At 66.9% G+C, this 55,473-nt stretch carries 59 protein-coding genes (1 of these 59 only partly in view); 45 read left to right on the top strand and 14 right to left on the bottom strand.

Going from position 1 to position 55,473, the window contains the following annotated elements; all coding sequences use genetic code 11:
• The 3 genes in view from CHC08_RS20335 to ccsA are tightly spaced (at most 35 nt apart) and all read left to right on the top strand, a layout consistent with a single transcriptional unit that may run on beyond the window.
• Positions 1–276, top strand: partial view of a cytochrome c biogenesis CcdA family protein gene (locus CHC08_RS20335; RefSeq protein ID WP_089208911.1) — the 3' end only. The gene continues 459 nt to the left of window position 1, outside the view; 276 of the gene's 735 nt are visible here — the last part of the coding sequence; its start codon lies beyond the left edge, outside the window; its stop codon occupies positions 274–276.
• A 35-nt stretch (positions 277–311) separates the two neighbouring features.
• Positions 312–2,012 (top strand): cytochrome c biogenesis protein ResB, encoded by a 1,701-nt coding sequence (gene resB, locus CHC08_RS20330; RefSeq protein ID WP_245878434.1) that lies wholly within the window; start codon positions 312–314, stop codon positions 2,010–2,012.
• The gene (gene ccsA / locus CHC08_RS20325) at positions 2,002–2,997 is read left to right on the top strand and encodes a cytochrome c biogenesis protein CcsA (protein ID WP_089208909.1); all 996 of its coding nucleotides are present in this window, start codon (positions 2,002–2,004) and stop codon (positions 2,995–2,997) included. The genes resB and ccsA overlap by 11 nt, the downstream gene beginning before the upstream one ends.
• Positions 2,998–3,151: 154 nt before the next feature.
• Here the strand turns inward: ccsA and CHC08_RS20320 are convergent, their stop codons facing one another.
• Positions 3,152–3,454 carry a PLD nuclease N-terminal domain-containing protein gene (locus CHC08_RS20320; protein WP_239514020.1) on the bottom strand — a complete coding sequence of 101 codons (303 nt, stop codon included), beginning with the start codon at positions 3,452–3,454 and terminating at the stop codon, positions 3,152–3,154.
• A gap of 197 nt (positions 3,455–3,651) precedes the next feature.
• Here CHC08_RS20320 and CHC08_RS20315 point away from each other — a divergent pair, with 197 nt between their 5' ends.
• Both CHC08_RS20315 and CHC08_RS20310 read left to right on the top strand, forming a co-directional pair.
• A complete protein-coding gene (locus CHC08_RS20315; protein ID WP_245878433.1) occupies positions 3,652–4,410 on the top strand; it encodes a hypothetical protein in 759 nt (252 codons plus the stop codon).
• Positions 4,411–4,420: 10 nt separating this feature from the next.
• Positions 4,421–4,660: a hypothetical protein gene (locus CHC08_RS20310; protein ID WP_089208906.1), complete on the top strand. Its 240-nt coding sequence runs from the start codon at positions 4,421–4,423 to the stop codon at positions 4,658–4,660.
• Between the two features lie 370 nt (positions 4,661–5,030).
• Here the strand turns inward: CHC08_RS20310 and CHC08_RS20305 are convergent, their stop codons facing one another.
• On the bottom strand, positions 5,031–5,270 hold the full coding sequence (locus CHC08_RS20305) for a BldC family transcriptional regulator (RefSeq protein WP_012887349.1): 240 nt from the start codon (positions 5,268–5,270) through the stop codon (positions 5,031–5,033).
• A 261-nt stretch (positions 5,271–5,531) separates the two neighbouring features.
• Here CHC08_RS20305 and CHC08_RS20300 point away from each other — a divergent pair, with 261 nt between their 5' ends.
• A complete protein-coding gene (locus tag CHC08_RS20300) occupies positions 5,532–5,729 on the top strand; it encodes a DUF4229 domain-containing protein (RefSeq protein ID WP_089208905.1) in 198 nt (65 codons plus the stop codon).
• On the opposite strand, the gene CHC08_RS20295 is transcribed toward CHC08_RS20300, so the two are convergent.
• Positions 5,713–6,978, bottom strand: a complete 1,266-nt coding sequence (locus tag CHC08_RS20295; RefSeq protein WP_089208904.1) for a delta-60 repeat domain-containing protein — start codon at positions 6,976–6,978, stop codon at positions 5,713–5,715. The genes CHC08_RS20300 and CHC08_RS20295 overlap by 17 nt on opposite strands.
• A gap of 78 nt (positions 6,979–7,056) precedes the next feature.
• Here CHC08_RS20295 and CHC08_RS20290 point away from each other — a divergent pair, with 78 nt between their 5' ends.
• From CHC08_RS20290 to CHC08_RS20205, 19 genes are all read left to right on the top strand, one after another.
• The gene (locus CHC08_RS20290; RefSeq protein WP_089208903.1) at positions 7,057–7,782 is read left to right on the top strand and encodes a demethylmenaquinone methyltransferase; all 726 of its coding nucleotides are present in this window, start codon (positions 7,057–7,059) and stop codon (positions 7,780–7,782) included.
• Between the two features lie 148 nt (positions 7,783–7,930).
• On the top strand, positions 7,931–9,205 hold the full coding sequence (locus CHC08_RS20285; protein WP_089208902.1) for a geranylgeranyl reductase family protein: 1,275 nt from the start codon (positions 7,931–7,933) through the stop codon (positions 9,203–9,205).
• 121 nt (positions 9,206–9,326) lie between these two features.
• A complete protein-coding gene (locus CHC08_RS20280; protein ID WP_089208901.1) occupies positions 9,327–9,686 on the top strand; it encodes an NADH-quinone oxidoreductase subunit A in 360 nt (119 codons plus the stop codon).
• A 2-nt stretch (positions 9,687–9,688) separates the two neighbouring features.
• Entirely contained in the window at positions 9,689–10,240 is a 552-nt protein-coding gene (locus CHC08_RS20275; protein WP_089208900.1) for a NuoB/complex I 20 kDa subunit family protein, read from the top strand.
• Between the two features lie 101 nt (positions 10,241–10,341).
• On the top strand, positions 10,342–11,019 hold the full coding sequence (locus tag CHC08_RS20270) for an NADH-quinone oxidoreductase subunit C (RefSeq protein ID WP_089208899.1): 678 nt from the start codon (positions 10,342–10,344) through the stop codon (positions 11,017–11,019).
• The gene (locus CHC08_RS20265; RefSeq protein ID WP_089208898.1) at positions 11,016–12,341 is read left to right on the top strand and encodes an NADH-quinone oxidoreductase subunit D; all 1,326 of its coding nucleotides are present in this window, start codon (positions 11,016–11,018) and stop codon (positions 12,339–12,341) included. The genes CHC08_RS20270 and CHC08_RS20265 overlap by 4 nt, the downstream gene beginning before the upstream one ends.
• Positions 12,342–12,421: 80 nt before the next feature.
• Positions 12,422–13,084 (top strand): NADH-quinone oxidoreductase subunit NuoE, encoded by a 663-nt coding sequence (nuoE, locus tag CHC08_RS20260; protein WP_089209005.1) that lies wholly within the window; start codon positions 12,422–12,424, stop codon positions 13,082–13,084.
• Between the two features lie 64 nt (positions 13,085–13,148).
• On the top strand, positions 13,149–13,283 hold the full coding sequence (locus CHC08_RS52460) for a hypothetical protein (protein ID WP_275937193.1): 135 nt from the start codon (positions 13,149–13,151) through the stop codon (positions 13,281–13,283).
• Entirely contained in the window at positions 13,280–14,566 is a 1,287-nt protein-coding gene (gene nuoF, locus CHC08_RS20255) for an NADH-quinone oxidoreductase subunit NuoF (protein WP_089208897.1), read from the top strand. The genes CHC08_RS52460 and nuoF overlap by 4 nt, the downstream gene beginning before the upstream one ends.
• Before the next feature lie 65 nt (positions 14,567–14,631).
• On the top strand, positions 14,632–14,769 hold the full coding sequence (locus CHC08_RS49660; RefSeq protein WP_179282122.1) for a hypothetical protein: 138 nt from the start codon (positions 14,632–14,634) through the stop codon (positions 14,767–14,769).
• Positions 14,766–17,273 carry an NADH-quinone oxidoreductase subunit G gene (locus CHC08_RS20245; protein WP_089208895.1) on the top strand — a complete coding sequence of 836 codons (2,508 nt, stop codon included), beginning with the start codon at positions 14,766–14,768 and terminating at the stop codon, positions 17,271–17,273. The genes CHC08_RS49660 and CHC08_RS20245 overlap by 4 nt, the downstream gene beginning before the upstream one ends.
• A complete protein-coding gene (gene nuoH, locus CHC08_RS20240; RefSeq protein ID WP_089208894.1) occupies positions 17,273–18,622 on the top strand; it encodes an NADH-quinone oxidoreductase subunit NuoH in 1,350 nt (449 codons plus the stop codon). The genes CHC08_RS20245 and nuoH overlap by 1 nt, the downstream gene beginning before the upstream one ends.
• A complete protein-coding gene (gene nuoI / locus CHC08_RS20235) occupies positions 18,609–19,124 on the top strand; it encodes an NADH-quinone oxidoreductase subunit NuoI (protein ID WP_089208893.1) in 516 nt (171 codons plus the stop codon). The genes nuoH and nuoI overlap by 14 nt, the downstream gene beginning before the upstream one ends.
• Positions 19,117–19,911, top strand: a complete 795-nt coding sequence (locus CHC08_RS20230; protein WP_089208892.1) for an NADH-quinone oxidoreductase subunit J — start codon at positions 19,117–19,119, stop codon at positions 19,909–19,911. The genes nuoI and CHC08_RS20230 overlap by 8 nt, the downstream gene beginning before the upstream one ends.
• A complete protein-coding gene (gene nuoK, locus CHC08_RS20225) occupies positions 19,908–20,204 on the top strand; it encodes an NADH-quinone oxidoreductase subunit NuoK (protein ID WP_089208891.1) in 297 nt (98 codons plus the stop codon). Before CHC08_RS20230 ends, nuoK begins: the two co-directional genes overlap by 4 nt.
• Before the next feature lie 70 nt (positions 20,205–20,274).
• Positions 20,275–22,116, top strand: a complete 1,842-nt coding sequence (gene nuoL / locus CHC08_RS20220) for an NADH-quinone oxidoreductase subunit L (protein WP_179282124.1) — start codon at positions 20,275–20,277, stop codon at positions 22,114–22,116.
• Positions 22,116–23,645 carry an NADH-quinone oxidoreductase subunit M gene (locus tag CHC08_RS20215; protein ID WP_089208889.1) on the top strand — a complete coding sequence of 510 codons (1,530 nt, stop codon included), beginning with the start codon at positions 22,116–22,118 and terminating at the stop codon, positions 23,643–23,645. Before nuoL ends, CHC08_RS20215 begins: the two co-directional genes overlap by 1 nt.
• Complete coding sequence (gene nuoN, locus CHC08_RS20210; protein ID WP_089208888.1) at positions 23,642–25,195, top strand: NADH-quinone oxidoreductase subunit NuoN; 1,554 nt, start codon at positions 23,642–23,644, stop codon at positions 25,193–25,195. The genes CHC08_RS20215 and nuoN overlap by 4 nt, the downstream gene beginning before the upstream one ends.
• 16 nt (positions 25,196–25,211) lie before the next feature.
• The gene (locus CHC08_RS20205; RefSeq protein ID WP_089208887.1) at positions 25,212–26,207 is read left to right on the top strand and encodes a polyprenyl synthetase family protein; all 996 of its coding nucleotides are present in this window, start codon (positions 25,212–25,214) and stop codon (positions 26,205–26,207) included.
• Between the two features lie 65 nt (positions 26,208–26,272).
• On the opposite strand, the gene CHC08_RS20200 is transcribed toward CHC08_RS20205, so the two are convergent.
• The gene (locus CHC08_RS20200) at positions 26,273–26,662 is read right to left on the bottom strand and encodes a RidA family protein (protein ID WP_179282121.1); all 390 of its coding nucleotides are present in this window, start codon (positions 26,660–26,662) and stop codon (positions 26,273–26,275) included.
• Between the two features lie 91 nt (positions 26,663–26,753).
• On the opposite strand from CHC08_RS20200, the gene CHC08_RS20195 reads away from it, so the two are divergent.
• Positions 26,754–27,152 (top strand): MarR family winged helix-turn-helix transcriptional regulator, encoded by a 399-nt coding sequence (locus CHC08_RS20195; RefSeq protein ID WP_089208886.1) that lies wholly within the window; start codon positions 26,754–26,756, stop codon positions 27,150–27,152.
• Positions 27,153–27,302: 150 nt separating this feature from the next.
• Here CHC08_RS20195 and rarD read toward each other — a convergent pair whose 3' ends face one another.
• Positions 27,303–28,211, bottom strand: a complete 909-nt coding sequence (gene rarD / locus CHC08_RS20190; protein ID WP_089208885.1) for an EamA family transporter RarD — start codon at positions 28,209–28,211, stop codon at positions 27,303–27,305.
• 134 nt (positions 28,212–28,345) lie between these two features.
• Between rarD and msrA the strand changes: the two genes are divergently transcribed.
• From msrA to CHC08_RS20155, 7 genes are all read left to right on the top strand, one after another.
• Entirely contained in the window at positions 28,346–29,035 is a 690-nt protein-coding gene (gene msrA / locus CHC08_RS20185; RefSeq protein WP_089208884.1) for a peptide-methionine (S)-S-oxide reductase MsrA, read from the top strand.
• Between the two features lie 71 nt (positions 29,036–29,106).
• Positions 29,107–29,418: a hypothetical protein gene (locus tag CHC08_RS20180; protein WP_143653287.1), complete on the top strand. Its 312-nt coding sequence runs from the start codon at positions 29,107–29,109 to the stop codon at positions 29,416–29,418.
• Positions 29,394–29,810, top strand: coding sequence for a PIN domain-containing protein (locus tag CHC08_RS20175; RefSeq protein WP_089208882.1), 417 nt, complete (start codon positions 29,394–29,396; stop codon positions 29,808–29,810). Before CHC08_RS20180 ends, CHC08_RS20175 begins: the two co-directional genes overlap by 25 nt.
• Positions 29,811–30,087: 277 nt before the next feature.
• Entirely contained in the window at positions 30,088–30,882 is a 795-nt protein-coding gene (locus tag CHC08_RS20170; protein WP_089208881.1) for a type I restriction enzyme HsdR N-terminal domain-containing protein, read from the top strand.
• 377 nt (positions 30,883–31,259) lie between these two features.
• Positions 31,260–32,210, top strand: a complete 951-nt coding sequence (locus CHC08_RS20165; protein ID WP_143653286.1) for a TolB-like translocation protein — start codon at positions 31,260–31,262, stop codon at positions 32,208–32,210.
• 488 nt (positions 32,211–32,698) lie between these two features.
• Entirely contained in the window at positions 32,699–33,277 is a 579-nt protein-coding gene (locus CHC08_RS20160) for a TetR/AcrR family transcriptional regulator (RefSeq protein WP_218825390.1), read from the top strand.
• Between the two features lie 140 nt (positions 33,278–33,417).
• Positions 33,418–34,299, top strand: a complete 882-nt coding sequence (locus tag CHC08_RS20155) for an SDR family NAD(P)-dependent oxidoreductase (protein ID WP_089208879.1) — start codon at positions 33,418–33,420, stop codon at positions 34,297–34,299.
• A 649-nt stretch (positions 34,300–34,948) separates the two neighbouring features.
• On the opposite strand, the gene CHC08_RS20150 is transcribed toward CHC08_RS20155, so the two are convergent.
• On the bottom strand, positions 34,949–35,587 hold the full coding sequence (locus tag CHC08_RS20150) for a flavin reductase family protein (protein WP_089209002.1): 639 nt from the start codon (positions 35,585–35,587) through the stop codon (positions 34,949–34,951).
• A gap of 149 nt (positions 35,588–35,736) precedes the next feature.
• Between CHC08_RS20150 and CHC08_RS20145 the strand changes: the two genes are divergently transcribed.
• From CHC08_RS20145 to CHC08_RS20125, 4 genes are all read left to right on the top strand, one after another.
• Positions 35,737–36,129: a type II toxin-antitoxin system Phd/YefM family antitoxin gene (locus CHC08_RS20145; RefSeq protein WP_245878432.1), complete on the top strand. Its 393-nt coding sequence runs from the start codon at positions 35,737–35,739 to the stop codon at positions 36,127–36,129.
• A 2-nt stretch (positions 36,130–36,131) separates the two neighbouring features.
• Positions 36,132–36,650: a type II toxin-antitoxin system RelE family toxin gene (locus tag CHC08_RS20140; protein WP_089208877.1), complete on the top strand. Its 519-nt coding sequence runs from the start codon at positions 36,132–36,134 to the stop codon at positions 36,648–36,650.
• Between the two features lie 282 nt (positions 36,651–36,932).
• Positions 36,933–37,403, top strand: coding sequence for a hypothetical protein (locus CHC08_RS20135; protein WP_089208876.1), 471 nt, complete (start codon positions 36,933–36,935; stop codon positions 37,401–37,403).
• Positions 37,404–38,311: 908 nt separating this feature from the next.
• Positions 38,312–39,076: an alpha/beta fold hydrolase gene (locus tag CHC08_RS20125; RefSeq protein ID WP_089208875.1), complete on the top strand. Its 765-nt coding sequence runs from the start codon at positions 38,312–38,314 to the stop codon at positions 39,074–39,076.
• Between the two features lie 284 nt (positions 39,077–39,360).
• Here the strand turns inward: CHC08_RS20125 and CHC08_RS20120 are convergent, their stop codons facing one another.
• On the bottom strand, positions 39,361–41,151 hold the full coding sequence (locus tag CHC08_RS20120) for a S8 family peptidase (RefSeq protein WP_245878442.1): 1,791 nt from the start codon (positions 41,149–41,151) through the stop codon (positions 39,361–39,363).
• Positions 41,152–41,841: 690 nt separating this feature from the next.
• Here CHC08_RS20120 and CHC08_RS20115 point away from each other — a divergent pair.
• Positions 41,842–42,183: a hypothetical protein gene (locus tag CHC08_RS20115; RefSeq protein WP_089209001.1), complete on the top strand. Its 342-nt coding sequence runs from the start codon at positions 41,842–41,844 to the stop codon at positions 42,181–42,183.
• A gap of 130 nt (positions 42,184–42,313) precedes the next feature.
• Here CHC08_RS20115 and CHC08_RS20110 read toward each other — a convergent pair whose 3' ends face one another.
• Positions 42,314–43,147, bottom strand: coding sequence for a helix-turn-helix transcriptional regulator (locus CHC08_RS20110; protein ID WP_089208873.1), 834 nt, complete (start codon positions 43,145–43,147; stop codon positions 42,314–42,316).
• 264 nt (positions 43,148–43,411) lie between these two features.
• Here CHC08_RS20110 and CHC08_RS20105 point away from each other — a divergent pair, with 264 nt between their 5' ends.
• The gene (locus CHC08_RS20105) at positions 43,412–44,161 is read left to right on the top strand and encodes an aldehyde dehydrogenase family protein (protein ID WP_245878431.1); all 750 of its coding nucleotides are present in this window, start codon (positions 43,412–43,414) and stop codon (positions 44,159–44,161) included.
• Positions 44,162–44,479: 318 nt separating this feature from the next.
• Here the strand turns inward: CHC08_RS20105 and CHC08_RS20100 are convergent, their stop codons facing one another.
• The 4 genes from CHC08_RS20100 to CHC08_RS20080 form a co-directional block, all read right to left on the bottom strand.
• Positions 44,480–46,726, bottom strand: a complete 2,247-nt coding sequence (locus tag CHC08_RS20100) for a xanthine dehydrogenase family protein molybdopterin-binding subunit (RefSeq protein WP_245878430.1) — start codon at positions 46,724–46,726, stop codon at positions 44,480–44,482.
• Complete coding sequence (locus CHC08_RS20095; RefSeq protein WP_089208871.1) at positions 46,723–47,715, bottom strand: FAD binding domain-containing protein; 993 nt, start codon at positions 47,713–47,715, stop codon at positions 46,723–46,725. Before CHC08_RS20095 ends, CHC08_RS20100 begins: the two co-directional genes overlap by 4 nt.
• Positions 47,712–48,338, bottom strand: coding sequence for a 2Fe-2S iron-sulfur cluster-binding protein (locus tag CHC08_RS20090; protein ID WP_089208870.1), 627 nt, complete (start codon positions 48,336–48,338; stop codon positions 47,712–47,714). Before CHC08_RS20090 ends, CHC08_RS20095 begins: the two co-directional genes overlap by 4 nt.
• A 791-nt stretch (positions 48,339–49,129) precedes the next feature.
• Positions 49,130–49,750, bottom strand: a complete 621-nt coding sequence (locus CHC08_RS20080; RefSeq protein WP_089208869.1) for a TIGR03086 family metal-binding protein — start codon at positions 49,748–49,750, stop codon at positions 49,130–49,132.
• A gap of 79 nt (positions 49,751–49,829) precedes the next feature.
• On the opposite strand from CHC08_RS20080, the gene CHC08_RS20075 reads away from it, so the two are divergent.
• The 3 genes from CHC08_RS20075 to CHC08_RS20065 all read left to right on the top strand — a co-directional run bounded on the left by CHC08_RS20075 (position 49,830) and on the right by CHC08_RS20065 (position 50,997).
• Positions 49,830–50,267 carry a MarR family winged helix-turn-helix transcriptional regulator gene (locus CHC08_RS20075; protein WP_218825389.1) on the top strand — a complete coding sequence of 146 codons (438 nt, stop codon included), beginning with the start codon at positions 49,830–49,832 and terminating at the stop codon, positions 50,265–50,267.
• 110 nt (positions 50,268–50,377) lie between these two features.
• Positions 50,378–50,584, top strand: coding sequence for a hypothetical protein (locus tag CHC08_RS20070; protein WP_089208868.1), 207 nt, complete (start codon positions 50,378–50,380; stop codon positions 50,582–50,584).
• A complete protein-coding gene (locus CHC08_RS20065) occupies positions 50,581–50,997 on the top strand; it encodes a type II toxin-antitoxin system VapC family toxin (RefSeq protein ID WP_089208867.1) in 417 nt (138 codons plus the stop codon). Before CHC08_RS20070 ends, CHC08_RS20065 begins: the two co-directional genes overlap by 4 nt.
• A gap of 142 nt (positions 50,998–51,139) precedes the next feature.
• On the opposite strand, the gene CHC08_RS20060 is transcribed toward CHC08_RS20065, so the two are convergent.
• Positions 51,140–52,174 carry a hypothetical protein gene (locus CHC08_RS20060; RefSeq protein WP_089208866.1) on the bottom strand — a complete coding sequence of 345 codons (1,035 nt, stop codon included), beginning with the start codon at positions 52,172–52,174 and terminating at the stop codon, positions 51,140–51,142.
• Positions 52,175–52,472: 298 nt separating this feature from the next.
• On the opposite strand from CHC08_RS20060, the gene CHC08_RS20055 reads away from it, so the two are divergent.
• Together CHC08_RS20055 and CHC08_RS20050 are read left to right on the top strand one after the other, a co-directional pair.
• The gene (locus CHC08_RS20055) at positions 52,473–52,934 is read left to right on the top strand and encodes a DUF3224 domain-containing protein (RefSeq protein ID WP_218825388.1); all 462 of its coding nucleotides are present in this window, start codon (positions 52,473–52,475) and stop codon (positions 52,932–52,934) included.
• 248 nt (positions 52,935–53,182) lie between these two features.
• A complete protein-coding gene (locus CHC08_RS20050) occupies positions 53,183–53,446 on the top strand; it encodes a GlsB/YeaQ/YmgE family stress response membrane protein (RefSeq protein ID WP_089208864.1) in 264 nt (87 codons plus the stop codon).
• 233 nt (positions 53,447–53,679) lie between these two features.
• On the opposite strand, the gene CHC08_RS20045 is transcribed toward CHC08_RS20050, so the two are convergent.
• Positions 53,680–54,627 carry an SDR family NAD(P)-dependent oxidoreductase gene (locus CHC08_RS20045; RefSeq protein ID WP_089208863.1) on the bottom strand — a complete coding sequence of 316 codons (948 nt, stop codon included), beginning with the start codon at positions 54,625–54,627 and terminating at the stop codon, positions 53,680–53,682.
• A gap of 174 nt (positions 54,628–54,801) precedes the next feature.
• Here CHC08_RS20045 and CHC08_RS20040 point away from each other — a divergent pair, with 174 nt between their 5' ends.
• Positions 54,802–55,386 carry a TetR/AcrR family transcriptional regulator gene (locus CHC08_RS20040; RefSeq protein WP_218825387.1) on the top strand — a complete coding sequence of 195 codons (585 nt, stop codon included), beginning with the start codon at positions 54,802–54,804 and terminating at the stop codon, positions 55,384–55,386.
• Positions 55,387–55,473: the final 87 nt, after the last annotated feature.

Here is a 55,473-nt window from a genome sequence, read left to right as displayed (position 1 = left end):
GTGCTCACTCTCGGAATGACCGAGGGCAGCGCCGGGCGCGGCGCGCTGCTCGCCTTCGCCTACGCGCTCGGCCTCGGCCTGCCGTTCGTGGCGGCCGGACTGGCCTACCGCAAGGCGCTGGAGACGTTCAAGGCGGTGCGTAAGCACTCACAGCTGATCACACGGGCAGGCGGTCTCATGCTGGTCGCCGTCGGCCTGCTGCTCGTCACCGGGCTCTGGGAGGAGCTCGTCGCGACGATGCAGGTGTGGATCGGCGGATTCGAGCCGGTGATCTGATGGAGCACGTCGAGCCGACGGCGAAAGAGCGAGCGGTGAGCGAAGCCAATCCCGACCAGGCGACCGGCCCGGCCGCTGCGACCGGCACGGTGGTGGAGGACACTCCCGCCGAGAACGAGAAGAAGCGCGAGGTACGGCCCGCGGGGCTGGGCGTCGTGGGCTGGGCCCGCTGGTTCTGGCGGACGCTCACCTCGATGCGGACCGCGCTGATCCTGCTGTTCCTGTTCGCCCTGGCCTCGATCCCCGGATCGCTCTGGCCGCAGCGCGGCATCTCCGACGCGAAGGTCGCGCAGTATTTCACCGACAGCCCCCGGCTCGCCGAATGGCTGGACAGGTTCTGGCTGTTCGACGCGGTCAGGGCGCCGTGGTTCGCCGCGATCTACCTGCTGCTGTTCCTGTCGCTGATCGGCTGTCTGGTCCCGCGCACTATGGTTCACCTGCGCGAGGTGCGCAAGAAGCCGCCGGCGGCGCCGCGCAACCTGACCCGGCTGCCGCACCATGCCTCGTTCGAAGGTGCCCTGACCATCGAGGAGGCGGCGGCGCGGTTGCGCGCGAAGCGGTTCCGGGTGACCACGGGGCCCGACTGGGTCGCGGCGGAGAAGGGCTTCCTGCGCGAGACCGGCAACCTGGTGTTCCACATCGCCCTGCTCGGCCTGCTGCTCGCGGTCGGGGCGGGCTCGCTGTACGGCTACCGGGGCAACGTGCTGATCGTGGAGGGCGAGGGATTCGCCAACACGGTCGCGGCCTACGACCGCTACATGCCCGGCCAGCGGGTGAACGCCGAGTCGCTGGAGCCGTTCTCCTTCACCCTTCAGGACTTCCAGGCCACCTACGTCGCGACGGGCGAGCGGAGCGGGCAGCCCCTGGACTTCTCGGCCAAGCTCAAGGTCACCGACGCCCCGGGGGCGCCCGAGCACGACTACTCCCTCAAGGTCAACGAGCCGCTGAACGTCAACGGCACGCTGAGCTACCTGATCGACCACGGCTACGCGCCCACCTTCAAGGTCACCGACGGCAAGGGCCAGGTCGCCTTCGACGGGCCGGTGCCCTGCCTGGTCGCCCAGCCGTCCACCTTCGCCTCCGAATGCGTGATCAAGGTCCCGGACGCCCAGCCGGAACAGCTCGGCTTCCTGGTCGCCTTCCTGCCGACCGCCGTCCCGATGGGCAAGGAATGGGTGTCGGTCTTCCCCGGCGCCGCCAACCCGCTCGCCCAGGTGTACGGCTCGTTCGCCGGTGACCTGGGCCTGAAGAACGGCCGGCCGCAGTCGGTCTACGAGATCGAGCCGGCGATTCTCAAGAAGATGAAGCCGCTGGTCATGAAGGCGGATCCACTGGCCGTGGGCAAGAGTCTCGTCCTGCCGAACGGCATGGGCTCGATCGAGTTCACCGGGCTCAAGGAGTGGATCGCCCTGCAGATCACCCACGACCCGGGACGCACGCCCGCGTTCCTGGCCGCGATCCTGATCGTCGGCGGCCTCGTGCTGACCCTGACCGTCCGCCGCCGCAGGGTGTGGGTGCGGATCCAGGACGTCACCCGGGCGACCGGACCGGGACCGGGAGAGCAGGAAGAGGCGGAGGGACGGAGCGAGTCCGGGCCGTCCACGAAGAATCGTCACGAAGACGGCCTCCGTCATGTCGAGGTGGGCGGTCTCACGCGTACCGAAGGTGGCGATTTCAGCGAGGAGTTCGCCGAGATCGTCTCCGCTTTGAACCCAGGAGTGAAGGATGCCCGCTGAGGTCGATGCCGGCCTCGCCACGCTGAGCGATCAGCTCATCTTGGCGACGGTGCTGCTCTACATCTTCGCAATGATTGGCTATGCCCTGAATCTGGCTTTCGGCCAGACCCAGACGCAGGTCGAATCCCCATCCACGTCCGAACCCGTGCTCGCCACGGTCGGCGGCGCGGCCTCGTCCGGCTCGTCTGCCTCGTCTGCCTCGCCCGTCCCAGCCTCCGCCTCCGGCGGGGGCGGGGACCGTACGGAGAAGACGCCTCCCGCCTGGACGGTGTGGGCGGGTCCGATCGCGGTCGGGCTGACCTGGCTCGGCTGGGCCGGGAACCTCGCGTCCATCCTGACCCGCGGCCTGGCCGTGGACCGGTGGCCGTGGGGCAACATGTACGAGTTCGTGGTCGCGATGTGCTTCACGGCGGTGAGCGCGTTCCTGTTCATGCACCTCCGCTACCGGGTCCGCTTCCTGGGCGCGTTCGTCACGGTCGCCGCCGCTCTCGGACTCGGCTTCGCCGTCCTGTACCTGCATGTGCAGGCGGGGCCCGTGGTGCCCGCGCTGAACTCCTACTGGGTCGCGATCCACGTGACGGCGGCGATCATCGCCAGCGGCCTGTTCATCGTGGCGGGCGTCTCCGGCATCCTTTTCATGGTCAGGAAGGACACCGCGGTCCGCCTGCCGTCCCGGCAGGACCTGGAGCGGGTCGCACACCGGGCCATCGTGATCGGCTTCCCGATCTGGACCTTCGCCGTCATCGCCGGCGCGCTCTGGGCGGACAAGGCGTGGGGCCGTTACTGGGGCTGGGACCCCAAGGAGATCTGGGCGTTCATCACCTGGATCGCCTACGCCGCCTATCTGCACGCCCGGGCCACCGCGGGCTGGAAGGGCAAGGCTGCCATGATCGTGCAGCTCATCGCCTTCGGCTGCCTGCTGTTCAACCTCGTCGGCGTGAACATCTTCCTCGGGGGGCTGCACTCCTACGCCGAGGTCCCCTGACGGACCTCTCCACGGGCCTCCGTACGGATCGGGTTTCCGTACGGAGGTTTCCCGGCGGCTGTCTTCATGGAGGTTTCCCGGCGGTCGTCCTCGAACGTCGGCCGACCGGTTCCCGCCGGGACCGGTTCGCCCGGCGGGGTCGAGTGCCGGGTCGCTAGTCCTCGTCGCGCAGCCGTCGTTCGAGGTCCTTGAGGAAGTCGGGGTCGTCGTCGGGGCCCTTCGGGGCCTCGGGACGCTGGGGTTGCTGGTCGTCGGAGAAGAGCGAGCGAGGCGCCTGGGGTCCGGTCGGACGGCCGAGCAGCAGCCAGAACAGGCCACCGACCGGTATCAACAGCACCACGATGATTACCCAGAGGAGTTTGGGAAGGTTCCTTGACTCCTCGTCCGGCGTGGTGATGACGTCGAACAAGCAGTAAAGCCAGAAGGCGATTAGCGCCAGGCCGACAAGCAGGGGCATGCCCGAACTGTAAGCCATTGTGAGCCAGGGTGCGGTCCAGCCTCCCGTTCCTGATGACTGACGAAGATCCAGGTCGTACCGTAGAACTCATAACCGCTTCCGCGGGAGGTGTGATGGCACATTCGGGTTCGGGCGACAAGGGCCGCCATCGACGGCGGTGGTGGCAGCGAGGGCAGTCCCAGCGTGCGGAGAGCGCCGTGAGAGAGGCGCCGCGTGAGGTTCCCCGCGAGCCCGAGCGGCGCATGGGAACGGTCACGGCGCCGGTGGTCGACCGCCCGCAATACACCTGGCAGGACTTCGAGCTGGAGGACGAGAGGCCCAGGGCCCAGCCCAACGCCCCGGACACCCCCTACCTCGGCGACGGCCTGCGCCATTGCGGGCCCCTCGAGCAGATCCTGCACCGCCAGTGGGACTCCAGGCAGGAGTTGCCGCCCCCCGAGGTCGTACGGGCCGTGGAGAGCCTCGCCAGGCTGCCGGACGGGCTGAAGGCCAAGCTGGCCGACGGCCTCAAGGGCATCTACGTCGGCATCGGAGGGGTGCCCGACCTGGACGACATGGGTTATCTGCGCGGTGCGCCGCTGCCCTCGGGGCGGGCGACCTGGGACATCTGCGCCGGAGCGTACGGCGACCGCAAGATCGTGGTGGGAGACCGGCCCTCACCCACTCCCGACGTCATGATGCACGAGGTCGGACATGCCCTCGACGACGTGGACGCCCCCCACGGAGACTGGGTCTCGGACTCTCCGGAGTTCGCCGCGCTCTATGCGCAGTGCGTCCCCGTGCTGGCCTCGGGATTCCATCTGCAACCGGGTGACCTGGGCCGCAAGGAGTTCTTCGCCGACGCCTTCGCCGCCATCGTCTCCCGGCAACGCCCGGCCCTGGTGGACATGCTGGGCGGCGACACGCGGATGGCGCTCAACGTCATGTTGTTCTTCAACCGGCGCTACGGAATCTAGGTGATCTGGGATGTACGTCATCCGGCTCGCTGACGGGACTCTGCGGGTGCCACAGAGCCTGTCCAGCGATGACGGGCGTCTGATCGGCAACGCGTACGTGGAGATCTCCCCGGGGGATCCCGACTACGACCGCTGGCTACCCGAGTCGCTCACGGAGGAGGAATCGGCCGAGCGCCGCCGGCGCTGGCTGGAGGAGAACGACGAGTTGGAGCGGGAGTTCCTGGCCTTCAAAGCGGAGCAGGACAGCTAGAGCCGACGTGGAGCCGTGAGGGTGCTCAGACGCTCTCAGACCGGCGGGGGCGCGGACCTTGGGTGATCGGTCCGGATTTCCGTCCGGTCCAGGTCTCAGGCCGGTGGGGGGGCGCGGGCCTCGGGTCGGCGGGGGACGCACGCGGACTTCAGGCCGGATGGGGGGTGCCTCGCGGACTCTCAGGTCGGCGGAGGGAGTGTGCTCGTGGACTCTCAGGTCCGTGTGGGGCGGTGATCCGGGGGGAGACATGCGGACGGGTGACGGGGGAGGTCACCATCGCGACGCGGAGCGTGGCGATCACGACTCCACGGTGACCCTGCGGCTTCCGGGTAAGGCGCGCAGGATCACCGAGGTGTGACGGCATAAGTCGTCAAACGCGCGGGGACTCGCCTGCCGGCCGTTCGGCCGTCAAAACGTCCTCTCCGCGCAGAAGGGCGTGCACTTCCGACTCACGGAAACGCCGATGCCCTCCGGGGGTACGGATGCTGCTGATGCGGCCTGCCGCGGCCCAGCGTGTAACCGTTTTTGGGTCGACCCGAAAGAGGGCGGCAACCTCTCCGGGCGTCAGCAGACGCTCGCTGCTACTCTCCACAATCTCTCCCCCTCGCATCCCGCTTCCTGCCAGCGGGCGGACAGGTAACCAGTGTGCCGAGCGAAGCCTGATTTATCCGTGGTTTTCAACAAAGATCACGGGTTGTTATCGACTGACTGCCCGATTGTTATATGATAGAGCCTCTTTGAGACTCTCGTGGGTGTTTCTTTACAAAACTGGTCTCTTGGGCACAGTAGCAGCGCTCGCGCCGGATGCGAAGAGTGCCCGCCGCACCCTCGTAACTGTGCTTGAGCGAGCGGGGTGACGTAGCCTTGACGTGTGCATCCCGTCTTCGTATACACCGCGTCCCGGGTCGGTCTACTGGCCGTGAGCCTGGGGGTGCTCTATATCCTCGGCCTGCACCAGCCCCTAATCTTGTTGGTCGCCGCGTTCCTGGTCAGCGGAGTGGCCAGTTACGTCCTGCTCTCCAAGCAGAGGGACGCTGTGAGCGAGCGAATCACTAAGAATCGGGAGTGATCGGCAACGGAAACATGCCGACTCGGGCATGGTACTCGTGACCGAGCTGGGTTGTGTCGCTTCCAACGAGTAATCCGCCGCGATGCGCCAGGAATGCCTTGACACCGATTCCTCGCTCCCTTGTCGGATTCCACGCGAGAGCCTTGCCGGTGCGAGGGTGGATCGCTCCGATTCCTGGCCGTTCCACGGCCCCGGGCCCCGCCGAATCCCTGCCGCGAGGATTGTTCAGCCAGCGCTGGTGACCGCCCACGTAGACGGCCGCCCCAGTAGCGGCCACCGCGTAGAGGGAATCCCCTCCGGTGTGGTTCACCCACGTCGGGTCCACCTCGCCGCCTGCGTGGGTCTCGAAGCGTGCGGTGGTGTCACACATCTTCGGGGCGGCCAGGGGGCCGCCGGTCGTGACGACCGCGAAATAGCTGCCGTCGGGGGCGAAGTCCAGGCCCCGCACGTAACTGGGGAAGTCGTCCTTGCATTTGCCCGCGTAGGCGTCGGTCCGCCAACCGTCGACCTTCGCGGGGGAGACGGTCACGTCGATCAGCCCGAGCTGCGGCCGGGACAGTCCGTCGAGGGTGGTGAAGTCGCCGTCGACCGCCAGCCGGTCCGTGGTGAGGGACATCGCGTAGACCTTGGTACGGCTGCCCCGCGGAGAGCCGGGCTTGATCGCGAAGCTCGGGTCCACGGCGCCGGTGACGGCGTCCAGCCGGGCGAGGGCCGTACGGGAAAGGTGGCCGGCCCGGGTGAAGTCGCCGCCCACGTAGAGGTGGCCGCCGCGCCCGGCCAAGCTGGTGACCGTACCTCCGTAGATCTGCGGGCCGAAGCCGGGCACCCGCGAACCGTCGGACAGCCGGAGCCGGGCCAGGCCCGGGGCCTGCGCGTCGTCGATCGCCGTGAAGGAGCCGCCCACGTACACGGTGCCGCCCGCGCCCGCGGCCAGGGCCTGCACCGGACGGTCGAGGTAGGGCGTGAAACCGGGCAGGATCCGGCCGGTGGTCAGGTCGTAGGCGAAGATGTTGTCGCGTTCGAGGGTCGTCGTGCTTCCGGCGTCGCGCACCTTGCCGAACGAGCCGCCGATGATCACGGTGTTCCCTGCCAGCGCGATGGCGTTGACGATCCCGTCGAGCACGTGGGGAGTGGTGTTCACCGGATTGGCCGAGACGACGCTGCTGTGCTTGATGGTGCCGGCGGCGGCGATCCCGGGAGGGATCAGAAGTATGGCCGCGGCCAGCACGGAAGCGGTTCTGGCAAACATTCGACAATTCCTAGCAGACTCTTGGTAATCGAATGACTACTTTCCGTGGACTGTGTGGTCAGGCCTAGGCTTGTCGGCATGACGCGCGCTTCTTTGGACAAGCAACCGCATGAGGTCGCCGCGATGTTCGATCGCACGGCCCGGCGATATGACCTGGTCAACGACGTTATCTCCTTGGGCCAGGTCCGCCTGTGGCGCAAGGCGACCGCGGCGGCCGTCGACGCGGGTCCCGGTGAGCTGGTCCTCGACCTGGGCGCGGGCACCGGCACCTCCACCGACACGTTCACCACGCTCGGCGCCCGCGCGATCGCCTCGGACTTCTCCCTCGGCATGCTGCGCACCGGGGTGAAGCGGCGAGGCGGCTCGGGCATCTCGGGCGGCGGGGTGCGGGGCGTCAGTTTCATCGCGGGCGACGCGCTCAGGCTGCCCTTCGCCGACGAGGTCTTCGACGCGGTGACCATCTCCACGGCGCTGCGGAACGTCCAGGACACCGAGCACGCGCTGCGCGAGATGCTCCGCGTGGCCAAGCCGGGGGCGCGGCTGGTGATCCTCGAGTTCTCCCACCCAGTGATCAAGTCCTTCGACCTGGTCTACACGGAGTATCTTATGAAGTTGATGCCGCAGGTCGCGAAGCTGGTCGGTTCCAACGATGACTCCTATGAGTATCTGGCGGAGTCGATCAGAGCGTGGCCGGACCAGGCGGGCCTGGCGAAGATCATTCAAAGGGCCGGCTGGGAGCGGGTCGCCTGGCGCAACCTCGCCCTGGGGATCGTGGCGCTTCACCGCGCATATAAGCCCGCATAGAAGATTCGCAGGCGATAGCAGTACCCGCCTGACACTTTGCCCTGCAAAGGCGTTAGACTTCGGCCCGACAAGTTTGTGAAGACCTTCACAAAGGACGAAAGGCCCCTTACTCCGAGGCCCTCAAAGCATGTAGGACAGGACAAGTCCCGTGACCGTGCCAGCCGCCACACAGCGGAACGTCGCTGAGGCTGACGCCGACGTAATCGTCGTCGGCGCCGGGCCCGCCGGTTCGACAACCGCTTTTCACCTCGCACAGGCCGGACTCAACGTCCTGTTGCTCGAGAAGACCACATTTCCCCGTGAGAAGGTCTGCGGTGACGGGCTGACGCCCCGAGCGGTCAAGCAGCTCATCGGCATGGGGATCGACATCGACGCTCCCGGCTGGGTCAGGAACAAGGGCCTGCGGGTCGTCGGCGGTGGGATGCGCTTCGAGCTTGACTGGCCGGAGCTCTCCAGCTACCCGGACTTCGGACTGGTCCGCACCCGCCAGGACTTCGACGAAATTCTGGCGAACAACGCGGTGCGCGCGGGTGTCCGCATGCTCCAGGGCGTCAACGTCACGGCCCCGATCCTCGACCGCAGCGGTCACATCGTCGGCGTCACCGCCAAGAAGGACGGCGAAGAGGTCTCCTACAGATCTCGCCTGGTGGTCGCCGCCGACGGCAACTCCACCCGGATCTCCCTGGCGATGGGGCTGCACAAGCGCGAGGACCGCCCGATGGGCGTCGCCGTACGGACGTATTTCACGAGTCCGCGCCACGACGACGACTATCTGGAGACCTGGCTGGAGCTGTGGGACGAAGACACCCTGCTGCCCGGCTACGGCTGGATCTTCGGCGTCGGCGACGGCACGTCCAACGTGGGCCTGGGGCTGCTGAACACCAACGAGGCGTTCAAGGGCATGGACTACCGTGACCTGCTCAAGCGCTGGGTGAAGGGCATGCCCCCCGAGTGGGGGTACGTCGAGGAGAACATGACCTCCCCCATCAGGGGCGCGGCGCTGCCGATGGCCTTCAACCGCCAGCCGCACTACACGCGGGGCCTGGTGCTGGTCGGCGACGCGGGGGGAATGATCAACCCGTTCAACGGGGAGGGCATCGCCTACGCGATGGAGACCGGCCACATCGCGGCCGAGGCCATCGTCCAGGCGCTGGCCAGACCGACCCCCGCCCAGCGGGAGCGAGTGCTGCGAGCTTATCCGGCGATGCTGAAGGACGCCTACGGCGGCTACTTCACCCTCGGCAGGGGCTTCGTGGAGCTGATCGGGCACCCTGGCGTGATGAACTTCGCAACACGTCACGCACTGCCTCATCCCCACCTGATGCGGTTCGCACTCAAACTCCTTGCTAACCTCACCGATCGGCGAGGCGATGCGTCAGACCGCATCATCAACGCGCTGTCGAAGGTTGCGCCGTCGGCATGACCTCAGCAAACGCTCCGAGCCTGGAATCAAGAGCGATGATCGCCGTGCCTAGACTTGCGAAATACACCAACATGCAGAGCTGCGCGCCGGCGCGCGTGGAGATGGGAGAGGAGGCGTAGCGATGGAGCTGTATGCACCCATCCTCGTACTCGCCGTACTCGCGGCGGGATTTGCGATCTTCTCAGTGACGATCGCGCCCTTCACCGGTCCCAAGCGCTGGAACCGCGCGAAGCTCGATGCCTACGAATGCGGTATCGAGCCGACGCCCCAGCCCGTGGGCGGTGGCCGATTCCCCCTGAAATACATGATCACCGCGATGCTCTTCATCGTGTTCGACATCGAGATCATCTTCCTCTACCCGTGGGCGGTCGCTTTCGACCAGCTCGGAATCTTCGGGTTGATCGAGATGGTGCTGTTCATCGTCACCGTGCTCGTGGCCTACGCGTACGTGTGGCGCCGCAAGGGTCTGGACTGGGACTAGATATGGGTCTTGAAGAGAAACTTCCGAGCGGGTTCATGCTCAGCACGGTCGAGCAGCTTGCCGGCTGGGCGCGTAAGAACTCCGTATGGCCGGCGACGTTCGGTCTCGCCTGTTGCGCCATCGAGCTGATGTCCACGGGCGGTCCCAAGCACGACCTGGCGCGCTTCGGCATGGAGCGCGCTTCGGCGTCTCCGCGCCAGGCCGACCTGATGATCGTGGCGGGCCGGCTGTCGCAGAAGATGGCCCCGGTGCTGCGCCAGATCTACGACCAGATGGCCGAGCCCAAGTGGGTCATCGCGATGGGCGTCTGCGCGTCCAGCGGCGGCATGTTCAACAACTACGCCATCGTGCAGGGCGTGGACCACGTCGTCCCCGTCGACATCTACCTGCCCGGCTGCCCGCCGCGGCCCGAGATGCTCATCGACGCGATCGTGAAGCTACACGACAAGATCCAGAACACGAAGTTCGGTGCGCACCGCGTCAAGCAGATCGACGAGCTCGAGCTGCAGGCGCTGCGGACGCTGCCGCTGATCGACCAGGGGACCGCCAAATGAACAGCGAACCCGGCGTGGTGAAGACCGCGTCCCCTGGGCGTGCCTCCGGTACGGCGGCCCGCGAGGCCCGCGCAGCGAACGAGGAGCGGTAAGCGAGCGATATGAGTACTGACAACCTCCCAGAGATCCCGGAGGAGCCGATCGCCCACCTGGGCATGTTCGGCACCTCGGGCACCGGTGACACCTCCGGTTACGGCGGTCTGGTCGTACGGCGAAGGCCCGAGCTGTCGAGTCCCCGCCCCTACGGCGGCTACTTCGACACCATCGCCGACGAGCTGGAACGCGCACTCGGCGGAGACCTCTTCGACGCCGTCGACCGTGTGGTCGTGGACCGGGACGAGCTGACCTTCCACGTGAAGCGTGAGCGTCTGCTGGACGTCGCCCAGATCCTGCGCGACGACCCCGCCCTCCGCTTCGAGCTCTCGCTCGGCGTCTCCGGCGTGCACTATCCCCACCTCGTCGGTGAGGAGCTGCACGCGGTGATCCACCTGTGCTCGATCACGCACAACCGGCGCCTGCGCGTCGAGGTGTCGTGCCCCGACGACGACAGGCACATCCCCTCCACGGTCTCGGTCTATCCGACCCACGACTGGCACGAGCGGGAGACCTGGGACTTCTTCGGGATCATCTTCGACGGCCACCCGGCGCTGACCCGCATCATGATGCCCGACGACTGGGACGGCCATCCCCAGCGCAAGGACTATCCGCTCGGCGGCATCCCGGTCGAATACCGGGGCGCGGAGATCCCGGCGCCGGACCAGAGGAGGTCTTACAAATGAGTGCTCCGTATGAGGAGGCCACCGAGGGCAAGGTCTACACCGTCTCCGGCAATGACTGGTCGGAGCTTCTCGAGACCCTGACCGGCCAGCAGGACGAGCAGCTCGTCATCAACATGGGCCCGCAGCACCCGTCCACGCACGGAGTGCTCCGCCTGATCCTGAACCTGGACGGCGAGACGGTCACCGAGGCCCGCACGGTCATCGGCTACCTGCACACCGGCATCGAGAAGAACACCGAGTTCCGGACGTGGACCCAGGGGACCACGTTCGTCACCCGGATGGACTACCTTGCGCCGATCTTCAACGAGACCGTCTACTGCATGGGCGTCGAGAAGCTGCTCGGCATCACCGACCGGATCCCCGACCGAGCCCAGGCCATCCGCGTGATGATGATGGAGCTCACCCGCATCTCCTCGCACATGGTGGCCATCGGCACCTTCGGCATGGAGCTGGGCGCGACCACGCCGTTCCTCTTCGGGACCCGCGAGCGCGAGATGGTGCTCGACGTGATGGAGTACATCACCGGCCTGCGCATGAACATGGCCTACATCCGGCCGGGCGGCGTGGCCGTCGACCTGCCGGCCGGTGCCGTGGACAAGGTCGGCGAACTGCTCAAGGTCATGCCGAAGCGCATCAGGGACATGCGCAAGATGCTCGACGCGAACCCGGTCTACCTGGCCCGCACCAAGGACGTCGCCTACCTCGACCTCACCGGCTGCATGTCGCTGGGTGTCACCGGCCCGATGCTGCGGGCCGCGGGCCTGCCGTGGGACCTGCGCAAGTCGCAGCCCTACTGCGGCTACGAGACCTACGAGTTCGACGTCCCGACCCAGAAGAGCGCCGACGTCTACGGCCGGTATCTCGTCCGGATGGACGAGATGGAGGAGTCGCTCAAGCTCATCGAGCAGGCCCTCGACCGTCTGTCGGGTCCGCTCAAGAACGGCCGCGTGATGGTGGACGACAAGAAGATCGGCTGGCCCTCGCAGCTAGCGCTCGGCCCCGACGGCCTGGGCAACTCGCCCGACCACATCGCGCACATCATGAGCGGTTCGATGGAAGCGCTGATCCACCACTTCAAGCTCGTGACCGAGGGCTTCCGGGTCCCGGCGGGACAGGCCTTCGCCTCGGTCGAGTCGCCCCGCGGCGAGCTCGGCGCCCACGTGGTCAGCGATGGTGGCACCCGCCCCTACCGCGTACACTTCCGCGACCCTTCCTTCACGAACCTGCAGGCCATGCCCGCGACGTGCGAAGGCGGCATGATCGCCGACGTCATCTCGGCCGTGGCCTCGATCGACCCGGTCATGGGAGGTGTTGACCGATGAGCTCGACCACGGGTGGTGAGCCGACGGTCCGGCAGACGGACGTAGCCGCCGGTGCGGCGAACGACGAGGGGAGCGCGACCATGGACAAGGGCTACGCGCCGGAAGTCCGAGAGCGTCTCGAACGCGACGCCAAGGAGATCATCGGCCGCTATCCCAAGCCGCGGTCGGCCCTGCTGCCCCTGCTGCACCTGGTGCAGTCCGAGGACGGCTACGTCTCCGACGACGGTCACGAGTTCTGCGCCGAGATACTCGGGCTGAGCAAGGCCGAGGTCGTGGGCGTCTCCACCTTCTACACGATGTACAAGCGAAAGCCGGCGGGCCAGTATCACGTCGGCGTGTGCATCAACACCCTGTGCGCGGTCATGGGCGGCGACCAGATCTGGGACGAGCTCAGCGAGCACACCGGCCTCGAGCACAACGAGACGAGCCCGGACGGGAAGATCTCGCTGGAGCGGCTGGAGTGCAACGCCGCCTGCGACTTCGCGCCGGTGATGATGGTCAACTGGGAGTTCTTCGACAACCAGACCCCCGCCTCGGCCAAGCAGCTCGTCGACGACCTCAAGGACGGCAAGGAGATCTCGCCGACCCGGGGCCCGAAGAAGCTCTGCTCGTTCAAGGAGGCCTCGCGGGTGCTGTCCGGCCTGCCCGACGGCCTGGCCGGCGACGGCCCCTCGGCGAACGGTCCCTCCCTCGAGGGACTGAAGATCGCCAAGGCCAACGGGTGGAAGGCTCCGGAATCGTGAGTGAGCGTAGCGAGCGAGCCAATATACACAGCAGCCTGTTCACGAGGCCGACGAAGGAGGCCTCGTGAACCAGCCAACAGGCGCGGCCTGCGGACGGGGTCCGGCGAAGGATCTCGTGCGCGAGTGCGGCGAGCGAGCCAACAGGCACGGCATGGGCTCGTCATGGAGCGACGAGCTGCCAGGCGAGGAGACGAAGTGACCACTCTTACCCCGGTTCTCACCGCGAACTGGGATCAGCCCAACTCCTTCACCCTGGAGGGGTACGGCGACTACTCGGCGGCCAAGAAAGCGCTGGGCATGGACCCCGACGCCGTCATTCAGGCGGTCAAGGACTCCGGACTGCGCGGCCGAGGCGGCGCGGGCTTCCCCACCGGCATGAAGTGGGGGTTCATCCCCCAGGGTGACGGCAAGCCGCACTATCTGGTGGTCAACGCGGACGAGTCCGAGCCGGGAACCTGCAAGGACATCCCGCTGATGATGGCCAACCCGCACTCGCTGGTCGAGGGCATCATCATCACCTCCTACGCGATCCGCGCCAACCACGCCTTCATCTACGTGCGCGGCGAGGTCGTTCACGTCGTGCGACGTCTGCAGGCGGCCGTGGCCGAGGCCTACGCCAAGGGACTGCTCGGCAAGGACCTCTTCGGCTCCGGTTTCGACCTGGAGCTCGTGGTCCACAGCGGAGCGGGCGCCTACATCTGCGGCGAGGAGACGGCGCTGCTGGACTCGCTGGAGGGCTATCGCGGCCAACCTCGGCTCAAGCCCCCCTTCCCGGCCGTGGCGGGGCTCTACGCCTCGCCCACTGTCGTGAACAACGTGGAGTCCGTGGCGAGTGTTCCCTCGATCATCTCCAACGGGGCCGACTGGTTCGCGGGGATGGGCACCGAGAAGTCCAAGGGCTTCGGCATCTTCTCGCTGAGCGGGCACGTGACCAGGCCCGGCCAGTACGAGGCGCCGCTCGGCATCACGCTGCGCGAGCTGCTGGAGATGTCGGGCGGGATCCGGGAGGGCCACCGGCTCAAGTTCTGGACCCCCGGCGGATCGAGCACCCCGATCTTCACCGACGAGCACATGGACGTTCCGCTCGACTTCGAGTCGGTCGGCGCCAAGGGCTCCATGCTCGGCACCCGGGCCCTGCAGATCTTCGACGAGACCACCTGCGTGGTCCGCGCCGTACTGCGGTGGACCGAGTTCTACGCGCACGAGTCCTGCGGCAAGTGCACCCCCTGCCGGGAGGGCACCTTCTGGCTCAAGCAGGTGCTCAAGCGGCTGGAGAAGGGTCAGGGCACCGAAGAGGACCTGACCACGATCACCGACATCGCCGACAACATCCTGGGCCGCTCCTTCTGCGCCCTGGGCGACGGTGCCACCAGCCCCATCCACTCGTCGGTGAAGTACTTCCGCGACGAGTACCTCAAGCACTTCGAGCTCGGCGCCTGCCCGTTCGATCACGCTCCGTCCACGGTGTGGGGGGACAAGTGACTGGCTGCGGCGAGGGAACCATGAAGCACAGCACCGTTTCGGTCATGGGGCCGATGGAGGGGGCCATGACCGAGCGCAGCGAGGGAATCAAGCAGCACAGCACCTCGGTCATGGGGCCGACGAAGGAGGCCATGACCGAGCGCAGCGAGGGAATCAAGCAGCACAGCACCTCGGTCATGGGGCCGACGAAGGAGGCACCATGACCATTCAAGCGACCAGCCCGGCCCAGACGCCGGTAGACCTGGTCACCCTCACCATCGACGGCTTCCAGGTGAGCGTCCCCAAGGGCACGCTCATCATCCGGGCCGCCGAGCTGCTGGGCATCCAGATTCCCCGGTTCTGTGACCATCCGCTGCTGGAGCCGGCGGCCAACTGCCGTCAGTGCCTGGTGGACATCCCGGACGCCGGCAACGGCCGCGGGTTCCCCAAGCCGCAGCCCTCCTGCGCGATCGAGGTCGCCCCGGGCATGGTGGTGCAGACCCAGCTCACCTCCCCGGTCGCCGAGAAGGCGCAGCGCGGTGTGATGGAGATGCTGCTCCTGAACCACCCGCTGGACTGCCCCGTCTGCGACAAGGGCGGCGAATGCCCGCTGCAGAACCAGGCCATGTCCAACGGCCAGGGCGAGAGCCGGTTCGAGGAGACGAAGCGCACCTTCGACAAGCCGGTCCCGCTCTCCTCCGAGGTGCTGCTGGACCGCGAGCGCTGCGTCCAGTGCGCCCGCTGCATCCGCTTCTCCGATGAGATCGCCGGAGACCCGCTCATCGACTTCTTCGAGCGCGGGGCCAAGGAGCAGGTCGCCACCGCCAACGGCGAGCCGTTCGAGTCCTACTTCTCGGGCAACACCATCCAGATCTGCCCGGTGGGCGCGCTGACCGGTGCCGCCTACCGGTTCCAGGCCCGCCCGTTCGACCTGGTCTCCACGCCCAGCGCGTGCGAGCACTGCGCCAGCGGCTGCTCGCTCCGCACCGACCACCGCCGGGGCAAGGTCACGCGCCGTCTGGCCGGGGACGACCCGGAGGTCAACGAGGAGTGGAACTGCGACAAGGGCCGCTGGGCCTTCGCCTACACGACCCAGCCCGACCGGCTGCGGACCCCCCTCGTCCGTGACGAGGAGGGCCGCCTGGTCCCGGCCTCCTGGCCCGAGGCGTTCGCCGCCGCGGCCAAGGGTCTCGCCGCGGCGCGCGGCCGCGCGGGCGTGCTCGTCGGCGGTCGCCTGACCGTCGAGGAGGCGTACGGCTACGCCAAGTTCGCCCGCATCGCACTCGGCACCAACGACGTCGACTTCCGGTCCCGGCCCCACTCCGCGGAGGAGGCGCAGTTCCTCGCGCACTCCGTCGCGGGCAAGGGCATCGAGGTCCGCTACGCGGACCTCGAGAAGGCCCCGGCCGTGCTCCTGGTGGGCTTCGAGCCCGACGAGGAGTCGCCGATCGTCTTCCTGCGCCTGCGCAAGGCGTGGCGGAAGAAGGGCCTGAAGGTCTTCTCGGTCGCACCGTTCGCCACCGCCGGACTGGGCAAGATGAACGGCACGCTGATCCCGGCGGTGCCGGGCTCCGAGACCGCCGTCCTGGACGACCTGGGCGCCGTGGACCCGGTGGCCGCCGAGGCGATCAGGCAGCCGGGCGCGGTCATCCTGGCCGGTGAGCGGCTCGCCACCGTGCCGGGCGCGCTCTCCGCGCTGGTGAAGCTCGCCTCCACGACCGGAGCCCGCCTGGCCTGGATCCCGCGTCGCGCCGGTGAGCGCGGCGCCATCGAGGCCGGAGCGCTGCCGAACCTGCTGCCGATCGGCCGTCCGGTCGGCGACGAGACCGCCCGCGCCGAAGTGGCCAGGGCCTGGAACGTCTCCTCGCTTCCCAAGGCCGAGGGTCGCGACACCACCGCCATGCTGGCGGCGGCGCTGGACGGGGAGCTCGACGCCCTCGTCATCGCCGGTGTCGACCCCTACGACCTGGCGGCGCCGCAGGCCGCACTGCTGGCCCTGGAGAACACCCCGTTCATCGTGAGCCTGGAGCAGCGCGCCAGCGCGGTCACCGACCGCGCCGACGTGGTGCTGCCGGTCGCCGTGGTGGCCGAGAAGTCCGGCACGTTCGTCGACTGGGAGGGACGCGGGCGCACCTTCGAGGAGGCGCTGCCCGTCCCCGGAGTCATGAGCGACCTGCGGGTCATCGCCGCGATCGCCGACCACATGGACGTGCACCTCGGCCTTCCCGACCCCGCGGCCGCCCGCCGCGAGCTCGCCTCGATCGGCGCGTGGCGCGGTCCTCGGACCGCCGCCCCCGGTGTCGGCGGCCTGCCGGCCGCCGCACCGCAGGCGGGGGAGGCCGTCCTGGCCACCTGGCACCAGCTGCTCGACGACGGCCGCATGCAGGACGGCGAGCCGTACCTGGCGGGCACCGCCCGCCCGGCCGAGGCGCTGCTCTCCGCGGCTACCGCGGCCGAGTCGGGTGTCGCCGACGGCGACAAGATCACCGTCACCACCGAGCGGGGCTCGCTGAGCCTGCCGGTGCGGATCGCCGACCTGCCCGACCGGGTGGTGTGGCTGCCGTCGAACTCCGCCGGCCGTTCGGTGACCCGCGACCTGCATGCCACGGCCGGTGGCATCGTCAAGATCGGGACGGCCTACGGGAGCGAGCCCGACGCGGCGAGCACCGTGCTTCCCGAGCGCGCCCCCGGCACGGCTGCCGTCGGCGAAGCGAACGAGGAGCGGTAATGAATGCCCGGACCCTTCTAGCGGTCGATCCGACCCTTGCCGACTTCGGCAAGGATCCAATCTGGATCAGCATCATCAAGGCCGTCGTCATCTTCATCGTCCTGATGCTGGGCGTGCTGTTCGGCGTGTGGTTCGAGCGCAAGCTCATCTCCCGCATGCAGAACCGGTACGGCCCCAACCGGGCGGGCAAGTTCGGCCTGCTCCAGTCGGTGGCCGACGGCATCAAGATGGGTCTGAAGGAAGACCTGATGCCGCGGACCGTGGACAAGGTGATCTACTTCATCGCCCCGGTCGTCCTCGCGGTCCCCGCCTTCCTCGCCTTCTCCGTCATCCCGATGGGCCCGATGGTCTCGATGTTCGGGGTCAAGACGCCGCTGCAGCTCACCGACCTTCCGGTCGCGGTGCTGCTGGTGCTGGCGATGGCCTCGATCAGCGTGTACGGCATCGTGCTCGCCGGCTGGGGATCGCGATCCCCGTACTCGATGCTCGGCGGTCTGCGGGCCAGCGCCCAGGTGGTCTCCTACGAGATCGCGATGGGCCTGTCGTTCGTGGGCGTGTTCCTGTTCGCGGGGACGCTGTCCACCTCGGAGATCGTCAACGCACAGGCGTCGGGCGGGGTGTTCCGGCCGTTCGGCCTCGCGATCCCGATGCCCTCCTGGTACATGATCCTGCTGATCCCGTCCTTCCTGATCTACATCATCACGATGCTGGGCGAGACCAACCGGGTCCCCTTCGACCTGCCCGAGGGCGAGGGCGAGCTGGTCGGCGGTTTCCAGACCGAATACTCCAACTCGCTGAAGTTCGCGGTCATCATGCTCGCCGAGTACGTCAACGTCTTTGTGGTCTCGGCGGTGTCGATCACCCTGTTCATGGGTGGATGGCGGGCGCCGTGGCCGATCTCCATCTGGGACGGGGCGAACGCCGGCTGGTGGCCGCTGCTCTGGTTCTTCATCAAAATGGTGCTGGTCTTCTCCTTCTTCGTCTGGTGCCGCGCCTCGCTGCCGCGAGTGCGCTACGACCAGTTGATGGCGCTCGGCTGGAAGATCCTCATCCCGATCAACCTCGCGTGGATCCTGCTGGTCGCCACCGTCAGGGCCCTGCAGCTCCCGAACGTCGACAGGTCGATCGTGCTGATCCTGGCCGCGATCGTCCTGTTGGCATGCCTCGGAATCTGGTGGCGCTTCGACAGCGTCCTGCAGAAGCGCAAGGAGACCAAGGCCGAACTGGTCGAGGCCGAGTTCGAGCGGCTCGACGCCGAGCCATCCGCAGGTGGCTTCCCTGTGCCGCCGCTCGACCTGCCGCACTACCACGGGGTAGAGCGCAAGGAGGTTCCCAGTGGGACTAACTGATTGGCTGAACCCCGTAAAGGGGTTCGGCGTGACCTTCCACACCATGTTCAAGAAGGTCGAAACGGTCAACTTCCCCGAGGAGAAGCGGCCCACGGCTCCGCGTTTCCACGGCCGGCACCAGCTCAATCGCTGGCCCGACGGCCTGGAGAAGTGCATCGGCTGTGAGCTCTGCGCCTGGGCCTGTCCGGCCGACGCGATCTTCGTGGAGGGTGCGGACAACACGGACGAGGAGCGGTTCTCGCCGGGCGAGCGGTACGGGCGCACCTACCAGATCAACTATCTGCGGTGCATCCTGTGCGGTCTCTGCATCGAGGCATGCCCGACTCGTGCGCTGACCATGACGAACGAGTTCGAGCTCGCCGACACGAGCCGTGAGAGCCTCATCTACACCAAGGAGATGCTGCTGTCGCCGCTCGGCCCGGGGATGGAGATCCCGCCGCACCCCATGCGTCTCGGCGAGACCGAAGAGGACTACTACCGGCTGGGACGGAACAATGGGTGAGACCATCACGTTCTGGGTGCTCGCGGTCCTCTCGGTGGCCGCAGCCTTCGGACTCGTGTTCAGCCGCAAGGCCGTCTACTCGGCGCTGATGCTGGGCATGGTCATGCTGTCCCTCGCCGTGCTCTACGCGATCCAGGACGCTCCCTTCCTCGCCGCGGTGCAGATCATCGTCTACACCGGCGCGGTCATGATGCTCTTCCTGTTCGTGCTGATGCTCGTCGGCGTGGACTCGGCGGACTCCCTGGTCGAGACGATCAGGGGCCAGCGCTTCTGGGCGGCCGTCGCGGGCCTGGGCTTCGCGGTCCTGCTCGCCCTGGGGGTCGGCAACGTGACCTTCGCCGCGCCCACGGGCATGGAGGCAGCCGTCAAGGAGGCGGGCGGCAACGTGCCCTCGCTGGCCCAGCTGCTCTTCACCAGATACGTCTTCGCCTTCGAGGTCACCTCCGCGCTGCTGATCACCGCCGCGCTCGGCGCGATGGTGCTGGCCCACCGTGAGCGGGTCCGTCCCAAGGCCACCCAGCGCGAGCTTGCCCGCGCCCGGTTCATCGGCCCGCAGCCGTCCCCGCTGCCGGGGCCCGGCACCTACGCCCTGCACAACGCGATCGACATGCCGGCCCTGCTGCCCGATGGCACGGTGTCGCCCAAGTCGATCAACCGAGTGCTCGCCCGGCACGACACGGAGGACGGCGTCAGGCCGACCGACCCGGAGAAGGCCGCGCTCATCAAGCAGGTCATCGAGAAGGACATCGTCGTGAAGGAAGCGCCTGAGCAGGAGGACGACAGGTGACCACTCACTACCTGGTGCTCTCCGCACTGCTGTTCGCGATCGGCGCCGTCGGCGTGCTGGTACGGCGTAACGCGATCGTGGTGTTCATGTGCGTGGAGCTCATGCTCAACGCCTGCAACCTGGCGTTCGTCACCTTCGCCAGACAGCACGGCAATCTGGACGGTCAGATCATCGCGTTCTTCGTGATGGTGGTGGCCGCGGCCGAGGTCGTCATCGGCCTTGCCATCATCGTGATGATCTTCCGAACCCGCAGGTCCGCGTCGGTGGACGACGCCAACCTGCTGAAGTACTAAGAGGTGGCCGGTGCAATCTCCTGTTGAGATCATTCCGCACTCCAGTGGAGTGGTCGGGGTCTCCTGGCTGATGATCGTGCTTCCACTGCTGGGTGCCGCGATCCTCCTGCTGAGTGGCCGCCGTACCGATCGCTGGGGCCACTTCCTCGGCGTCGCCATGGTGCTGGCCTCCTTCGTGGTGGCCGTCGCCTCGTTCGTCGAGCTGCTGGGCCTGCCCGAGGACCAGCGCCGCATGGGGGTCGCGCTCTACCAGTTCATCCCCGGCATGGCCGACATGGGGCTGCTGATCGACCCGCTGTCGATCAGCTTCGCCCTACTGATCACGGGTGTGGGATCGCTGATCCACATCTACTCGATCGGCTACATGTCGCACGACCCCGACCGGCGCCGGTTCTTCGCCTACCTGAACCTGTTCGTCGCGGCGATGCTCCTGCTGGTGCTGGCCGACAACTACGTCGCCCTGTTCATCGGCTGGGAGGGCGTGGGTCTCGCCTCCTACCTGCTGATCGGGTTCTGGCAGCACAAGCCCTCGGCGGCGGCCGCCGCCAAGAAGGCCTTCATCGTCAACCGGGTCGGCGACTTCGGCCTGCTGATCGCCATCTTCACGATCTGGACGACGTTCGGCTCGGTCGCCTTCGCCAAGGTCTTCCCGCTCGCCGGTGAGGCCTCCAACGGCACGATGACCGCCGTCGGCCTGCTACTGCTCCTCGGAGCCTGCGGCAAGTCGGCGCAGCTGCCCCTGCAGTCCTGGCTGCTGGACGCGATGGAGGGCCCGACCCCGGTCTCGGCCCTCATCCACGCCGCGACCATGGTCACCGCCGGCGTCTACCTGATCGTCCGGTCCGGTGCCTTCTTCGAGGTCGCGCCCACCGCGCAGCTGGTCGTCACCATCGTCGGCGTCGCGACGCTGCTCGCCGGTGCGATCATCGGTTCCGCCAAGGACGACATCAAGAAGGGCCTCGCGGGCTCCACGATGTCGCAGATCGGCTACATGATGCTCGCCGCGGGCATCGGCCCGGCGGGCTACGCCTTCGCCATCGCGCACCTGATCACGCACGGCTTCTTCAAGGCCAACCTGTTCCTCGGCGCCGGATCGGTCATGCACGGCATGAACGACGAGGTCGACATGCGCAGGTACGGCGGGCTGTTCCCGGTGATGAGGATCACCGCGATCACCTTCATCATCGGCTACTTGGCGATCATCGGCTTCCCGCTGCTGTCCGGTTACTTCACCAAGGACGGCATCATCGAGACGGCCATGGAGCACAACCAGATCCTCGGCTGGCTGGCCGTGCTGGGAGCGGGTCTCACCGGCTTCTACATGTCGCGGATGGTCTTCATGACCTTCTTCGGCAAGAAGCGCTGGGCCGACGACGCGCACCCGCACGAGTCGCCCGCCGTCATGACCGTGCCGCTGATCCTGCTCTCCATCGGCTCGATCTTCCTGGGCGCCTTCCTGATCCTGGGCAACCGGTTCATGAAGTTCCTCGCCCCGGCCGTCGGCCTGCCCGAGGAGTTGCCCGTGTTCCACTTCGGGAGCACCGCCGGTCTCGCCACGCTCGCGCTGGTCGCCGTCGGCGCCGTGTTCGCCTGGTTCCGGTACGGCGCTGCGGACGTGCCCGAGGTCGCCCCGCGCGGTTCCTTCCTCACCACGTTCGCCCGTCGTGACCTGTACGGCGACGCCCTGAACGAGACGCTGCTCATGCGCCCCGGCCAGTGGCTGACCCGGTTCGCGGTCTTCTTCGACAACCGCGGCGTCGACGGGCTGGTCAACGGCCTGGCCGCGACGATCGGCGGGACGTCCGGGCGGCTGCGTCGCATTCAGACCGGCTACGTACGGTCCTACGCGTTGTCCATCCTCTTTGGTGCCGCCGTGGTCGTTGGCGCGCTGCTCTACGTAGGGAACATGTGATGCCCTGGCTCTCGACCCTGATGGCCGTGCCCGTTCTGGGCGCGGTGGGTGTCTCCCTTGTCAAGAGTGACAAGCTCGCCAAGCAACTGGCCCTCGCGATCTCGCTGGTCGTCCTCGTACTGACCGGCGTGCTCGCGGCCCAGTTCAATCCCACCTCGGGGACGCGCTTCCAGTTCGCCGAGGTCTACGACTGGATTCCCCGTTTCGGCGTGCACTACGGCGTCGGCGTGGACGGCATCGCGCTGGTGCTGATCGCGCTGTCGGTGGTGCTCGTGCCGATCGTGATCCTCGCCTCCTGGCACGACGCCGACGGCACCGGGGCCAACGCCCCGCCCAAGCGGTCGGTGAAGACCTACTTCGCGCTGCTGCTGGTGCTGGAAGCGATGATGATCGGCGTCTTCGCGTCGACCGACGTCTTCCTGTTCTACGTGTTCTTCGAAGCCATGCTGATCCCGATGTACTTCATGATCGGGTCGTACGGCGGCGCCCAGCGGTCCTACGCGGCCGTGAAGTTCCTCCTGTACTCGCTCTTCGGCGGGCTGCTCATGCTGGTCGCGGTAATCGCGCTCTACGTGATCGCCGAAAAGGGCACCTTCATGTTCCCCGAGCTCATCGGGGCCATCCAGGACCCGACCACGCAGAAGTGGCTGTTCGCCGGCTTCTTCATCGCGTTCGCGGTCAAGGCGCCGCTCTGGCCGTTCCACACCTGGCTGCCCGACGCCGCCGCGCAGGCTCCGGCCGGCGCCGCGGTGCTGCTGGTCGGCGTGCTGGACAAGGTCGGCACCTACGGCATGCTCCGCTTCTGCCTGGAGCTGTTCCCGGACGCGTCGAAGTTCTTCACCCCGCTGGTGATCGTGCTCTCCGTCGTCGGCATCATCTACGGCGCGATCGTGGCCATCGGCCAGACCGACATCAAACGCCTCATCGCCTACACCTCGATCTCGCACTTCGGCTTCATCGCGATGGGTGTCTTCGCGATGACCGCGAACGCGGGTGCGGGCGCCACCCTCTACATGGTCAACCACGGCTTCTCGACCGGCTCGCTGTTCCTGATCGCCGGATTCCTGATCTACCGCCGAGGTTCCAGCCAGATCGCCGACTACGGGGGCGTCCAGAAGGTCGCCCCGGTGCTCGCCGGCACCTTCCTGATCGCCGGCCTGTCCAGCCTGTCCCTGCCGGGCCTGTCCTCGTTCGTCAGCGAGTTCATGGTCCTGATCGGCACCTACGAGATTCACCCGGTTCCGGCGATCATCGCCACCACCGGCGTGATCCTGGCGGCGGTCTACGTCCTGTGGATGTACCAGCGCATGATGACCGGCCCCACGGCCGAGTCCGTCAAGCTCTTTCCCGACCTGGACATCCGGGAAAAATGGGTCGTGGCTCCGCTGATCGCGGTCATCATCGCGGTCGGTTTCTTCCCCAAGCCACTGCTCGACGTGATCAACCCGGCCGTGGACAAGACCCTGTCCACCGTCCAGGTTGACCAGTTCACACCCGCCGTCGCTGACAAGAAGGGGGCCGGGCAGTGAACGGCACCACCATTCAGGCTCCGACGATCGAATACGCGCTGCTCTCCCCGATGCTGCTCGTGTTCGGCGCGGCGATCATAGGCGTGCTGGTCGAGGCGTTCGCGCCCCGCTACCTGCGCAAGTCGATCCACGTACCGCTCACGCTGCTCGCCCTGGTCGGCGCGTTCGTCACGACCATCCTCACTGCCCTGAACGGCCTGCCGACCGTCGCCGCCGCCATGGGCGCGGTCGCGGTGGACGGCCCCTCGCTGTTCATCTGGGGCGTCATCCTCATCCTGGCCTTCATCTGCACGCTGCTGATCAACGACGACGACCAGTTCGTCGCGCAGGCGGCAGCCGTACCGGGAAGCGTGGACGAGGAGGAGGCGGTCCGCCACGGATACGCCCAGACCGAGGTCTACCCGCTGATGCTCTTCTCGGTCGGGGGCATGCTGCTCTTCGCCGCGTCGAACGACCTGCTGGTCATGTTCGTGGCCCTTGAGGTCATGTCCCTGCCGCTGTACCTGCTCTGCGGTCTGGCCCGCCGTCGCCGCCTGCTCTCGCAGGAGGCCTCGGTCAAGTACTTCCTGCTCGGCGCGTTCTCCTCGGCCTTCTTCCTGTACGGCATGGCCCTGGTGTACGGCTACGCCGGGTCGGTGGACCTGAAGACCATCAGCACGGCGATCAGTTCGGTCAGCGGCCAGGAGCCGCTGCTGCTGATCGGCACCGCGATGCTCGGCGTCGGCCTGCTGTTCAAGATCGGTGCCGCGCCCTTCCAGGCGTGGAAGCCTGACGTCTACCAGGGCGCGCCCACCGCGGTCACCGCCCTGATGGCCTCCACCGTGCTGGTGGCGGCCTTCGGCGCCGTTCTCCGCGTCTTCTGGGTCGCTCTGGGTGGCTATGAGTGGAACTGGCAGCCGCTCATGTGGGGCGTCGCGATCCTGACGATGATCGTCGGCGCGATTCTGGCCATCACCCAGACGGACATCAAGCGGATGCTCGCCTACTCCTCGATCGCGCACGGGGGCTTCCTGCTCACCGGTGTGATCGCGATCGGCACCATCAAGCAGGACCAGCAGGCCCTGTCGGCCATCCTGTTCTACCTGGCCGCGTACGGCTTCACCACGGTCGGCGCCTTCGCGGTGGTCACCATGGTCCGCGACGCGGGCGGCGAGGCCGGGCACCTGTCTCGGTGGGCCGGTCTCGGCAAGCGCTCCCCGGTCCTGGCCGGCATCTTCGCCTTCTTCCTGCTGGCCTTCGCGGGCATTCCGCTGACCAGTGGGTTCTTCGCGAAGTACGCCGTGTTCGCGGCGGCGATCTCCGGCGGCGCGCTGCCGCTGGTCATCGTGGGTGCGGTGAGCTCGGCGATCGCGGCGTTCTTCTACGTCCGCGTGATCGTGCTGATGTTCTTCAGCGAGCCGGCCGCCGACGGGCCGACCATCGCGGCACCCACCGTGGGCACCTCGGCTGTGGTCGCCCTCGCGGCAGCGGCTACGGTAGTCCTCGGGGTTTTCCCGCAGCCGGTGCTGGATCTGGCGGACCAGGCTGCGTCCGCGTTGTTCATTCGTTAGAGGAGTGCTAGGACCCATGGCTGCGCCACCCGTTGTTGATCTGCCGTTCGTCGACGAGCGGTTGGCGCAGGACGTGGCCTCCGGATTGGCCGAGGTCGAGAGGCTGCTCCGGTCGTCGGTGGAGAGCAAGGACGCCTTCGTCACGGAGGCGTCCAAGCACCTCATCGAGGCGGGCGGCAAGCGGTTCCGGGCCATGCTCCTGCTGCTCGCCGCCCAGTTCGGCGTCCCGGGTGCCCCGGGCGTCGTGCCGGGGGCCGTGGTGATCGAGCTGACCCACCTGGCGACGCTTTACCACGACGACGTGATGGACGAGGCCCCGGTGCGCCGGGGCTCTCCGTCGGCGAACGCCCGCTGGGACAACACCGTGGCCATCCTGACCGGCGACTATCTCTTCGCCCAGGCCTCGGAGATCCTCGCCGACCTCGGCGCCGACGTCGTCAGGATCCAGGCCCAGACGTTCTCCCGTCTGGTCCGCGGTCAGATCCGCGAGACCATGGGTCCCCGCCCCGGCGAGGACCACGTGGCCCACTACATCGAGGTCCTGGCCGACAAGACCGGTTCCCTGATCTCCACCTCCGGCCGGTTCGGCGGCATGCTCAGCGGCGCCTCGTCCGAGGTGGTCGAGCGTCTGACGGAGGCCTGCGAGGCCATCGGGGTCGCCTGGCAGCTCGGCGACGACCTGCTGGACGTCGCCTCGGATTCGGTCGAGTCCGGCAAGACGCCCGGCACCGACCTGCGCGAGGGTGTCCGCACCCTGCCCGTGCTCTATGTTCTCGCCTCCGACGCGCCCGAGGGCGCACGCCTGCGGGAGCTGCTGGCCGGTCCGGTGGCGGAGGAGGACATCGAGGAGACACTCGGCCTGCTGCGCGCCAACCCCGCGATGGACCGCGCCCGTGCCGAACTGGTCTCCTGGACCGACCGTGCCCGCGAGGCCCTCATGGGACTTCCCGACATCCCGGCCCGCGCCGCCTACCTGGCTCTCTGCCACTACGTCATCGAGCGCTCCGGCTGACCTGCCGGCCATCGTGACGCGTCAGCGCGGTCGCGGTTTCCCCCTCGGCGGTCCGGGTGGGAGTTTCACTGACGCACCACCGCGGTGGCGTCGATCTCGATCTCCCAGTCGGCCCGGGCCAGGCGGGAGATCTGGGTGAGGGTGTCGGCGGGGTAGGGCTCCGCGAAAAACTCCCTGCGCAACTTGACGATCGTCTCCAGATTGGCCTCCAGGTCGGTAACCATGATCGTCACCTTGACCGAGTCGGCGAGGCTGGATCCGGCTTCGGTGAGCACGCGGTCCAGGTTGGCGAACGCCTGGCGTGCCTGAGATTCGAAGCCGCCGCTCACGGTGACGCCGTTCTCGTCGAACCCGGCCTGTCCCGAGGCGAACACGAGGTCGCCGACCCTGATGGCCGGGGAGATGGCATCGGGCTCGTACCGGTCAGAGATGATGCTCACTCGCCGGCGGATCATCTCTGGCTCCTCAGATTTGCTTGTAAGTGCATGCAAATGTTGCATGCACATGTAGACTCCTGTCAAGCTGAAGATCGCAAGGAGACTCACGATGACCTGGGACCGTTTCGCCCTCTTGTACGCACGGGTGGAGGCCGATCTGGCCAAGGCGCTGCAGCGCGGCCACGGGCTCGGGTTGTCCGAATACCGGGCGCTGGTCCAGCTTGCCGGCGCCTCCGGCGGCGAATTGCGAATGCAGGAGCTGGCCGAGGCCGTCGGACTGAACCAGAGCTCGGTGACCCGCCTGGTCGCCCGTCTCGAGGAGGCCGGAATGACCAGGCGCGACCTGTGCTCGGCCGACCGCCGGGGCGTCTACTCGGTGATCACCGACGAGGGGCGGGCACGCCTGGCCGAGGCCACGCCCACCTACGAGCGCTCCCTGGCCGCGGCACTGGAACAGGCCGACGACGACCCGGCGCTGTCGCGACTGGTCCTGGCGGTGCGGGGCTGAACGATTCTGTCGCCCCACCGGGGTAGGACGACCGGCGACCGGGGGCTCCAACTGCCCTGTGGCGAATGAGAACGGGTGGCGTGGGGTTCCCCGGACGGTCAAGGACTCCAACGCCCCACCGTGGATCTGACGCGCGGGGCGGAGGCCTCTTCAGACGGTCACGGGCTCCAGGGCCGTACGGCGGGCCTGATGGGCGGCGCGGAGGCTGTCCCAGGTGAAGAGCGACAGGGCGATCCAGACGATGGCGAACCCGATCCAGCGGCTGGGCGGCATGACCTCGTGCGCGACGAACACGCCGACGAGGAACTGCAGGACCGGGGCGATGTACTGAAGCAGGCCCATCATGGTGAGCGGCACCCGGATCGCGGCGGAGGTGAAGCAGAGCAACGGAACAGCGGTGATCACACCCGCCCCGACCAGGAGCAGCGCGTGGCCCGGACCCGTGCTCCCGAAGGTGGCCGTCCCCTGCTGCTCCAGATAGAGCAGGTAGCCGAGCGCCGGCAGCAGCAGCACGAGGGTCTCGATGGTCATGCTCTCCGCAGCGCCGACCTGCGCGATCTTCTTGACGAGCCCGTAGGTGCCGAAGCTGGCCGCGAGCACCAGCGCGATCCACGGCAGCCGCCCGTAGTCGAGGGTCAGGACGACAACGGCCACGGCGCCCAGCCCGACCGCGCCCCACTGCCACGGCCGCAGGCGCTCCTTGAGGAGAAGAACGCCGAACAGGACACTGACCAGGGGGTTGATGAAGTATCCGAGCGCGCTCTCGACCACGTGACCGGTGTTGACGGCGTAGATGTAGACGCCCCAGTTGACCGTGATGAGGGCTGCGGCGAGGGTCAGGAGGCCAAGCTTCCTGGGAGAGCGCAGGAGTTCGCCGATCCAGGACCAGTGGCGCCGTACCGCCAGGATGACCACGACGGCGACGAGGGACCACACCATGCGGTGGGCGAGGATCTCCAGGGCGCCTGAGGGCTTCAGGAGCGGCCAGTACAGCGGGAACAGACCCCACATGCTGTAGGCGGCGATGCCGTACAGGACTCCACGGCGCGTTTCAGGCATGTAGCAATCTTTGCCCCTTACGTTCTTTAAGACAAGTTAGTCTTCCTTGCTGGATTATTAAGAGGCGCTTACGGGAACATGGGGGTGCCCCAGACGGTTCTCTCCGGTGAAACGTGTTCCAGAGGAGGTTCGCAATGGGCTGGCTGTTCGGTACGAACAAGACTTCCATGGTGTCCCCGGAGAATGCGCTCCCGGGCCGCGCCACAAGGATGGCGGTGCCCGCGCGCCATGCGGTTCTCGATGCCCCACTAGCTCCGCCGTACCCCGAGGGAAGCGAGATCGCGGACTTCGGCCTCGGCTGTTTCTGGGGCGCGGAGCGCGTGTTCTGGCAGACTCCCGGCGTGGTGACGACCTCGGTCGGCTACGCGGGCGGATACACCCAGAACCCGACGTACGAAGAGGTGTGTACCGGCCAGACCGGTCACACCGAGCTCGTCCGCGTCGTCTTCGACCCGTCACGGGTGTCCTACGAGGAACTGCTGCGCGTCTTCTGGGAGGGCCACAACCCCACCCAGGGCATGCGCCAGGGCAACGACGTCGGCACCCAGTATCGCTCGGCGATCTACTTCCACTCGCCGGAGCAGGAGAAGTCGGCCCTGACCTCGCGTGACGCCTACCAGAAGGTGCTCACCGAGTCCGGCTACGACAAGATCACCACCGAGATCGCCCCCGCCGGCGACTACTACTTTGCGGAGCAATATCACCAGCAATATCTCTACAAGAACCCCGGCGGCTACTGCGGAATCGGCGGCACCAGCGTCAAGCTAGGTGACCCATCCGAGTGGGCTTCCTGCCAGGCGGGTCTGGTTCCCACCGAGGAGTAGGGCTCGACCGCTCGATCCATCGATGGGTGAGCTTCCCAACCATTTGCTACTTCGAGTAGTAAACTAGTTGCATGAGTGTGCCTGAGCGGGAGTTCGCCCCGGGGGACGGTCCGGCGGTCAAGGTGAGTGTCTCCTTGCGTGCGGGGAACATCCGGGCGGTCAGGGAACGCGTCGGAGTGCGCGGGTTCTCCGCCTATGTCGATGCCGCGGTTGAGCGTCAGATCGAGCGAGACCTCCTGGAGGAGGCGCTTCAGGCGAACGAGGCCGCCGCCGGGCCGATTCCGCAGGGATTGCGCGATGAGGCGGCGGAGCTGTTTCGCAGCGTGAAGTCGGCACCCGAGCTCCAGGAAGAGGGCGGATGGCGCGCGCACGAAGCAAGTTGAGCGCGGGCACCGTGGTCCTCGACTGCGAAGGCCTGGTCAGGTGGTGCGAGGCCGATCAGAGGGTGACCGCGATCGTCCGTGGAGCTCAGGACAACGACTTCCGAGTCGTCGTCAGCGCGATGACGCCGATCGAGGCTCAGGACGTCCGGGTGAAAGGTGATCGCCTCAAATGGCATCTGTCCCGGCTGAAGGTCGAGCCGGTGACCGAGGAGGTCTGCGCGCGGGCGATCGAGCTTCTGCGTGACGCCCGGTTGCATGGTCACAAGTACGCCATTGATGCCGTGGTGGCTGCTACTGCCCTACGCGCGGTCAGGCCGGTGATCGTCATCACCTCCGACGAGGACGACATGAACAAGCTCTGCGGAAAAACCGTCAAGATCGTCGGAGTCTGAAACTCTCCGGTCACCTGATATGAACGGTGCAGCACTGGTCAGCCAATGATCTCCCCTGCGGTGCAGGCGTACTGTCGCTGCGCCCCGGCAAAAAATCCAGGCGAGCATTTCATGTGGTCCTATATATCCAATTTTTGGGTGAATTGTGATTGTGAAGATTTTTCATGTTCAATCTATCGCGAATTTGAGACAGATTGAGCGGCGGATTTCTCTATGTAGATGCGGCGTTAGCGTTTAGTCTGCCTTGTCAAACCACTAGCACTTCAGGGCGGGTTTTATGAGTGAGCAGGCAGGCGAAGCAGCGGTCGTTTCCGGGCAGGAAGATGAGGAGGTTCTCTCTCCATCTGTGGCGGAGCGTGGCGTCCTGGCTAAGAAGCCGTCCGCCCCACGTGCTGCCCCGAAATGGGAGGTGGATGCGCGAGATCGTGTTCGGGCGGCTGTGCGTCGCTACTCCAAGCCTCTTGCTGACCTCGTAGCCAGAGATGCCAACGAGGGAGACACTCGGCTGCTGGTGACTGACTTTCTCTGCGATGGGTTGGGTTACGACAAGTACGAAGAGCTCACGACCGAATATCAGGTCAAAGGTGAGTTCGCGGACTACGGGATTCGCATCGAGAAACAGCTTGTCGCTTTCATCGAGGTCAAGCGTTGTAGCCAGAAGCTCAACTTGAGGCATCTGCGTCAGGTTCAGATGTATGCCGTGAACGAGGGGGTCGAGTGGATGATCCTCACCAATGGGCAGGTCTGGCAGGTCTATCACATGACCGGAGGACTGCCGGTAGTGATCGACCTCGCCCTGGAGGTCGATCTCCTTGGCGAGGCCGGGTTGGCGGCGAAGACGGATGCTCTCTTCTACCTGAGCAAGGAAGCCTTCAAGCGTCGTTTGATCGATGACCTATGGAAAGCGCGGGCGGCGACCTCGGCCAAGTCGCTGGCTCAGGTTGTGCTGTCGGATCTGGTGATCGATGCGGTTCGGAAGGAGGTTCGGCGACAGACGAATCACAACGCCGAGCCGAAGGACCTCGTTCGTATTCTCCGAGCCGAGGTGCTGCGCTCCGAGGCATTGAGTTAACTGGTCAGAGGCGAAGTGCGGCGTTCAACCTGGATAAAGGTGCCAATCTTTAGGGTGATTTAACGTCAGGCCGCGTTGGTCTCAGGGGTTTCGTCGGCTGTCTTCATGCATAGAACGAAACTGCGTGCGTTCGACGAAAGACGCATGCAAGCGTAATCCCTGCTCAGCTGTGCGATCGATGATTTATCCATGGCCGGAGGAACTTGATTCATGGATCATGCGTCTGAAAGTTCGTGAGAAAAACTTGTTTTTTTCGGCTGTTTGTAGTCGCGTCGCTGGTGGTGGCCGCCGTTGGCACGGCTTCCGCCTGTACGAGTGGTGATATCAATCATGGGTTGCCACCGGTTCGACCTGCGACTCTGCCCAAGGTGCCCGAGGTGAAGTCGGCCGTGGCCGTATGGCCGGAGGCAATCTTTACGGTGCCTACGAGGCTCGGGAAGGGACCGTATGTCCGGCCGTTGGCCCTGCTCAGCGAGGACGAGGTCCTCGTAGTGACCGAGTTCGACGTGCGGGTCCGGTTCCTGACGTACAACCTGCGGACCAAGCGACATCGCGTGCTGGCCACCGCGCCGAAGTGGGCGGACTGTAGTGGCTGCTATGACATTCACGTTGTGGCCGTGGGTGACACGCGGATCGCGTGGACCGTTGGGGTTTATCGCACGCACCTGCAGAATGACGGAAAGCAGCACCTGGAGCTGTGGTCCATGCCCAGGTCGGGCGGGGAGATGCGAAAGGTGGCCTCCCTGACGCCGTGGGACGGGAGTCCATGGACCGGGGAGGTGGAGATCGAGGGAGATCATGTCATCTGGCGAGCCGAGGATGGCGGTACCTATCGGATCCCTCTTGCCGGCGGCGAGCAGGAGCCGGTCCCCCCGGCCGAGAAGCGACCGGCCGTGGAGCCGGGTCCGGACGTCAGGGATTTTCAGTGCGGGGTCGAATGGTGCACGGGCAAGTTCCCTCCTCGCCCGTATGAACTGACGACGGTGGTCGTGCAGAACAGGAACGGCACCGGTCGTGTGACCGTCCCGGCTGAACTCAGGAGCCAGAGGCTGATCGCAGACAGGTTCGGTCTCTTCGGACTGCCGTTCGTCTACGGGGGCGGCTCGATGAATATCTCCGACGGGGAGATCGGGACGTCCGCGCTGGTCTACGACCGATGCTCAGGTAAGAGTGCACGCATCGGATCTGGGGTGGACGACAAGACCGGTGCTTATGAGATCGCCCTCGGCGCAGTTGTCCCCGAGCCGATTCTGCTCTGGCAGACCACGGACAACCGGTATGCGGTCCTGGATCTCTCCCGCATCTCCGACCGCGCGTGCGCGGCCTGAGACAGGACGGTGAAGGCCGACCCTGCGCGATGTCGGCCATTCGTGGCGGGGCACATCAGGACGGTTGAACAGGTTGCTTGAGACGCAGGGCATGCTCGCCGTGCGTCACGTCAAACCATGCTTCACATGGGCCGCCCATAGCCGGGCTGCCAACGGGAAGGGACGATTCACGCCGCATGCCTCGGCCGTTTGAACCGGCGACTACTGCGGAATCGGTGGCACCAGTGTCAGGCCAGGTGAACCGTCCGAGAGGGTTCTTAGCAGACCGGCCTGGTCTCGGCCGCGGGGCAGCTTCCCAGATCTTGCTCTACGGCTCGCGCTCAAAGTGAGCATGTCCCAGGAGGCTCTGGTGGATGCGTACGTCCAACGCCCTGTGACCTGGTCGGTCGCCCGCCGAGGAGGAGGCGCGTGGGGAAGACCGAGCGAGCGGCTGGGCACTTCCCTCGGCACCGCGCGGCGCTTGGGTGGCAGGCCATTAGGCTGAGCCCGTGACACCCAATGCTGACCGGGGGACGGCGTTGCGCGCGGACGCCGCGCGCAACCGCGCACGGGTGTTGCAGGTCGCTAGGGAGCAGTTGGCCGCAGGTGACGACTCGCTCATGCTGAACGCCATCGCTCGGCTCGCGGGAGTGGGCGTTGGGACCGTGTACCGGCATTTTCCCAACCGGCATGCGCTGTTGGAAGCACTGCTGGCGGAAAGCTTCCAGCAGCTTGTCCGGGAGGCGCAGGTTGCGGCGGCCGACGAGGATTCGCTCGCAGGTCTGCACCGCCTCCTGCGGTTCGCTCTCGGACGCGCGCTGGACGATGCCGGGTTCGCGGCGGTGCTAGGATCCGCCAGCGACGCCGACGCGCGGACCTCGGCGATGAAAGCCGAGCTTGACCATGCGGTCGCGGAATTACTCGACCGCGCCCGCCGTGCGGGGGCCATTCGGCATGGCATCGAGGCGGACGACGTCCGCCGCCTGCTCTGCGGCATCGAGCACGCGGTCCGCTCCGGCGACAATGACGCCAAGTACGCGGAGATCTACCTCGATGTTCTTCTTGAGGGTCTGCGCCCCCCGCGTTGACGGCAGTACGGAATTCTCGGCTCGGAAGTTCGCTGCCGCACGCCCAACTTCTCTAATCGGATAGTCATCCGCTTATGTTACGGTACGAGCCAGGAAACGGATAGCTATCCGCTAGCGACCGGCTGACGAAGGGCGGAGCCATGGGCAAACGGGCTGTGGTGACAGCGGGGACCGGGGGAATCGGCCTGGAGACCGCGCTGGGGCTGGCGGCGATCGGTTACGCGGTGACCGTGGTGGGCCGGAATGCCGAGCGGGGCGCCCGCGCAGTCGAGCGGATCGACGCGGTGGCAACCGGTCCGGAGGCGAGATTCGTCGCTGCGGATCTCGCGTCGCTTGGTGCCGTACGAGCGCTCGCCGACCGCTTCGCCGAGGAGGGGCGGTTGGACGTTCTGGTCAACAACGTCGGGGCGATGTTCGCAGACCGGCAACAGACGGTGGACGGGATCGAGGCGTCGTTCGCCGTGAACCACCTTTCCCCGTACCTGTTGACCGAACTGCTGCTGGAACCGCTTCGGGCCGGAGGGCCGGGCCGGATCGTGAGCGTCACCTCAGGTTCGGTCCGGGTCGCAAAACGCTCCTTCGACGCCGTCGAGCCGCCGGGCGGCTACTACGGCTTCCACTGGTACGGCCGGGCGAAGCTCGCCAACCTCGCTTACACGCTGGATCTGGCGGAGCGGCTGCGAGGTACGGGCATCTCGGTCTTCGCGGCGGATCCGGGTGGCGCGGCCACCGAGATGACCGACGGCACCATGCGGTCGCCCAAGATCGTCTCGCCGGGGCTGCGGCTGCTGTGGCCGCTGGTCCGACGAACCTTCGAACGCGCCACGTCCGGCTCCGCGTCAGTGGCGGCACGGCCGTCGATCCTCGCCGCGGCCGACGCCTCACTCGACGGGCGGACCGGTCTTGTCATCGGGCCCGAGGCCCGTCCTGTCACCCCCTTCGCCCCCGCCGCCGACCCACGAACGGTCAAGGCCGTCCTCAGGCTCAGCCGGCAGTTGGCCCCGCTCCGCCTGCCAGTGTGATCGCATGAAGTGAACCGCTGCCACCGGCAGTATCTCCACAAGAACCTCGGCGGCTACTGCGGAATCGGCGGCACCAGCGTCAAGCTAGGCGACCCATCTGAGTGGGGCGCCTGCCAGACAGGTCTGGTCACGACCGAAGATTAGTTCTTCGGATCTTGCCGTACAGCTCGCGCCACCTTGTGGGCGCGAGCCGTTTTGCTGTCCAAGCGCCGAAGACGTTGTTCACACCTCTTTATTACGAGGAGTGATCGGGTTGTCCATAGGCGTCCACAGCACCCTTCCGCCCCTCGTCACGTGCCCTTTGGCACCGTCGCCGATCCCCTGCCGTCCGTGATCGTCCAAGGTCGTTATAGGGACGAGCACCGAAGTCGGCGATCGTCGCGACCGCACGCGAGACGACCCCCTAGACCTGTAGATCTACAGCACCATGAGTGCCTACGTGCAAACCGGGGTCGGTCACGACGTACCGTGCTCCTCGCCCCGGCCAGACGTGTGATGCCGTACGGACTTGTGCGACTGCGTCGCTGTACATCCGTGCTGTACAGCAACATGCCTGACCTGCGTCAGCGCGCGCCGCGTATCCCGTGGCACATCCCTTGTACGGCAGGCCAGGCGGAGCTGCGGAGGACGGCGCGGCCGCGAGCCACGATCAGCCGGCCACCCGCTGGAGCTGATGCGGCATGTTCCAGCCCTCGGCGAGCCTCGACGGATGCACGTTCTGCCCGCCACCGAAGAACTCGCAGAACTTCATGATGAGCGGATCCCACCCCAGCGGATCCACGTAGTGCGTCCCGGGGATGATCAATTCCTCCTCGACATGGACGCGCACCACCCTGACCTGGAAGGCGGTCGCCTCCGTCTCCGGACCGCCGAATGGGTGCGCCTCATCCACTACGCACTCCAACTGGATGGGACACTCCTCGACGCGCGGCGCCCGCACCAGCTCCGCCGCCTGCTCGGTCAGCCCCGCTACCCCGAACTTATCTCGCTCGTACCGGTAACCCTGCTGCACCCGGTAGTCCGGTATCACTGCTTTCGCGGTCAGAAGCGCGAGCCGGTCAACGGCGTCGACCATCGAAGAGGACGCAAGATTCAACACGCACTCGCGTTCGCGCAACAGATTCGCCGCTGTCTGACCGTTGTTGCCGAGACCCAGCATGCAGGAGTCGTCCAACCACCAAGCGGAAGACATCGGCGCGAGGTTTGCCGAGCCGTCCTCGTTTCGGGAGCCGATGAGGACCACAGGGGTCCCGAAGTACAGCACTTTTAGCTTGGAGATCTTGTGCATGCCCTCTTGTCCTTTGTCCTTCGCCACGCCACGTCGCGTCGCGAAGACTCTCCTCGGTCCCCGCGAAAACCGCTGGCGGAAATCGGACACCACACTTCCTAAGATCCCCAACGGCTACTGTGGCCCTGGCGGCACCAGCGTCAAGCTAGGTGACCCGTCCGATTGGCTCGGTGATCGAGGCTCTCGGCCTGATGATTGCCATTCTATATAGTTTTCTATATAGTTTTTGTATGGCTGTTCTTCGTGACGCGACCGAACTCACGGTCACCGAGGCCGCGCAGCGCGGGGTGGCTCGTCTGGTGGCTGACGCGGAGCAGGGGGCGGATCTGGTGGTGACCCGTCGGCACCAGCCGGTCGCAGCCGTCGTGAGCATGCGGCGTCTCAATGAGCTGGAAGAGGCCGCAGCCGATCTGCGGGATCTGGCGTTGGTTCTCGTCAGGGCCGCCACCGACAGTGGACGGCGGACATCGATCGACGATGTCCTTTCCGCTTTCGGGCACACCCGTGAATCGCTGGCCGCGCTCCCGGATGACGACGAGTAGCGATGTCCGACGTCGTATTCACCGACCCGGCTGTCGATGATCTCCGGAGGATCGGCCCGGACGCCGTGCCCAAGGTCCTGAAGGAGATCCTCCTGCTGCTGGAGAACCCCGAGGCCGGCTACCCGTTGGGCGGCGAGTTGACCGGGTTCCGCAAGCTCGTCGTCGGACGAAACACGTGGCGGGTCGTCTACCGGATCACCGACGACAAGGCGGTTGAGATCTGTGAGATCTGGGCGGTCGGAGAAAGGGCCGACGCCGAGGTCTACGCCGAAGCCAAAGCGCGAGTCCAAGCGGCCGGCGGTTCGCGTCCTGACGTTGTGCGCCTCGGCGAGGTCATCGACCGTTTGGGAACTCTGACCGGTCACATCCATGTCGACGAGACGCCCGCGCGAGAGCCTGTTCCTGACTGGCTCGCCGATCGGTTGATCTATACGGTCGGCATGGCCCGCGAGGATGTGGCCGCACTTGACCTGGAGGAAGCCGTCGATCTCTGGACGGAGTTCTGCTCGGGGTCGCGTTAGCCCGTCGTCGCCGTTCACGGGCTGGAACCGTGTACGGCGAGAGCCGTTCAATGCTGGGCTACTGCGACGACGGTGGCACCAGCGTCAAGCTAGGTGACCCATCCACGTGAGGTCTTGCCGGACGGGCGAGGACCCGGCCGAAGATGACTTCCCGCGCTTGCATGTCTTTCCGGGGTAAGCCGTCCGACGGTTCGGCTTGCCCGGTTCGCCAATAAGCGACGGCAGAGCAATCTCTCCTGCGTTCACCATCTATCAGAATGTGTTCTGACTTACGATGGCGGGGTGAGTACTGGTAACGCCGATGCCGTCACCTTCTCGGACCTGTCGAGAAACCCCCGAGCCGTCGCCGAACGCGCCGCACGCCTCGGTCGCGTACGCATCACCCACCGCGACGCCCCCGATTTCTACCTGACCGCCGCCGACCGCGAGGATCAACGCGGGCAGACGCTGGCTACCGCATCCCGCCTGTTCCTCGCCCTCATCAAGCACGATCCGACCGCCCGCACGCTGGTCATCGCCATGCCCGAGGTCTTCCCCTGGGTCCGCCACCTCACCTCCGACGAACTGCGTGCCTTCACCCTGGAACTGGTAGAGGCGCTCTCCGATGCCGCGGAGCTGGATGTCGACGTCACCACCCAGGAGGTCATCGCGGGCTGGCGGGCGACCGCTCGGATCAAGGCCGACCCCGTGCGCTACGCCCAGGCTCGCAAGGCCACAAGCGGTGACTTCGGACCGGTAGAGGTCTCAGCGTGAGTCCGAAGCGTGGTGATCGGGTCACGGTCCCACCTCCGGACGGCGAATGGGATATCCGGTTCGGTAGCAGCGATGCGGTCAAGGGATGGGAGGAGTTGTGCCGTCACGCTCTGGCCAACACGCGCCGGTGCTTTGAGGCACTGCGCGCCGACCCACGCTCACGGGTCGATCACGAGCGGCAACATCGCCTACGTGGCGACCTCTCAACTCATCGCCACAATGGCCAGGAACTGGAGCAGTGGGAATTCGAGGTCACCAAGCGGCGGGCGCGTCCGCTATGCCGTCGATGACGCTACCCGAACTATCTGGGTCGTCTATGCCTCACCTCGTCACCCGAAGGACACCGACGTCTGAAGCCGAAGGCTGGAATCCGACCAGGTGATCTCCCGCTCGGACAGTGGCAGTCTCGGGAGACCCGATGGATACCCCAGCCTCGGTGGCACCGGCGTCTCGTGCCCGGTAGGCCTGACCTCCGGCGACGCGTAGACCTGCGGAATCAGCTAGATCCTGGCCCCTGATCACCCGGAGCATCCGGTGCGGATCTTGGGCCAGAGCCGTTTTCGGCGACAAGTATCACTACAAGGTCAAGGCAGTCCGCCTGCGGCGGCCTGCGCGCGTCGGCCGGTCGCGGCCAGCGTCGCCAACGCGCCCAATCGCCGCAGCGAACCGCCAGGCCGCTTGGACATCATCGTTGAGCATGGCCAAGCGACCGTTGTATCCGCTGCAACCGGTAGCGGTCGGAGCGTGGTTCCGGGTGATCGCGGCGGGCATGAGGTGGACCGTTAGTGGCTGATGTGAGCCAGTGCTGCGACCGGGGAGGTTCACCGGGTTCATGGCCCCGATGACGGGCGAGGACCGGCGGTGATATCGACATGTCACCTAATGTGACTTCGCCTAAAATCTCCCAGATGGCGCTTTCTCATGACGTGGCCGGCGATGGCCCGGTGCTGGTGCTGTTGCATTCCGGGGTGTGCGATCGGCGTATGTGGGATGCCCAGTGGGCGGCCCTGCTCGATACCGGATACCGGGTGGTCCGCTGTGATTTCCGTGGGTTCGGCGAGTCTCCGGTGGCGGACCGCCCGTACGACGACGCCGAGAATGTCGCGGATCTGCTCAGGAGCCTCGGCATCGAACGGGCGGCGCTGGTGGGGTCCTCCTACGGCGGAAAGGTGGCCCTGGAGGTGGCCGCTCGTCGGCCGGACACGGTCACGGCCCTGGTACTGCTCTGTTCCGCTCTACCCGGGCACGAGCCCAGCGACGTGCTGCGATCCTTCGCCGAACAGGAGGAGGCGCTGATCGAGGCCGGTGACATCGCGGGGGCCGTTGAGCTGAATGTGGAGACCTGGCTGGGCCCCGAGGCCGACGACGCGGTTCGAGAGCAGGTCCGCCGGATGCAGCGGCGTGCATTCGATGTGCAGTTGGCCGCGGCGGAGGAGTTCGCACCGACCGAGGCGGAGGTGAATCTTTCGCTGATCACGGCCCCATGCCTGGCTATGTCCGGCGGCCACGACCTGCCCGACTTCCGGGAGATCGCCGCCCTGCTGCCGAAACAGCTCGCCGATGCCCGTCATCGCGAACTGCCCTGGGCGGGTCACTTTCCCAATCTGGAGCGGCCCGCCGAAGTGACGGACCTGCTGACCCGGTTTCTGCACGCAATAGTCCCGGCCCGCTGAGCACGCTCGGCCTCAAGCTGCGCCGGTGAGGGGGGTCCCGTTGGGACTCAGATGGCTGGCACGTGCCGGCTGCGGTGATCAAGGTGAGGGCACAGATCATCGTCACGTCGAACTTCAGGGACTTTCCTCCAGAGCATCTGCTGGCCCTTCCGCCACCGGACGGCGTCCGGTCTCCGCCGGAGACCGGACGAATCCACACCTACCTGCCCAGCGTCAGTGAGCGGCCGTCGGAACAAGGTGGATGCCGGTCGCGCCGCGATCGGCATCCACCTTGTGGTCGGACGTTACTTGTTGACGTACTCGTACAGGTAGACGGCCGCCTTCTTGAGCTGGGCGGACGTGCCATTGGTGGTGCGGTGCTTCTCGGCGGTGCCGACAGCCTTCTTCAGCGTCGTACCGCCGTGGACCTTGGCGGAGCCGTTGTAGACGCCATGGGCGTAGTTGAGCCAGGCGGCCAGCAGTTCACGGTCGATCAGTGCCTTGGCGGTCCTGCTCTTGGGGGCGAGGACCTTGTACGCCTTGGCGATGGAACCGGCGTCGGTGATCTCGGGGAAGACCTTGCTGCCGTTCTGGGCGAGCGACAGGTAACAGGCGAGGACCTTGTCATCCAGGGTGCCCTTGCCGCGAAGCAACTCGGTGGCCCAACGCTTGGCGCTCAGCGGCTTGGTGCCCTTGCCCCGCCGGCACGTGTCCGGTACCGGCAGAGGGTCGGTGACCGTGCCGGGGTCGGTCGGGACGGGCGTCTGGCTTTGCGTGGGAGTGGGAATGGGCGGCACCGTGGGCGTCGCGCTGGGCGTGGCCGTGGGGGTCGCGGTCGGGGTGACGGTCGGTGTCGGAGTCGCGGTGGGCTTGAGCGGGAGGGCGGCGACGAGGTCGATGCGCTTGGTGGTCACCGTGGTGCCGCCGCTGCTGTAGGTGATGCTCTTGCCGGTGGTCTGCAGTTTCTCGACAAGCCCCTCGCCGGGCAGGTTCGGGTAGGCCTGCCGGACCAGTGCCAGGGCCCCCGCAACGTGGGGTGCGGCCATGGAGGTGCCGCTCAGGGACTGGAAGGTGTTGCCGGGCATGGCGGAGTTGATGGCCACGCCGGGAGCGAAGAGGTCAAGCAGAGGACCGCGGTTGGCGAAGGGAGCGGGCTTGTCGCGGTCGTCGGTCGCGCCGACCGCTACCACCGCGGAGATGCAGGCGGGGCTGGCCACACCGTCCCCGTGCAGGTCGTTGCCCGCCGCTACGACGGTGGTCACGCCAAAGTCCTTGAGCCAGAGGATCTCCCACCTGAGAGCTCCGTAAGCGGGGTCCTGGTCGCAGTTGACCTTGTGCTTCGGACCTACGCCGAGGCTCAAATTGACAGCGACGACGTTCAGTACCGCGTGTACCTGGTCGACGTATTGCAGCGCGATCTTCTGATCGGAGGTGAAGCTGAGGAAGCACGGTGCGGAGGTGGCCAGTTCCCGGCAGATGGGGCCGTTGAACCGGGAGAACACCTGGATCGGCAGGATGCCCGCTTCCGGCGCGACGCCACTGGAGGGCGCGGTTCCGGCCTTCTTCCCGGCCGCGATACCCGCGACGTGCGTGCCGTGGTAGCACCTGACCGCGCCGTTCACGACGCATTTTGCGGTTTTGGCGTCGGCCGCGCCCACGCCGATCTGGGACGGCTGGCCGTTGGGGCACAGCGAGTCGGCCTGGTAGAGCGGGTCGGGATCGGAGGTGGAGAAGCAGGCTTCGCGCACGATCCGCCCGGCGAAGAACGGGTGATCACGGTCGATGCCGGTGTCCAGGATCGCGATGGTGGATCCCTTGCCGGTCCAGCCCGCCTTGTTGGCCTTGTCCGAACCGATCAGCCTGGTGCTGACGTCGAGCGTCGCCTTGCTCAGCTCGTCCTTGTAGATGGCCTTGACCATGTCGTCGGCCATGGCCGCGGCGAGGGTCGGCTTGTCGACGGTGACGACGAGGAAGTCGCTGGAGCTCGTCTTGTCGATGACCGTGGTCTCGCTCGAGGCCGCTTCGAGGGCCTCGGCCACACGGGTGGCATAGCCCCTGACCTCGACGATCGCGCGTACCTTCTTGCCGTTATTCACCTCGTCCAAGAGATTTTTCGCCACAGCCGGGGCAGCGACTGTGGCCTGAGCCGGTGCTTCGATCGCTAGCGCGGCCGTCGCGGTGATGACGAGCACAGCGGTGCTCGCCAGTAGAGACCGTAGTCTCACTGATCCTCCGAGGGGGGAGTGAACCGTCCTGAACCGGACGGGCTGAGGAAGAGGGAAGCCATCGGCAGGCAGAGGGAGCTGAACCGTGGAAATGCTCAGCTACACGATCGCCTCCGTTGCCGGTATATGGAAATATCCCTATGCACGTTAAACGCGAGGCTCAGAGTACTGAGGGGGACCGACAAAAAGACGTGACATCTGGTCAGCCCGAATCTCGATGGTGTATCGGCTTCGAACCGGTTCTCGTCCGGACACCTGTCGGACCTTGCGGCCTCACGCGGGCACGAATACCACGGAAGGGCGCTTCAAGAAGAGTCGCCCTTCCTTGAGGACAACGGCGAGGTTCTCGATTGCCGGGACGTGGACGGGTGAATCGCCCTGGGGATGCTCACCCCCATCGAGTACGAGATGCTCTATCCGAACGTCCAGTCGGCATGAGAGTCAACCAAGCCGACTCCACCGAACTCGGAATACGTCACTCGTTTCCTTAAGGGGGGTCGAGGTCACGGTACCGTAGGCTCCCTGTACGGCTGAGCCGTGCACGACCAAGAGGGACCTTTCGTGAGTGAGATTTCCAGGGACGAGTGGTACGCGGTTCGCTGCATCTTCAGGTGGGGCGAACCGTACAACGCCTACGAGGAGCGGATCACTCTCTGGCGAGCGGGTTCGGCTGAAGAGGCCGTCCTTCTGGCCGAACGCGAGGCTGAGAAGTATGTCGACGGGCACGACTTTGAGTATCTGGGCCTGGCCCAGTCATATCGGCTCGCCGATGAAACGATTGGGCACGGGGCCGAGCTCTTTTCCCTTCTCAGGGAGAGCGACCTCGAACCGAGAGAATACCTCGGCACCTTCTTTGACACGGGCGATGAGCGACAAGGGGCGATCGGCGAGAGCGGCTCTTGACGTTGAGCCTCATGAGTCCAGGACTACGCGTCCTCGTTGGCGCCCCCGGCTCCGTCGCGCAGCAGCCCGGAGCGACACCGCCTTGCGAAATCCCATGCCGTCGGCCCGCATCTACCGCCTGACCAGGGCGTCAGCCGTGCTCGTGGCCGATGACGGACAGCAGTTGGAGTTTTTCGTAGCTCTCGCTACCCGGTGATGCGGTGTGGACCAGCAGCAACTGGGACTGGTCGGGGTCGACCAGGATCTGGCAGTGCAGTTCGAGCAGGCCGAGCTGGGGGTGCTGGACGCGTTTGGGAGCGCAGTACGGGCCCGCGACCGGGTGCTCGCGCCAGATTCCGGCGAATTCGGGGCTCTTGGCGAGCAGGGCATCGACGATCGCGGCCGCGCGGGGGTCCTTGCTGTCACGCGTGTACACGCGGTGCAGGTCTGCCGTGATCAGCCTGCTGTGGGCCGGGTGGTCGTCCTCGGGGTAGATCAACCGGGTGGCGGGGTCGGTGAACCACCGGTAGTGCAGGCTGCGCGCCAACCCGGTGTGCAGGCCCTCGTCGCCGACCAGTGCCTTTGACAACCGGGTCTGCTTCAGCGTCTCCCCGAGATAGGTCACGACCTGGGCGGCGGCGTCTTCGAGCCCGTCGAAGATGCGCATCATCCCCGGGGTCAGGTGGTCGGTGCGCAGGGCCCGTTGCGGGGTGGCGTAGCCAGCGAGGCGGAACATGTGGTCGCGTTCCTCAAGGGAGAGACGCAGACCGCGGGCGAGCGAGGCGAGCATCTGCTCCGACGGGTGCGGCCCGCGCTGCTGTTCCAGCCTGCTGTAGTAGTCGATCGACATGTCGGACAGCACGGCGACCTCCTCGCGGCGCAGCCCGCCGGTACGCCGCCGCCTGCCACGGGGGAGCCCCACGTCCTCGGGTTGCAGCGCCTCCCTGCGGGTGCGCAGGAAGTCGGCGAGTCGGGGCCGGTCCATGGTTCCGTTCTCCTTTCCCACGTTCAGACGATGGCGAATTCGGCACAGGCCGGCCTCCGGAGGCGGGCGTCGGCCTCGACTCCCGGTGGGGCCGCCGGTGAACGGGCCGAGGCGGTTGCCCGCACCGGGCGGCGCCGCAAGGTCGGTCATCGACACATGCTCACAACAATTCCCTGGTCAGGAGTGTTTCCTCACGGTGCCAAGCGTCGCAGGTCCGGCACGCCGTATCCATGCACTGTCGATCCTGGGATCGGGGGTGGGTGGGTGGGGATCCACGGATCAGGAGAACATTCCTACGGTCGTCTGCCGCTACCACGGTGGGGTCTGCTGGAGCTCGGCGGCAAATCCGCCAACGTGATCCTCGACGATGCCGACCTCGCCCTGGCCATCCGGCTCGGGGTGGGCAACGCCTTCGCCAACGGCGGCCAGGTCTGCGGCGGGTGGCCGCGAATGCTCGTTCCGGCGTCGCGGCACGACGAGATCGTCGAACTGGCCGTGGCGGCCGCCGCCGAGTACACCGTCGGCGACCCGACCGACGAGGCCACCCACATCGGCCCCATGGCCTCGGAGGCGCAGCGCCATCGGGTCGACGGCTACATCCAGAAGGGCATCGCCGACGGCGCCACCCTCGCGTTCGGCGGGCCCGGCAAGCCCGACGGGCTGCACACGGGTGCTTACGCACGACCGACGATCTTCACCGACGTCGCCCCGGACGCCGTGATCGCCCAAGAGGAGATCTTCGGCCCCGTCTTGACGATCATCCCGTACGTCGACGAGGACCAGGCCGTCGAGATCGCCAACAGCACCGTGTACGGGCTCACCGGCGCCGTGTTCGGCAGCGAGGATCGCGTGCTCGCGATCGCCCGGCGGCTGCGTACCGGTCAGGTCGACATCAACGGTGCCCAGTGGAATCCGCTCGCACCGTTCGGCGGATACAAGCAGTCGGGCAACGGCCGGGAGTTCGGCCGCTACGGCATCGAGGAGTTCCTCGAGACCAAGTCCATCCAGCGCTGACCTCCCGCCGCCGGACCACACCCTCGTGCGCCGTGGCTCGCGGCACCGGGCATCTCGCTGTCGAACATCCGGAATCCGTCGGGACGGTTCTGCTCGATCACCTGCACAGGGCTCGGAGAGAGCCGGCCGTTCGCCGCCGGGAGGACCGTCACCCGCAGGTCTCCAGATATGTCGGGCACGGTGACCCCGATGCGGCCGGCGGTTACCGCCGTACGGCTGCCCGACGTCTGCGAACCTCGGCTCTCGTACCGCTGAGCAGTGAGCGCGGCCGGTGTGACGTCCGCGCCGGAGAACCGGCGCGGACGTCACGGCCGCCCGTCAGTACGTCACCGCTCCGCCGCCGATGCTGTTCTCGATCGCGGTCCCGGCCGTCAGCACCCGGTCGAGGCGGATGGGCAGGCTCCGGTGGCGTATGCCGGTCGCGTGCCAGACGGCATTGGCGATGGCCGCCGCGACCCCGACGATTCCGATCTCGCCGAGGCCCTTGATCCCGGTGGGGTTGTAGGTGTCCGGGTCGTCGACCCAGCCGGCCTCGATGACGGGCACGTCCGCGTTGGACGCCACGTGGTAGCCCGCGAGATCGCCGTTCACCAGGCCGCCGGACGCGGTGTCCCTGATCCCCTCCTCGTGCAACGCCATCGACAGTCCCATGATCATTCCGCCGATGAGCTGGCTGCGCGCGGTCAGCGGGTTGACGACCCGGCCCACGGCGAAGGTCCCGAGCATCCGCCGTACCCGTACCTCACCGCTGGCCACGTCCACCGCGACCTCGGCGAACTGGGCGCCGAAGGCATATCGTTCCTGCCCCCGCATGGCCATGACCAGCTCTGTCGTGTCCGCCCGGGCCGTTGTCCCCTCCCCCGGGATCTGGTCCACGAGAGCCAGTTTCTCCCGTAGCGCGGCCGCCGCCTCGGTGACCGCCCAGGCCCAGGAAGCGGTGCCCATGGAGCCTCCGGCGAGAAACGCGGGCCCGAAGTCGCTGTCCGCGATCTTCACCCGGACCGTCTTCAGGGGCGTCTCCAGCGCGTCGGCGGCGATCTGGGTGAGCGCGGTACGGGCGCCGGTCCCGATGTCGGCCGCGGCGATCCGTACCGTGAAGGTGCCGTCCGCCTCGGCGGTGATGGATGCCGAGGACGGGGCGGTCCCCGCCGAGTGGGCCGCGGCGGCCATACCGGTTCCGAGCAGCCAGCGCCCGTCCCTGCGCGTCCCGGGGCGCGGATCCCGGTCCGTCCAGCCGAACCGGCGCGCTCCCTCCTCGAAACAGGGGATGAGGTTGCGGCTGCTGAACGGCAGCCCGGACGCGGGTCCGACCTCGGGTTCGTTGCGGAGGCGGAGCGTGATCGGGTCCAGCCCGGTCTTCTCGGCGAGCTCGTCCATCGCCGACTCGATGGCGAACGAGCCGGGAGCCCAGCCCGGAGCGCGCATGAAGGACGGGGTCGGCACGTCGAGCCGTACCACCCTGGTGCGGGTGCGCAGCGCGTCGGCGGCGTATACGACGCGACTGGGCTGTGCGCTCTGCTCCACGTATTCGTTGATGGTGGACGAGAACGAGGTGGCGTCGTGGTCGAGTGCCCGCAGCCGCCCGCCGGGCTCCGCGCCCAGCCGGATCCGCTGCGCCGTCGCGGGCCGGAACCCGACCATCGAGAACAGCTGCCGCCGGGTGAGGACGACCCGGACCGGACGGTCGAGCATGGTGGCGGCCATCGCCGCGACTATCAGGTGCGGACGCATCAGGCCCTTGGACCCGAAGGCGCCGCCGACGTGCTCCGACCGCACCCGTACCGAGGTCGCGTCGAGGAAGAACAGCTTGGCCAGATCCTGCGCGACGGCGTGGGAACCCTGGTTGGAGTCGATCACCTCCAGGCGGCCGTCCTCCCATCGCGCCACCGCGGCGTGGGGTTCCATCGCGGTGTGGTACTCCTCGGGCGTGGTGTACTCCTCGTCCACCACCACGGCGGACGCGGCCAGCTCCGCCTCGATGTCGCCCTTCTCCGTATCCGTCCGCGCCCGGGGTCCCCCGTCCGGCGTGTGCAAACCGGGGTGGCCCGAGGAGAAGCCGACGTCGTGCGGTTCCTCGTCATAGGTGACGACGAGCGCCTCGGCGGCCGCCCTGGCCTGTTCCGGGGTCTCCGCGACCACCAGCGCCACCGGCCAGCCGACGTGCGGCACGCGGTCGTCCTGCAGGATCTGCAGGGTCGCGTCGGGCCCCATCATGCCCACCCCCGGCTTCAGGCGCGGCGCGTTCTCGTGGTGCAGGACGGCGAGCACGCCGGGCATCGCGAGGACGGGTTCGGCGCCGATGGAACGGATCCGGCCGCGGGCCACGGTCGAGGTCGCCAGCCAGCCGTACGCGAGTTCGGCGAACGGGACCTCCCCGGCGTAGCGGGCGGCGCCGGTGACCTTGGCGCGGCCCTCCAGGCGGGTGCGCGAGGTGCCGACGGCACCGGAGGAGCCGGCGGTACGGGTGGGTGCGGGGGAGGTGGTCGTACCGGCGGCGGCGGTCGCCGCGGACACGCTCGGTACGGCCATCGGGGTGGATGGGGCGGACACGGTCGGCGCGGTCATCGGGCATCCTCCTGTGTGAGCTCGGTCAGCATGGCGACGACCAGATTCCGGATCAGCGGCACCTTGTACCCGTTGTGCGTCAGGGGTCTGGCCGCGGCCAGTTCGGCGTCGGCCGCGGCGGCGAACGCCTCAGGCGTCGCCGGTCCGCCGGTCAGCGCCTGCTCGGCCTTCCGCGCGCGCCACGGGCGGGACGCGACCGCTCCGAAGGCGAGCCGGACATCCCGTACGGTGCCGTCCTCGACATCCAGGGCAGCCGCGATCGAGCCGTTGGCGAACGCGTAGGACGCGCGCTCCCGTACTTTTCGGTAGCGGGAACGGGCAGCCACCGGAGCGGCTGGAAGGGTCACTCCGGTGATCAGCGCGCCGGGCGGCAGCGCGGTCTCGCGGTGCGGGGTGTCGCCGACCGGCAGGTAGAACTCCGACAGGGGCAGCTCGGCGGGTCCGTCCGCGGTGTGGACGGAGACGACGGCGTCGAAGGCGGCGAGCGCCACACCCATGTCCGAGGGGTGAGTGGCCACGCAGTGCTCGGACCAGTCGAGGATGGCGTGGTTGTGGTGCTCGCCCGTGAGCGCCGGGCAACCGCTGCCGGGCACGCGCTTGTTGCACGGCTGGGTCGTGTCGCCGAAGTAGCCGCAGCGGGTGCGCTGCAGCAGGTTCCCGCCGACGGTGGCCATGTTGCGCAACTGGCCGGACGCGCCCGCGAGCACAGCCTGGGCCAGCGCGGGGTAGCGGCGCCTGACCTCGGGGTCGGCGGCGAGGTCGCTGTTGGTGACGGTCGCGCCGATCTTCAGGGCCCCGTCGTCCGCGACCTCGATCCGGTCAAGGGGGAGCTCGCGGACGTCGATCAGTAGCGCGGGGTTCTCCACACCGGTCTTCATCAGATCGACGAGGTTGGTGCCACCGCCGAGGAAGCGGGCCTCGGGATCCGTGGCGAGCAGGGAGACCGCCTCGGTCACGTCGGTCGCGCGCATGTAGCCGAACTCTCTCATGCCGTCACCCGCGCGCCCGAGCCGCCGGCCGGGACCGTACCGCTGCCGGAGCCGCCGTCCGGAGTCGTGTCGCCGGCGGATTCGCGCACCGCCGCCGCCTGCGCCGCCGCTTCCGCGACCGCGCGCACGATCGACACGTACGCCCCGCAGCGGCACAGGTTGCCGCTCATCCGTTCGCGTATCTCGTTGTCGTCGAGTGGGGGTGGTCCCGTCTCGGGCCGGATGTCGGCCGTGGCGGCGCTCGGCCAGCCCGCGGCGTGCTCCTCGATCACGGCGACCGCGGAGCAGACCTGACCGGGCGTGCAGTAGCCGCACTGGTAACCGTCGAAGTCGAGGAATGCCTGCTGCACCGGATGCAGCCGCTCGCCGTCGGCCATGCCCTCGATGGTGGTGACCGCGCGTCCCTCGGCGGCGACCGCGAGCTGGAGGCAGGAGTTGGCCCGCCGGCCGTCGAGAAGCACGGTGCAGGCTCCGCACTGCCCCTGGTCGCAGCCCTTCTTCGTCCCTGTCAGATCAATGTGCTCTCTCAGGGCGTCGAGCAGGGTGGTGCGGTTGTCGACCGTGAGTGAATGCGTTTCGCCGTTGACACGTAGCGAGATGGCGCTGGATTTTGTGGGGTTCATTACATCTCCTGATGGTGAGGCGCTGGGAGGTCGCCGCAGGTGGCGGTCAGAGCGCCGTGCAGCCCGACCGTCAGGCCGAAGTGTCCGAGGTGGTTCGTCGGTGCGTGGGCGGTCTCGGCTCCGACGGGACAAGGGAAAGATGATGGCTGATCCTCATATGCACACCGGCGAGGTTATCTTTCCCGGATTCAAGGCTGTGGAGATCTTTGCGCTCCGGCCCGCGGACCATCGGCGCCGGTGGGGCGCTCCGGCGCCGAGGTGATGACCGCGTGGCGCCTGTCGTCGGTGGGTGGCCGGGGGTTGGTCGGGCAGGGCGCCTGCCGGTCGTCGCGGTCGGGCCGGCGGAAGAGCTTCGGGGCGAGGGCCCACTCGGATCAAAAACCTATTATCGTAAATCTGGGTCTGTTGATAGAGTTTTGGTGCTATTTCCGTAATGATTGCTGTGCAATAAGCGTGCTTCTGGCTGGATCCTGAGAAAACGTGGTCGGCGTGAGGTTTTTGGTCTTATTGATTAGCGTTCTGAGGCTTGTCGACTCGCGTCTGGATCCACGGGTTCAGGTTGCCGATTTCCTTGCGGGAGTAGCGCGGAAGATAGCGTCGGACGAACTCGACGATCGAGGCGACGGGGAGCTCGTCGCGTTGCTGCGGCCGTATGTGGACGCATCCTCGATCTGGGGGGATGAACGGAGCTGGTCCCTGCTGGGACCTCCGTCCGCTTGACCTCAGGGTGCAGGGTCGGTACGTCTCGCGAGGGCCGGCCCGGGCACGGCGTCGCTGCCGGACTCCAACCGCTACGCCGGCGGCCACGTCTGCGGAACCGTGACTCCATGGCCGCGCGGGGAGCGGCCGAGCATGGCGAGGATCAGATCGAAGCGGGTCGCGTCCTCGGGGACGGCCAGACTCGGCTGGAACGCGGCGCCCGGTCTACGGCGTCGCTCGTCGTCCGGGATCGCCTGGGCGATCGGCCACGCGGCCTCCACCAGCTCCGGCTCCGCGATGAACTCGACGCCGAGTGATTGGGCGACGTCCCAGCCGTGCACCAGGTAGTCGATGAGGTGAAAGCCGATGGCCTGTGCCGCGGGAAACGTCAACCCCCTCCCGAACTCGGGTAGTGCGAACGCTCGCTCCAGCACACCGTCTTCCGCGAAGGCCGTCACCACGCGTTCGGCGGCGCCGCTGTAGGCCGAAACGGCACCGGCACCGAGCGGCTCGGCCTGCCACACGGCCAGATCGGCTCCGCCTCCCTCCGCCGCAGCGGCGAAGCCGCGGTGCTGAGCGGTCATGTGGGCGAGCAGGTCGGCCAGCGTCCAGCCGGCGCACGGCGTCGGCCGGCCGAGGTCCTCGGTCGTCACCTTGGCGACCATGTCCACGCTCGCGCGCACCGCGCGTCTGTCCAGTTCTCGAACGTCCATGAACGACTCCTCACATTGATAAACCTCCGCATATCATCTACAGATGCTTATCATCTGTCAATGCGTATAATACGTTGCCGTGACAGACCGCCCCGATCTGGCCGCGATGATCAGCCCGCTGAGCAGGGCGCTCATCGACGCCGAGCTGCCCGTGCTGCACGAGCACGGCCTGTCGATGTGGGCCTACTCGGTCCTGCTCGCGCTGGACGAACGGCCGCTGCGGACCCAGGCCGCGCTCGCGGAGTCCATCGGTGCGGACAAGACACGCATCATCGGAGTCCTCGACGACCTTCAGCGCAGGGGTCTCATCGAGCGGACCCCCGACCCCGCCGACCGGCGTGCCCGTGTCCTGTCGTTGACCGCCGAAGGCCGCCGCGTACGCGACTCCGCGCAGGCGGCCATCCGGCGCGGGGAAGAACGCCTGCTGGCACGCCTTTCCGCCGAAGACCGGCGTGGATTCCTGCGCGCCCTGCAGGCGCTCGCCGCCCTGTCCCCCGAAGAGATCGCCGGCGCCTAGCCGCGGGGCGGGCGCCCGGCAACCCCTCTTTGCGAAAGATCAGAGTTGCTTGAGTCGAGCGCTTGTGTTCGGCCGTATGTGTTCAGGTGGTGTCTGGTTACACTCGATGCATGAGCGTGATGCGTGAGGAGCTTCACCACCTGGTGGACCGCCTGCCCGAGGAGAAGGTGGCTCCACTGCTCCGTCTTGTCCGGGACCAGCTCGACGAACAGCCCATTGTCCGTGATCTGCCGTTCATCGGAACACTTGAGGCCGAGCCGGATTTTGCGGAACGCTCTGAAGAGATCTTGCGCTCGGAGGACAATCACTCTTCGTGATCGTCATTGACTCAGGGCCTTTGGTTGCAGCGGTCAATATCCGAGACAACCATCACGAACTCTGCGTCAGGCTTCTGAGGACTCACCCGGGTCCGCTTCTCGTTCCCGTCACGGTTGTCACGGAAGTCTGCCAGCTCATCGAGAAGCGTCAGGGAAGTAAAGCGGAAGCGGCTTTCCTGAGGTCTTTCCAGACTGGCCTGGTTCTGATCGACCTCAACAACGAAGACCTGGATCGAATGAGTGATTTGGTCGAAATATACGCCAATCTCCCATTGGGTGCGGCTGATGCCTCCGTGATCGCGGTGGCCGAGAGGCTTGGGCTGGCTGAGGTGGCCACACTCGATCGTCGTCATTTCACCGTCGTACGTCCCCGGCATGTAAGCGCGTTCACCCTCCTGCCCGAGCGGCTCTGAGTACGGGCCTGGAAGATCATTTCCAGCGATATCCGGGTTGATCGGCTACAGCGGCACCAGCGTCAGGCTGCGTGACCCATCCAGGTGAGGTCTTGCCGGATGGGTGGTCGAAATTGCCCGCAGGGCTCATAACCAGCTCCGATTAAATCGGGCGGCACATCTCCGGAGACAACGTGACCGATGGGTCAGTAGTCCTGGAAAGACGGCGAGCTTGCTGTACTGACACGATGATTGCCGCGCTTACCGTCATCGCGGCCAGGAGCGCTCCCGCGGCGGTCAGCGTCAGGCCGTCCGGGTGGGTCAGGGCTTGGCCACGCTGAGCCTGCCACAGCAGGAGGCCGATGACTCCGGCGTAGCCGAGCGCGGCGACGATCACGAGGGCGGCGCGGGTCGTCATATCGTGCAGGACGGGGAAGCGGCGTGCGAGCAGCCGGAGTCCGACCGCGATCAGGGGGAGTGCCTGCAGGGCGTGCAGTCCGACGAAGTGCGCGACGCGGAGGTCGCCTGACTCGGTTGCCCATCCGGTCAGCGGCATGGTGGCGCCGCCGTCGAACCCGCCGATGGAGTGGGCCCCGATCGTGGTCGGTTCCAGCCCGTTCCTGAGCACTTCCGCCTGGTCCGGGGTTGGGCTGGTCATCAGGTAGCCGATCGACATGCCGCCGAGGGACAAGGCGATCCCGAGGGGAATCGCCCATGCCATCGCCCTGTCGAGCCGGCGCTGGAAGAGGAGGAAGACGCCCACGGCGAAGGTCGTCAGCCAGCCCAGGTAGGCCGCACCACCCATGATCGCGAAGAGGGTCCCGTCCAGCGGCGTGGAGAAGTTGAAGTGGCTGCGTACACCGCGCGCGGCCTGAAAGGTGATGACCGCGATCTCTGGGAGGAGGAAGCCCAGGACGACCACCGTGGCCAACCACCGGAGCGTTCGCCGCCATCGCTGGACTTTGCCCAGCATCCACGCCAGCGTGGCCGCGTACAGCGCGAAGGAGACGGCGAACTTGAACGGCTTGAGCCAGACCGGCTCGCCGAGTACGGTGCGCTCGTCGATCACCATTCCGATGCCGCTGAATACGGTGAGTACGGTCATGCCCGCCGCGCACAACAACAGCGGGCGGTGAGCGGTCATCAGGTCGCGGCGGGCTTCCCGGTGAAAGTGGAGGCGGGTGAGCAGGTTCGTCATGGTTGACAGCCTGTTGAACTGGGCCGGCGCGAACCAGAGACAAGGTCATCTATGGGATATGACCTCATCATGATCAAGACTTTTTGCCATATAACGCATTCGGGCCCCAGCGCCGCTCGGAAGTCCGCTGTCTCGTTGAGTCGATTCCTTCGAGCTGGCTGGCCGGTCACCGTGGCGTCAAGAGGGCGACGAGCATGATTTCTCGCCTGAATCGAACCTCTACCAGTGGCAGGCCATCTCCACCCGCTTCGACCAACTCGCCGGCCGCTACCTCGCAGGTGCCACCATCGGCTGCCTGATGCTCTGGCTGCGCCATGCCGAACTGTCAGGCCCTCTCAATATCATCAGTGCCATGAGAGCTTCCGGAACGTTTACCGTCAAAGCCTTCGCCCCGACCGAGCTGGCGCCATCCCCGCCAGTGTCCACCGGAGTCGCGGTGGGGGTCGCGACGATGGAGAAACACTTCGAGGGAGATATCGTCGGCCGCTCGGCGACCCTCTTCACTTCTGCGTTCGACCACACAAGCGGCGTTGGCACCTATGTGGCCATGGAGTCCTTCGAGGGTTCACTGCACGATCGCGACGGGGCCTTCAACTTCGCACATTCGGCGACGACCTCCGGCAGCGACCGCACCGACGAGTTCTTCACCATCGTGCCTTCAAGCGGCACTGGCCAGCTGACCGGGATCACCGGTTCTGGTGGGCTGACGGTCGAAGCCGATGGCACCCATCGGATGTGGTTTGACTACGAACTCGGCTGAGCTGACTACTGGCGCACCGGGGTGCCAGGCGCCGTACACCCAGGTCTTGTCGATCGGCCGGTAGTCGTTTTCTGGAGGTTCTCCGCCGGTTCAGGTGACGGCCGACGGGTCCGCGCAGGCGATCCTCCGGGGGCTGGTGCCGCATAAACGGTGTTCTGTTCTGCGTATATGCGCCGTCAAGCGCGTGTCGACAGAGGCCTTTTAAGGTCTCCCTGAACCGTTGAAACACGCCTCACAGGGAGATCAATATGATCATGTTCATCATCAGCGCCATTATCGTCGGGGCGATCACCGGTGGCCTCGGCCGGCTGCTGATCCCCGGTCGCCAGGAGATCGGGATGGTGGCCACGATCATCTCGGGCATCGTGGCCGCCTTTGTCGGCTCGGGTATCGCCTACCTGCTGGGCTTCGAGGACAAGACGTGGATCGTGCTCATCGTGCAGCTCGTCCTGGCCGTCGTCTGCGTGGGTGTCGTGTCGAACTCCAAGAGCGCCAAGAAGAGCAGGGCCTGACCCGGCCGTCCGCTCCCGCATTCTCATATGTCATCGCCGCCGACGCCGGGGCGCGCACGCGAGGGTTTTCGAGCCCTGCCCGACAGGCATCGCCGGTGGAAGGCCATGGTCACCGGGCCGGGTTTGAAGGAACGACCTCTGCCGAGGGCGTGGATTATGGCGGAGATCCTCACGAGGCCGTCCATGGCGTTGTTGTCACACGGGTCGCCTCGGCCGGATGGAAGGCGATGCGGTTACGAGGCGAGCGTCTCGACGGACACCTGCCAGAGCCGCGTGGCCGCCTCGGGGTCGAGCGCGTACGCCGCGACCCCCCGGCGGCTACCCGCCTGGTTCGGCTCCGCCTCGTTGCAGTCCTCGAAGTAGCGGCCGCCGACGCCTTCGAGAAGGGGTGACGTCGCGACCAGCACGGACGTGGCGGCGCCCTGCTCGGGCGTCTTCCACGCGAGATTCGCCGCAACTCCAGCCTGAGCGATCATCCGGTCGATGTCCTCCTGCGGGACGTGCCGCTGCAGGTTGGTCCGGATGCCGCCGGGGTGCACCGCGTTGACGGTGATGCCGTCGCTCGCCCAGAGCCTGTTCGCCTTGACCGCGAACAGGACGTTGGCCGTCTTGGACTGCCCGTAGGCGAGCCACGGCTCGTACGCGCGGTTCCGGAAGTGGATGTCCTCGAAGACGATCGGTGAGCGCAGGTGTGCGCTTGAACTGAGTGCCACGACGCGGGCGCCGTCGGCCGCCGCGAGCGCCCGGTGCAGTCCCGTGGCGAGCGCGAAGTGGCCGAGGTGGTTGGTGGCGAACTGGAGTTCCCAGCCCTCCGGGGTGCGCGTCTCGGGTGACGCCATCACGCCGGCGTTGTTGATGAGGATGTGCAGCGGGCCGTCCCAGGCGGCGGTGAAGGCCGCGACGGAGGCCTGGTCGGAAAGGTCGAGGGGTGCGACGAGGACCTGCTTGTTGCCGGTGGTCGCGGTGATGTCCTCGGCGGTGCGCTCGCCCGCCTCGAGGTTGCGGACCGCCAGGGTCACCTCGGCGCCCGCGCCGGCGAGCGTACGGGCGGTCTCGATGCCGATGCCGGACGCTCCACCGGTCACGATGACGCGGCGGCCGGTGAGATCGATACCGTCCACAACCTCGGCGGCGGTGGACTGCGCGGTGAACGGCGTGGTGATAGGTGTGGTCGCAGTCATGATCCTGCCTGTCTTGAGTGACAATGCGGATGGAAGGCCCAGCGGGTACGATGTGAAACGGAGGATCCTCCGCTACGTATGACTGTAAGCGGAGTATCCTCCATTTAGCAAGTCGCATCCCGACGTCGAACGGTCGTCCACGGCATCCGAATGGACGGACGAGGAGGAGACACCGTGCCGGACACCGGCCCCCGACCGCTGCGCGCCGACGCGCAGCGCAACCGCGACCGGTTGCTCGCCGTCGCCGTACGCGCGTTCTTCAATGACGGGCCGGACGTGACACTCGACGCGATCGCGAAGGACGCGGGCGTCGGCATCGGCACGCTCTACCGCCATTTCCCCACCCGTGAGGCGCTCATCGAGGCGGCGTACCGCAACGAGCTCACCAAGTTGTGCGACGCCGCGGCGGAGCTCCTGCGGACCATGCCGCCGGACGAGGCGATGCGTGCCTGGATGGATCACTTCGTCGACTACATGACGACCAAGCGCGGCATGGCCGACGCGTTGCGCGTGGTCATCGCGTCGGGCGGGGATCCGTACGCGGAAAGTCGTGACCGGCTGATCGCCGCGATCACGATGTTGCTTCACGCCGGTGCCGCCGCCGGAACCGTACGGTCGGACATCGAACCGGTCGACGTGCTCGCCAGCATGGGTGGGGTGTCCCTCGCCGCGGGTGCGCCCGCGCAACGTGATCAGGCCAGCCGCATGCTCGACCTGCTGATGGACGGCCTGCGCTACCGCGACACCTCCGCGCGCTGACATGAGATCCGGCCTGCGCTACCGCGCCACTTTCACGCGCTGACATGAGATCCGGCCTGCGCTACCGCGCCACTTTCACGCGCTGAC

Origin of the sequence: Streptosporangium subroseum (assembly GCF_900188345.1) — a bacterium.
GTDB lineage: Bacteria > Actinomycetota > Actinomycetes > Streptosporangiales > Streptosporangiaceae > Streptosporangium > Streptosporangium subroseum.
Note: the sequence above shows the minus strand (reverse complement) of the source record. Positions and strands in the feature narration are given on the sequence as shown.

What these genes read in the sequence shown, in the direction of transcription:
- nuoE (WP_089209005.1), top strand. Translation starts at nt 12,422, where the DNA reads ATGGACAAGGGCTACGCGCCGGAAGTCCGAGAGCGTCTCGAACGCGAC.
- CHC08_RS20055 (WP_218825388.1), top strand. Translation starts at nt 52,473, where the DNA reads ATGCTCTGGCTGCGCCATGCCGAACTGTCAGGCCCTCTCAATATCATC.
- CHC08_RS20155 (WP_089208879.1), top strand. Translation starts at nt 33,418, where the DNA reads ATGGGCAAACGGGCTGTGGTGACAGCGGGGACCGGGGGAATCGGCCTG.
- CHC08_RS20090 (WP_089208870.1), bottom strand. Translation starts at nt 48,338, where the DNA reads ATGAACCCCACAAAATCCAGCGCCATCTCGCTACGTGTCAACGGCGAA.
- CHC08_RS20100 (WP_245878430.1), bottom strand. Translation starts at nt 46,726, where the DNA reads ATGACCGCGCCGACCGTGTCCGCCCCATCCACCCCGATGGCCGTACCG.
- msrA (WP_089208884.1), top strand. Translation starts at nt 28,346, where the DNA reads ATGGGCTGGCTGTTCGGTACGAACAAGACTTCCATGGTGTCCCCGGAG.
- rarD (WP_089208885.1), bottom strand. Translation starts at nt 28,211, where the DNA reads ATGCCTGAAACGCGCCGTGGAGTCCTGTACGGCATCGCCGCCTACAGC.
- CHC08_RS20265 (WP_089208898.1), top strand. Translation starts at nt 11,016, where the DNA reads ATGAGTGCTCCGTATGAGGAGGCCACCGAGGGCAAGGTCTACACCGTC.
- CHC08_RS20170 (WP_089208881.1), top strand. Translation starts at nt 30,088, where the DNA reads ATGAGTGAGCAGGCAGGCGAAGCAGCGGTCGTTTCCGGGCAGGAAGAT.
- CHC08_RS20320 (WP_239514020.1), bottom strand. Translation starts at nt 3,454, where the DNA reads ATGCCCCTGCTTGTCGGCCTGGCGCTAATCGCCTTCTGGCTTTACTGC.
- CHC08_RS20275 (WP_089208900.1), top strand. Translation starts at nt 9,689, where the DNA reads ATGGGTCTTGAAGAGAAACTTCCGAGCGGGTTCATGCTCAGCACGGTC.
- CHC08_RS20195 (WP_089208886.1), top strand. Translation starts at nt 26,754, where the DNA reads ATGACCTGGGACCGTTTCGCCCTCTTGTACGCACGGGTGGAGGCCGAT.
- CHC08_RS20245 (WP_089208895.1), top strand. Translation starts at nt 14,766, where the DNA reads ATGACCATTCAAGCGACCAGCCCGGCCCAGACGCCGGTAGACCTGGTC.
- CHC08_RS20175 (WP_089208882.1), top strand. Translation starts at nt 29,394, where the DNA reads ATGGCGCGCGCACGAAGCAAGTTGAGCGCGGGCACCGTGGTCCTCGAC.
- CHC08_RS20095 (WP_089208871.1), bottom strand. Translation starts at nt 47,715, where the DNA reads ATGAGAGAGTTCGGCTACATGCGCGCGACCGACGTGACCGAGGCGGTC.
- CHC08_RS20230 (WP_089208892.1), top strand. Translation starts at nt 19,117, where the DNA reads ATGGGTGAGACCATCACGTTCTGGGTGCTCGCGGTCCTCTCGGTGGCC.
- CHC08_RS20280 (WP_089208901.1), top strand. Translation starts at nt 9,327, where the DNA reads ATGGAGCTGTATGCACCCATCCTCGTACTCGCCGTACTCGCGGCGGGA.
- CHC08_RS20080 (WP_089208869.1), bottom strand. Translation starts at nt 49,750, where the DNA reads ATGGACGTTCGAGAACTGGACAGACGCGCGGTGCGCGCGAGCGTGGAC.
- CHC08_RS20200 (WP_179282121.1), bottom strand. Translation starts at nt 26,662, where the DNA reads ATGATCCGCCGGCGAGTGAGCATCATCTCTGACCGGTACGAGCCCGAT.
- CHC08_RS20290 (WP_089208903.1), top strand. Translation starts at nt 7,057, where the DNA reads ATGACGCGCGCTTCTTTGGACAAGCAACCGCATGAGGTCGCCGCGATG.
- CHC08_RS20310 (WP_089208906.1), top strand. Translation starts at nt 4,421, where the DNA reads ATGTACGTCATCCGGCTCGCTGACGGGACTCTGCGGGTGCCACAGAGC.
- CHC08_RS49660 (WP_179282122.1), top strand. Translation starts at nt 14,632, where the DNA reads ATGACCGAGCGCAGCGAGGGAATCAAGCAGCACAGCACCTCGGTCATG.
- CHC08_RS20270 (WP_089208899.1), top strand. Translation starts at nt 10,342, where the DNA reads ATGAGTACTGACAACCTCCCAGAGATCCCGGAGGAGCCGATCGCCCAC.
- CHC08_RS20305 (WP_012887349.1), bottom strand. Translation starts at nt 5,270, where the DNA reads ATGCGAGGGGGAGAGATTGTGGAGAGTAGCAGCGAGCGTCTGCTGACG.
- CHC08_RS20180 (WP_143653287.1), top strand. Translation starts at nt 29,107, where the DNA reads ATGAGTGTGCCTGAGCGGGAGTTCGCCCCGGGGGACGGTCCGGCGGTC.
- CHC08_RS20045 (WP_089208863.1), bottom strand. Translation starts at nt 54,627, where the DNA reads ATGACTGCGACCACACCTATCACCACGCCGTTCACCGCGCAGTCCACC.
- CHC08_RS20070 (WP_089208868.1), top strand. Translation starts at nt 50,378, where the DNA reads ATGAGCGTGATGCGTGAGGAGCTTCACCACCTGGTGGACCGCCTGCCC.
- nuoL (WP_179282124.1), top strand. Translation starts at nt 20,275, where the DNA reads ATGATCGTGCTTCCACTGCTGGGTGCCGCGATCCTCCTGCTGAGTGGC.
- CHC08_RS20150 (WP_089209002.1), bottom strand. Translation starts at nt 35,587, where the DNA reads ATGCACAAGATCTCCAAGCTAAAAGTGCTGTACTTCGGGACCCCTGTG.
- ccsA (WP_089208909.1), top strand. Translation starts at nt 2,002, where the DNA reads ATGCCCGCTGAGGTCGATGCCGGCCTCGCCACGCTGAGCGATCAGCTC.
- CHC08_RS20215 (WP_089208889.1), top strand. Translation starts at nt 22,116, where the DNA reads ATGCCCTGGCTCTCGACCCTGATGGCCGTGCCCGTTCTGGGCGCGGTG.
- CHC08_RS20125 (WP_089208875.1), top strand. Translation starts at nt 38,312, where the DNA reads ATGGCGCTTTCTCATGACGTGGCCGGCGATGGCCCGGTGCTGGTGCTG.
- CHC08_RS20050 (WP_089208864.1), top strand. Translation starts at nt 53,183, where the DNA reads ATGATCATGTTCATCATCAGCGCCATTATCGTCGGGGCGATCACCGGT.
- CHC08_RS20060 (WP_089208866.1), bottom strand. Translation starts at nt 52,174, where the DNA reads ATGACGAACCTGCTCACCCGCCTCCACTTTCACCGGGAAGCCCGCCGC.
- nuoH (WP_089208894.1), top strand. Translation starts at nt 17,273, where the DNA reads ATGAATGCCCGGACCCTTCTAGCGGTCGATCCGACCCTTGCCGACTTC.
- CHC08_RS20295 (WP_089208904.1), bottom strand. Translation starts at nt 6,978, where the DNA reads ATGTTTGCCAGAACCGCTTCCGTGCTGGCCGCGGCCATACTTCTGATC.
- CHC08_RS20140 (WP_089208877.1), top strand. Translation starts at nt 36,132, where the DNA reads ATGTCCGACGTCGTATTCACCGACCCGGCTGTCGATGATCTCCGGAGG.
- CHC08_RS20205 (WP_089208887.1), top strand. Translation starts at nt 25,212, where the DNA reads ATGGCTGCGCCACCCGTTGTTGATCTGCCGTTCGTCGACGAGCGGTTG.
- CHC08_RS20110 (WP_089208873.1), bottom strand. Translation starts at nt 43,147, where the DNA reads ATGGACCGGCCCCGACTCGCCGACTTCCTGCGCACCCGCAGGGAGGCG.